Raw genomic sequence first — 57,214 nt, 5'->3', positions numbered from 1 at the left:
GAGTACGCCCGGGCCCTGGACGCCGCCGGATCGCGGCTGGTGCTGGTGGGCCGCCCGCCGCTGCCGACGGACCTCCCGGTCACCGTCGTGGACTACGACAACCGGGGCGGCGCCTTCCAGGCCGCCGACCATCTCTTCTCGCAGGGCCACCGGCGCATCCTCTTCCTCGGCGGCGATCCCGGGCTCAGCACCGGGATCCAACGGCGGGAGGGCCATCTGCACGCCCTGCGCGCGCACGGGGTGCCGTACGCGGAGGAACTGGACGTCCCCGGTCTGTACACCCGCGTCTCCGGCTACCGGCGCACCCGGGACGCGCTCAAGGCGGGGGTGGAGTTCACCGGGGTCGTCGCGGGCACCGACATGGTCGCGCTCGGCGCGCTCGCCGCGCTCCGGGACGCCGGTCTGGACGTCCCCGGCGACGTCTCGGTGGTCGGCTTCGACGACGTGCCCTTCGCCGCGGACCTCATCCCGTCGCTCACCTCGGTCCGGGTGCCGTACGAGGAACTGGGCCGTACGGCGGTGCGGCTGGCGCTGGAGCGGACCGAGCGCATGACCGGCGACGACCACGTCATCCTCAGCACCCAGCTGGTGATCCGCCAGTCCGTGCGCCCACCGGGGAAAACCTGACGGAACATGACAGGTATGGCCTGAAGGATGGACTCGTCAGGACGACTTTCCCCGGCTTGAGGAGTCCCCGTGAACAGCCACCAGACCGTCATTCCCCTCGAGAGCGAGGAAGCCGCCCGGAGGGAGACCGTCGCGCCCGAGCGGGCCTGGCTCGGAGTGGTGTCGGCCGAGCACGCCCGCCATGCGAGCCGGCACGGCTGGATCCAGCTCAACCACGGCGCCCGGCACAACGTCGCCCGGCTGCGCCGGGGTGACGGATTCGTCTTCTACTCGCCCACCGAGTGCAGGGGCGAGCGGACGAGGCTGCGCGCCTTCACGGCGCTCGGGACCGTCGTGGACGACGAACCCCATCTCGCCGACGAGGTCGTGGACATGGGCGCCAGAGGGACCCTGCGGCCCTGGCGCCGGACCGTCGACTTCGCGGCGGTGCACGCCGTCGCCCTGCACACCGTCACCCATGAGCTGGCCCTGACCCGGGAGCGGAACTGGGGCTACGGACTGCGCTTCGGGTTCCTGCCGCTGACCGTGGCGGACTTCGAGGTGCTGCGCGGCGCCATGCGGCGATGAGGCGCGTCCACGGCCCCGCTGAGGTACGACTGCCGGCAGGCGTTGTCAGTGGTCCGCAGGAAGATACGGATCATGACGTCGATTCTGACCTCGCCGCTGACCCTGCCCGCCGCGCTGATGGACGCCCGTCGGGTCGATCCCGCCGCCGAAGGGTGGGGGTTCGTCAATCACCATGCCGTGGCCACGCCGACGGGTGACACCTACGTGGTGTCCGGGGCGCAACGCTACCGATGGGAGGCCGAGGGGGCGACGGATCCCGGCGAACAGAACTTCGGCTGTCAGCTGATCACCCGGTACGGCACCGACGGAAGGCCCGTCGCGGTGGCCCTGTACGGGCAGCCGCGGCCGGACGGCACGCCGTCGGCGGTCGAGGAGGGCACCGAGCCGACGCTGGCGGTGCTCCCGGACGGCACCGTGGCCGTCAGCTCCAAACCGGGCAGCACCCACCTGATCTCCCCGGACCTGAGCCGGGTCCTGGCCTCCTGGCGGATGCCCTGGGGCTGGGCGGAGGAGAAGGAGCGCAACGGCGACCCCTACGCCGCGTCGATATCCGTCACCCCCTCGGGCCGGCTGCTGTGCGTGACGCCCGAGTACGGGCTGAGCAACTTCGCCGGAGCACACCCGAACATCGTCGCCCTCGCCGAGCCCGGCGACCGTCTCGCCCCCGGCTCCAAGGCCACGCTCCGGGCCCTCGCCACCCACGACGCGCGCACCGACCGCCAGACCGACGCGGACCTCTACCCCCACGTCCGCTTCCGGGGCGCGCCGGTGGGCCACGACAACCGCCCCTCGCCCTCGCTGACCGAGATCGTGTCCCGGGGCGGCACCCGCTCCTACGACTACCTCGACTGCACGATGGGACGGCCGGCGGCCCTGGGCGACGACCTGTTCGTCGTCCCCGTCTTCGGACGCCTCGACCGTTCGGGCAACCGGGGCCAGGTCTTCACCTTCGCGCTCCTCGACGACCAGGGGACGGTCCGGGGCCGCCTGGAGGGGCTCCACCGGTACGAGGACAGCCCGTTCACCGGCTTCTGCTTCACCGTGGCGGGCGATCCGTACCGCGCCCGCGCCTTCCACCTCAACCGCTTCGGCCTGTACGCCTGGAGCGCCGACGGCCTGCTGCGCTCCCGGATGTCCACCGAGGACAAGCCGTACAAGGCGCTCACCCACTTCACCCTCCTGGAGGCCACGCCCGCCGGTGAACTCCTCCTCGCCCACCGCAAGCAGCACCTGCTGCTCCGTGTGCCGGTCCCGGAGGACCTCGACGACCTCGCGGCCGCCGTGGAGGCGGCCCTCAAGAGCTACGCCCGCGGGCGTACGGCGTGGAAGAAGGAGTACGACCCGGTGAACTGGCACTGGGTCGACGGCTCCGCCCGGGTCCACCACCTGTGACCCCGGCCGGAGCCGTCCGGAAGGCCCGGCCTCAGGCCGTGGGGGCCGGCAGCCACAGGTCGGGGCCGAAGACCTCGTACCGGATCCGCCGGGCCGGGATCCCGGCGCCCAGCAGCCCGCCCCGCATCTCCCGCATGAACGGCACCGGGCCGCACAGGAACACCGCCGCGTCCGCGGGCAGTTCGATCCCGTCGAGGTCCATCAGACCGGCCCGGGCGGCGGGCTCCTCCGCCCCGGGCCGCTCGTACCAGAACGTGGCACGGGCCCCCGGCAGCCGCTCGACGAGTGCGCGGGTCTCGGCCCGCAGCGCGTGCTCGGTGGGGGAGCGGTCGGCGTGCAGGACCAGCACCGGGCGGGTCGAGCCGAGGCCGGCGAGGTGGGCCAGGATGCCGGTCATGGGGGTGCAGCCGATGCCCGCGGAGACCAGGACGACCGGTCCGTCGGCGTCGGCGGGCTCGTCGAGGAAGACATCGCCGAACGGCGCGGACAGCATCAGCTCGTCCCCCGCCCGGACCTGCTCGTGCAGCAGGGTGGAGACCTCTCCGTCCGGTCCGCCCGCCGTCCCGGCGACCCGCTTCACCGTGATCCGCCGCAACGCGCCGCCCGGGGCGCAGGACAGGCTGTACTGCCGCAGCTGACGCACCCCGTCGGGCATCCGGACCCGCACACTCACGTACTGGCCCGCCCGGGCGTGCGGCGCGGGCGCGCCGTCGGCGGGGCGCAGCAGGAAGGACACCACGTCCGCGGTCTCCTCCCGGCGCTCGACGACGGTCCACGGCCGCCACACCTCGCCGGGCTCGACCCCGGCGTCCCGGTAGAGCCGGGCCTCCCGCCCGATCAGGGCCCCCGCCATCAGCCAGTACACCTCGTCCCAGGCGGCCGCCACCTCGGGGGTGACCGCGTCGCCGAGCACCTCGGCGATCGCGCCGAACAGGTACTTGTGGACGATCGTGTACTGGTCGTCGGTGACCCCGACGGCGGCGTGCTTGTGCGCGATCCGGTCCAGGAGCGTGTCGGGGCGGGTGTCCGGGGCGTCGAGCAGCGCGGTCGCGAACCCGGCGATCGAACCGGCGAGGGCCCGCCGCTGGGCGCCGCTCGCCTGGTTGCCGCGGTTGAACATCCCGTCCAGCAGTTCGGGCCGGTCGCGGAACATCGTGGCGTAGAACCGCGTCGTGATCTCGTCGAGCGCGCCGGCGACCGCGGGCAGGGTGGCACGGACCACGGCGGCGGATTCTGCGGACAGCATGGAGCCTCCCGGGGAGGGCGTAAGGGGTGGGTGAGCGCCGCGTCGGATCGGGGCGGTGCACCTCTGTGTAGCAGGCGAAAGCCCGGATCCCGGGCCCGATCGGCCGTCCGGGGAGAAAGGGGGACCAACGGCCCCGCCGGTTCGGGAGCATCGGCCCGGCGGGCGGTCCGGCCGACGGGACGTACGGCGGGACACGAGCGCCTTTCGGCCCGGGGGACCCGGGTGCGGTAGGGCCGACCGGCCCTGGCCCTCCGGCCCCGGATGGCGCAGGATCTTCATAAGGCCAGGACCGGTCACGCCCTCCTAGGGGCAGGCCGGCCCCGGCGCCGGACGGTACGAACGAGGAGCGATCCGATGGCGGACGGCGAGCGTCCCGGTCCCGGTACCCCGATCCGGGTCTTCCTGCTGGACGACCACGAGGTGGTCCGGCGCGGGGTGCGCGACCTGCTGAACGACGAGCCGGACATCACCGTGGTCGGTGAGGCGGGCACCGTGGAGCAGGCGCTCGTACGGGTGCCCGCGCTGCGCCCGCAGGTGGCCGTGCTCGACGTGCGGCTGCCGGACGGCGACGGGGTGACCGTCTGCCGTGAGCTGCGGTCGGGCATGCCGGAGCTGGCCTGTCTGATGCTGACCTCGTTCGACGACGAGGAGGCGCTGCTCGACTCGATCATGGCCGGCGCCTCGGGCTATGTGCTGAAGCAGATCCAGGGCACGGACCTGGTGTCCGCGGTCCGTACGGTGGCCGCCGGGCAGTCGCTGCTCGACCCCAGCGCCACCACCCGGCTCATGGCCCGGCTGCGCCAGGGCCAGGAGCCGGAGCCCGAGCCGGACGCCCTGCCGGGCCTGACGGACCGGGAACGCGAGATCCTGGCCCTGATCGGCGAGGGGCTGACCAACCGCCAGATCGGACAGCGGCTGTACCTGGCCGAGAAGACGGTCAAGAACCACATCTCCCGGCTGCTCGCCAAGCTCGGTGTGGAACGGCGCATCCAGGCCGCCGTCATCGCCACCCAGGCCCAGGACCGGCTCCGGCAGAAGGGCCACTGAGGCGCCGAGAGGCGCTGAGGGCGGCTGCGGCCCGACGGGCCGGCGCCTCAGGCGGCGCGCCGGGAACCGGCGGCCGGGCGGCCGCGGCTCCCGGCCTTCGGCGCGTGGGCGGGCACGGCCCGCCGCCGGTAGACCAGGTAGGGCCGGACCAGATAGCCGACCGGGGCGCTCCACACGTGCACCAGCCGGGTGAACGGCCAGGCCGCGAAGAGCAGACAGGCGCTCAGGGCGTGCAGCTGGAACAGCAGCGGCGCCCCGGCGATCGCCTCGGGCTGCGGCCGCAGGGCGAACAGCCCCCGGAACCAGACCGAGACGGTGGAGCGGTAGTCGTACCCCGGGCCGAACACGTTGTGGGCGGCGGTGGCGGAGATGCCCAGCAGGACGGTGGCGGACAGCAGCGGGAAGAGCACCTTGTCGCTGCGGTCGGTGCCCAGACGGATCCGCCGGGTCAGCAGCCGGCGGGCGCACAGCATCCCGAGCCCGGTGACCATGGCGAGCCCCGCGACCGAACCCGCCCAGACGGCCGTCGTGTGGTAGGCGTGCTCGCCGATCCCGGCGGACTCGGTCCAGGAGGCCGGTACGGCCAGGCCCGCCACATGGCCCGCGATCACCATGAAGGCCCCCAGGTGGAACAGCGGGCTGCCCCAGCGCAGCCAGCGGTGTTCCAGGAGCTGGCTGGTGTGCGTGGTCCAGCCGAACTGGTCGTGCCGGTACCGCCACACGTGCCCGACCACGAACACGGCGAGACAGATGTAGGGCACGGCGACCCACAGCAGCAGATCGTTCATCGCTGGACTTCCTCAGGGCTGGTCGGAGCGGGAGTCGGCGGTACGAAGGCGTCCGGCGGTGCGAACTCGCCGTTCCCGTAGGCGGGGTACGTGCCGTAGGGGTCCAGGCCGACCTCCTCGTTCGGCGGGCCCTCGGCGACGAGCCGGGCCACCGCCGCCCGGTCCGCCTCGGTCGGCGGCGGCAGCAGGGTGAGCAGCGCGGCCAGGACGTGCCGGTACGGGGAGTCGGCGTCGGTCAGCGCCCGGTGGATCAGTTCCAGCCCGCGCCGGTGCTGGCGCAGCGGCGCCTCGCCGCCGCCCGGGCCGGCCAGGGCCGCGAACTCCAGCACGACCGGGAGGTGGTCGGGCAGCTCCCCGCCGCCGGTGTCCCAGCCGGCCGCGCGGTAGCGCTGGTTGAGGGTGAGCAGGGCCATGCCCCGGCGGCGGGTGTCGCCGTGCAGGTAGTAGGTGAGATACAGGCTGCTCTTGCGGCGCAGGTCGAACATCTCGACGTAGTGGCGCTCCAGCGCCTCGGCCTCCTGGCCGGTGAGCCAGCCGGTGAAGGCGGTCAGCCGCTCGGCGGCGGGCGAGGGCGGCAGTGCCTCGACGGCGGACCTCAACTCGCCGCGGGCCGCGACGAGTTCGGTGTCCGGGTACTGCAACAGCAGTGAGCACAGCCGCAGGAGCAGGCCGCGGGTCTCGGTCTCCTCGGGGGTGAGACGGGACGGGCGGCGCACGGCGGCCCGGACCCGGGTGCGGACCAGGGCGGGGATGGTCGAGGGCAACGGGCTCATCGGTGGCCTCCGGCGGGGGTGTCGCGGCGCAGGGTGGGCATGCCGAGCAGGACCCGCCGGCCGTCGGAGTCGGACGACTCCACCGGGCAGCGGTTCTCCATCGCGCTCAGCGCGGCGGCGTCCTCCTGGTGCGCGGCCGGGACGACGTACCGGTCCGCGTACTTGGCGACGGCGAGCAGCCGGTGCAGATCCTCCGCCTCGCGCGGCGTCAGCCCCACGGCCTTCAGCGTGTCGTCGTCGCCGGCCTCGCCGAGGGTGCGGGCACGCATGTACGAGCGGAGCGCGGTGAGTTTCATCAGCACCCCGCCGACGACGTCCGTGTCCCCGGCGGTGAACAGCTCCGCCAGGTACTCCAGCGGGATGCGCAGCCGGGTCACGGCGGCGAAGACATGGTCGGGATCGTCCTGGTCGCCGCCCGCCGCGTCGACGGCGTCGAGGACGGGGGACAGGGGCGGGACGTACCAGACCATCGGCAGGGTGCGGTACTCCGGGTGCAGCGGCAGCGCCACCTTGTACCGCATGACCAGGTCGTACACGGGGGAGCGGCGGGCCGCGTCCAGCCAGTCCTCGGGGATGCCCGATTCCCGTGCGGCCGCCCGGACCTCGGGGTCGTGCGGGTCGAGGAACACCCCGCGCTGGGCGTCGAGGAGGTCCTGCTCGTCGGGGGTCGCTGCGGCCTCGCCGACCCGGTCGGCGTCGTACAGGAGCAGGCCGAGGTAGCGCAGCCGGCCGACGCAGGTCTCGGAACACACGGTGGGCTGGCCGGCCTCGATGCGCGGGAAGCAGAACGTGCACTTCTCGGCCTTGCCGGTGGCGTGGTTGACGTACACCTTCTTGTACGGGCACGCCGTCACGCACATCCGCCAGCCCCGGCAGCGGTCCTGGTCGACCAGGACGATGCCGTCCTCGACCCGCTTGTACAGCGCGCCGGACGGACACGCCGACACACAGGCCGGGTTGAGGCAGTGCTCGCACAGCCGGGGCAGATGGAAGAGGAAGGTCTGCTCGAACTCGAACCGCACCTTCTCCGCCCACGCCCCGCTGAGGTTGGGGTCGGCGCCGGCGTGCTCGGGTGCCCCGCCGAGGCCGTCCTCCCAGTTGGCGCCCCAGGTGATGGAGGTGGGCCGGCCGGTCAGGACCGAGCGGGGGCGGGCGACCGGGACATCGGTGCCGGCGGGGGCGCCGACGAGGTTGTCGTAGTCGTAGGTGACCGGCTCGTAGTAGTCCTCGATGGACGGCAGGTCGGGGTTGGAGAACAGGGACAGCAGGCGCTTGACCCGGCCGCCCGAGCGCAGCACCAGCCGGCCCCGCCGATCGAGCATCCAGCCGCCCTTCCACTGTTCCTGGTCCTCGTAGCGGCGCGGGTAGCCGACGCCGGGCTTGGTCTCGACGTTGTTGAACCAGGCGTACTCGACGCCGGTGCGGTTGGTCCACGTCTGCTTGCAGGTGACCGAGCAGGTGTGGCAGCCGATGCACTTGTCGAGGTTCATGACCATCGCGATCTGTGCCATCACTCGTCCGGCAGTGACTCCGTCACGGGGCATGTCAGTACTCCACGTCCTGCGAGCGGCGACGGATGACGGTGACCTCGTCGCGCTGGTTTCCGGTCGGGCCGTAGTAGTTGAAGGCGTAGGTGAGCTGGGCGTAGCCGCCGGCCAGGTGCGTCGGCTTGACCAGCAGCCGGGTCAGGGAGTTGTGGATGCCACCGCGCCGGCCGCTGACCTCGGTCTTCGGGACGTTCACCGTCCGGTCCTTGGCGTGGTACATGTACACGGTTCCCTCGGGCATGCGGTGGGTGACCACGGCCCGCGCCGCGACGACGCCGTTGCGGTTGTACGCCTCGATCCACTCGTTGTCCTTGACGCCGATCTTCTCGGCGTCGGCGGTGGACATCCAGATCACCGGACCGCCCCGGGACAGCGCCAGCATGTGGGCGTTGTCCTGGTACTCGGAGTGGATGGACCACTTCGAGTGCGGGGTGAGATAGCGGACGGTGACCTCGGCCCGGCCGCCCTCGTGCAGCTCCTGGTCGCCGTAGTGCCGTCGCGCGTTCAACGGGGGCCGGTAGACGGGGAGTTGCTCGCCCAGTTCGGCGATCCAGTCGTGCTGCACGAAGAAGTGCTGGCGGCCGGTGAGGGTGTGCCAGGGCTTCTTGTGCTCGACGTTGATGACGAACGGCGAGTAGCGGCGGCCGCCTGCCTCGCTGCCCGACCACTCGTACGACGTGATCACCGCGCGCGGCTGGGTGCGGGTGTCGGCGAAGGTGATCCGCTCGGCCTCGCGCTCGGCGGCGAGTTCCACCAGCCCCTCGCTGCCGGTCTGCCGCTCCAGCTCACGGAAACCCTCGGTGGCCAGGCGGCCGTTGGTGGTGCCGGACAGGGCGAGGATCGCCTCGCACATCTCGGAGGCGGTGGCGAGGGAGGGGCGCCCGGCGGCGATCCCGTCCCGGACCGTTCCGCAGCGGCGGCGCAGTTCGTCCAGCTCCCGGTCGGGGTGGACGGTGACGCCCTTCGTCGTGGTGCCCAGCGTGTCCAGCAGCGGGCCGACGGCGCGCATCTTCTGGGCGACGGCCGCGTAGTCCCGCTCGATCGTGACCAGCTTCGGCATGGTCCGCCCCGGTACCGGCGCGCACTCCCCGGTCCTCCAGTCCCGTACCACCCCGCCGGGCTGGGCGAGTTCGTCGGGGGTGTCGTGCAGCAGCGGCACCGCCAGGACGTCCGTGCGGGTGCCCAGGTGCTCGGCGGCCAGCTCGCTGAACCGGTCGGCGATCGTGAGGAACGCGTCGTAGTCGGTGCGGGCCTGCCAGGGCGGGGCGATGGCCGGGGTGAAGGCGTGCACGAAGGGGTGCATGTCCGTGCTGGACAGGTCGTCCTTCTCGTACCAGGTGGCGGCCGGCAGGACGACGTCGGCGAGCAGCCCGGTCGACGTCATCCGGAAGTCCATGGCGACCAGCAGGTCCAGCTTGCCCTCGGGCGCCTCCTCCCGCCACACCACGTCCTTCGGACGCCCTTCCGGCGGGGTCTCCTCGGAGCGGACCGCCGCGTCCGTGCCCAGCAGATGGCGCAGGAAGTACTCGTTGCCCTTGCCGGAGGAGCCGAGCAGGTTCGCCCGCCACACCGTCAGCACCCGCGGGAAGTTGGCCGGGTCGTCGGGGTCCTCGACGGCGAACCTCAGCCGCCCCGCCCGCAGTTCGTCCACGATGTGCTCGGCGACCGGGCGGCCCGCCCGCGCGGCCTCGTCGGTGAGATCGAGCGGATTGCGGTCGAAGCCGGGGTGGCCGGGCGTCCAGCCCAGCCGGACGGCCTGGGCCAGGCAGTCGGCGGTGGCCCGGCCGGTGAACCGGCCCTCGCCCAGCGGGGACGCCAACTCGTCGGGCCCGAAGGCCTCGTAGCGCCACTGGTCGGTGTGGAGATACCAGTACGAGGTGCCCGCCATGTGCCGGGTGGGCCGCTGCCAGTCGAAGGCGAACGCGAGGTGCTGCAGGCCCGTGACGGGGCGGATCTTCTCCTGGCCGACGTAGTGCGCCCAGCCGCCGCCGTTGACGCCCTGGCAGCCGGTCATCGTCACCAGCGCCAGGAAGGCCCGGTAGATGGTGTCGGAGTGGAACCAGTGGTTGGTGCCCGCGCCGAGGGCGATCATCGAACGCCCGTCGGTGCGCTCGGCGTTGCGGGCGAACTCGCGGGCGATCCGGGCCGCCTGCTCGGCCGGCACGGAGGTGATCGTCTCCTGCCAGGCCGGGGTGTACGGCTGCGCGGCGTCCTCGTACGATTCGGGCCAGCTGCCCGGCAGGCCGGGCCGGCGCACCCCGTACTGGGCGAGCATCAGATCGAAGACCGTGGTGACCAGGCGCCCGCCGACCCGGCGCACCGGCACTCCGCGCACCATCACCGAACCGCCCTCGGTGGCGCCCTCGTCGAAGCGCGGCAGGGCGACCTCGGCCGTCTCCTCGGCCCGCTCGATCAGGCTCAGCTCGGGCACGACGTCGCCCAGGTCCAGGTTCCAGCGGCCTCGCCCGGCCTCCCCCCACCGGAAGCCGAGCGAGCCGCCCGGGACCACCGGCTCACCGGTCGCCCCGTCCAGGAGGACCGTCTTGAACTCGGCATGCTCCTCCTCATGGCCGAGATCCGCGGCGGTCAGGAACCCGTCGGGGACGAGTCCGCGGTCGTGCTCGCGCAGCGTCACCAGGAACGGCGCGTCGGTGTACGTCCTCAAGTAGTCGCGGAAGTACGGCACTTCACGGTCGACGAGGAACTCCCGCAGGATCACGTGCCCCATGGCCATCGCCAGCGCCCCGTCCGTGCCGGGGTGCGGGGCGAGCCATTCGTCGGCGTGCTTGACGTTGTCGGCGTAGTCGGGGCTGACGGCGACCACCTTGGTGCCGTTGTAGCGGGTCTCGGTGAGGAAGTGCGCGTCGGGCGTACGGGTCACGGGGATGTTGGAGCCCCACATGATCAGATAGCCCGCGTTCCACCAGTCCGCAGCCTCCGGTACGTCCGTCTGGTCGCCGAAGACCTGCGGCGAGGCGATCGGCAGGTCCGCGTACCAGTCGTAGAAGGACAGCAGCGTGCCGCCGATCAGCGACATGAAACGGGCGCCGGCCGCGAACGAGGCCATCGACATCGCGGGGATCGGGGAGAAGCCGGCGACGCGGTCCGGGCCGTACGCCTTGACGGTGTGCACATGGGCGGCGGCGACCAGCTCGCTCACCTCGTCCCAGTCCGCGCGCACCAGCCCGCCCTTGCCCCGGGCCCGCTTGTAGGCGCGGGCCTTCGCCGGGTCCCCGGTGATCTCGGCCCAGGCCGCCACCGGATCGCCCAGCCGCCGCCGCGCCTCGCGCCACAGCTTCAGCAACGCCCCGCGCACATACGGGTAGCGCACCCGGCTGGGGGAGTACGTGTACCAGGAGAACGAGGCACCGCGCGGGCAGCCCCGCGGCTCGTACTCGGGGCAGTCGGCGCCGATCGACGGATAGTCGGTGGCCTGGTGCTCCCAGGTGATGATGCCGTCCTTGACGTACACCATCCACGAGCAGGATCCGGTGCAGTTCACCCCGTGCGTCGAGCGCACCACCCTGTCATGGGCCCAGCGGTCCCGGTAGAAGCCCTCCCACCGGGTGTCGCCCTCGCCGAACACGGCGCGGCCGTCCGCCGACACCTCACGGCGGGTCAGCAACCGCCGGGCGGCCAGCGGCCATCCCTCACCGGTGCGTGCCGCCCGGCGCCCTGCGCTCTGGTCGTTCTCCATGTCCAGGAACCTAGGCGGCGCGGCCGCGGGGCACCCTGGGCCGGCGGTCCCCGACGGGTACCCCTCCGGCCCCATCCGGCCGGGCGGGAAAGGGACCAACGGCCCTCTTGCCGTACCGCGCTCAGGCGCTGTCCCGGGCCCCGATCACCTCGCGGCCGGTGACCATGCCGGGCTCGATCCGGACGAAGACGCCGTCCCGGATCGGCATCCACGACGTGGGACCGCTCTCGGACAGCCGGTCGTGCTCGGCCGGGTCGGTCACCACGGCCGCCTGCCCCGTGACGACGACGCTCCAGCCCGACTGGGTCGCCGCGTGCCACTCGTCCGCCTCGAAGGCGACCACGACGCCGTCGATCGCGCGGACCAGGTCGGAGGCGGCCGAGGTGCGCAGCACGACGGAGGCGTCCGGGTCGAGGGTGAAGTTCACGGGGAGGACCGCGGGCAGCGCGTGTCGGGTGTACACGACCCGGCCGACCGGCACCTTCGCCAGCAGGCGCAGGCACTCCTGCCGGTCGAGCGCGCGAAAGGCATCGTTCTGAACCATCCGTCCATCGTCGGACGCGCCCGGGGAAGCGGGTAGGGCCGGTCGGCCCGTTCTGGGCACGGAACAGGCCGGCCGGCGGGCGGACCGGGGACCGTCCGCCCGCAGACAGGGACCGATGGCCCCTGCCCCCTGGGCGTGCACATGCGGAGATTGGGTGTCCCCGCACAAGCGTGAACGGGACAGGGAAAGGACGGACACCATGGTCCAGTCGTCGACGACAGAGAGCGCCGCCCCGGCGCGGGGCGCCGCGCCCGTGCCCGCCCGGGCGTGGCTGATGCTGGCCCTGGCCACCGTCGGTTTCGCCGTGAACTTCTGGGCCTGGGCCCTCCTCAGCCCGCTCGGCCCCCGCCTCAAGGACACCCTCCAGCTCAGCTCCTTCCAGCAGTCGCTGCTGGTGGCCGTGCCCGTCGTGGTCGGCTCCCTGGGCCGGATACCGGTCGGCGCGCTGACCGACCGGTTCGGCGGACGCGTGATGTTCCCGGTGGTCTCGGCGGCCACCATCGTTCCGGTGCTCTACCTGGGTCTCGCCGGGCACTCCTCGCTCACCGCCCTGCTGGCCGGAGGCTTCTTCCTCGGCATCGGCGGCACCGCCTTCGCCGTCGGCGTGCCCTTCGTCGGCGCCTGGTTCCCGCCCGAGCGGCGCGGACTCGCCATCGGCGTCTTCGGCATGGGCATGGGCGGCACCGCCGTCAGCGCGCTGACCACCGTGAAGCTGGTCGACGCCCACGGCATGGCCGATCCGTTCCTGATCACCGCGGCGGTGCTGGCCGGCTACGCCGTCCTGGCCGCGCTGCTCCTGCGCGACGCCCCCGGGCGTACGGTCCCGACCGGATCCGCGCTGCGCCGGCTGGCCGACACCCTGCGGCTCGGCGTCACCTGGCAGGCGTCCGCCCTGTACGCGGTGGCCTTCGGCGGCTATGTCGCCTTCTCCGTCTACCTGCCCACCTACCTCAAGACCGGCTACGGCCTCGCCCAGGCCGACGCGGCCGACCGGATGGCCGGCTTCGTCCTCCTCGCCGTGGCGATGCGCCCGGTCGGCGGCTGGCTGTCGGACCGCCTCGGACCGGTCCGGGTCCTCGCGGTGGCCCTCGGCGGGGTCCTCGCCGGAGCGGTCGTGCAGTCGCTGACCCCGTCCCTGGCACCGGTGGGCACGATCGCGTTCCTGACCATGGCGGCGGCGCTCGGCGCGGGCAGCGGCGCGGTGTTCGCCCTCGTGGCGCTGCTGGCCCCGGCCGACAAGGTCGGCTCGGTCACCGGCATCGTGGGCGCCGCCGGAGGCCTCGGCGGCTTCGTACCGCCCCTGGTGATGGGCTCCCTCTACGGCGCCTACGGCTCGTACGCGATCGGACTGATCCTGCTGGGCGTGGTCGCGGCGGCGGCCCTGACCTTCACCGAGACCGGCGTGCGCAACGCGCTCACCCGTCGGCCGGCGGCCGCCCGCCCGCACTGAACCGGGCACACGGAGGGGCCCTGCGACGGAGTGTCGCAGGGCCCCTCGGGGTTCGGGGATCAGACGGCGCTGCCGGCGCCCCACGGGGCGTACAGGTCGAGCAGTCGGGTGCGGGTGGAGCGCAGCCGGTGGGCGAGGACGTCCCCGACCCACTGGCCGACGGCCCGGCCCAGGTCCGGGTCCTCCTCGCACATCATGCGGACGGCCGTGGCGTCGAACTCGTACGCCCGTACCGGCGTCGTCGCCTCCGCGCCCAGATGCCAGACGTGGGGCGTGAACAGCCAGGACCAGCCGACGAGTTCGTTGTGCCGCAGGGACTCGATGACGGCCGCGCGACGGCCGGGCACACGCATGTCGAGCTCGACCGTCCCCGTACGGACGATCCAGAACCGGTCGGCCCGGCCGCCCTCCTCGAACAGACGCGTCCCCTGCGGGAAGGACACCTCGCGGGCGACCCGCAGAAGCCGCTCACGGTGCTCGGCGGGCAGGGCGCGCAGCATGCTGGGCGCAGGAATGTCGATCATGGCGGGCCTCCGGGCTGGTCTGCGGCATCTGCCGTAACCAGCGTGTTCCCGGCACCGGCTCGCGAGCCATGGGCCGTCCGGTACCCCGCCCGGGCCGGTCGGCCCCGGCCCCGGACAGGGCATCCTGACGGCATGCGCACCGTCGGCGTGGACCTCTCCGCGCGCCCCCGTCGTACCGCCGTCTCCGTCATCGACTGGTCGGGGGAGTGGGCCGTCGCGCACGCCCCCGTCCTGCGCTGCACGGACGAACGCCTGCTGGAGCTGCTCACCGCCCTGGGGGAGGCGGACCGGGCCGGAGTGGACTGCCCCTTCGGCTGGCCCGTCGCGTTCGTCGAGGCGATGGCCGCCCACGCCGCACCGCACCCCGACTGGCCGGGCCGCGACGCCGAGGGCGACGACGATCTCCGGGCCCTGCGCTACCGGCGCACCGACCTGCTCGTCGCCCGCCACGCCCCGCGCTTCCCGCTGTCGGTCTCCTTCGACAAGCTCGGCTCCGTCGCCGCCCGCTGGGCCCGCCTCCAGGCCCGGCTGGCCCGGCTCGGCCACCCGGTGGACCGCACGGGAGCCGGCCGGGTGGCCGAGGTGTACCCGGCCGCCGCCCGGCACCAGTGGGGCCTGTCCCTCGGCACGGTGGACGAACTGACCGCCGCCGCGCCCTGGCTGCACCTCTCCGAGGAGGCACGGCGGACGTACGCCGCCGACCGGGACGCCTACGACGCGCTCATCGCCTCGCTGGCCGCCCGGGCCATCGGCGTACGCCGCACCGCGTGGCCCAGCGCCGAGGACGCCGGCCTCGCCCGCACCGAGGGCTGGATCCACATCCCGGAACCGGGCTCCCTCCCCGGCCTCCTGCACGACTGAAACGACTGACAGTCCGTCACCTCCCCTCCCGTGTAGGGCCGTTCGGCCCCCGGCGGGGACCTCGGGTCCCTGCCGTCCCGGGGGCGCCGGACCGGAGACTTGCGGTGCGTCCCCCGAGGAGGTCCGCACATACCGCACGACTGAGACGGGCCACCACCGACGCCGGCGACCGATGCCGCCGGCCCGGCACCGCCACCCGGGCCGGTCGGCCCCCGCCCGGGACCAGCGGCCCCTGCCGCCCGGGCCCCCGAGAAACCACGCTGGAATCGGATCCCTTGCCCCAGGAGGTGGAGATCATGCTCCGCACTGTCACCGCAGGCCTCGACGGCTCGCCCGAGAGCCGGGCCGCCGCGGAGTGGGCGGCCCGCGAGGCGGCCCTGCGCAGCCTGCCGCTGAAGCTCGTCCATGTGTGGGAGCCGGTACCGGAGCCGATGGCACAGGCCCCGTTCCTCGGTCCCGAGACCCAACAGCACTGGACCGAGCGAGTCCCGCGCGAGGCCGCCGAGGGCATCGCGCTGCGCCACCCCGGCGTCGAGGTGATCACCGAGCAGCTCTACGGCCACCCGGGCGACGTCCTCGCCGAGACGGCGAAGAACGCCGAACTGCTCGTCCTCGGCTCGCGCGGGCTCGGCGGGCTCGGCGGGTTCCTGGTCGGCTCGGTCGGCCTGTCGGTCCTCGCGCACACCGAGCGCCCCGTGGTGCTGGTCCGGGTGCTGGAACAGGCCGCCGACGAGCACGAGCCGGACCCGGTGGGCATCCCGTCCGCCGCGACGCCCTTCCGGCCCGTGGTCCTCGGCCTCGACACCGCGCACCCGGACGACACACTGATCGAGTTCGCCTTCGACGCCGCCCTGCGCCGGGCCACCTCGCTGCGGGTGGTCCACGCCTGGAACCCGCCGCCGTACTACGCCTACGGCACCCCCGCCAACCCCGCCCTGCACGAGGCACTGGCCCTGCGCGCCGCCGAGGAGCTCGCCAAGGTGCTCAGCCCCTGGCGGACCAGGTTCCCGGGCGTGGAGACCGTCGAGGTCACCCGGTACGGCAGCCCGGCGGTCCCTCTCGTGGACGCCTCCCACGAGGCCTCCCTGGTGGTCGTCGGCCGACGCACCCGCCGCAACCCGCTCGGCGCCCACATCGGGCACGTCACGCATGCCGTCCTGCACCACGCCACCGTCCCGGTCGCCGTCGTCCCCCACGACTGAACCACCCGCCCCGAGGAGTTGACCCCATGAAGGCAGCGGTCGTCCGAGCGTTCGGCGAGCCCCTGGTCGTCGAGGAGCGGCCCGACCCCGAACCCGGCCCCGGTGAGGTCCGCGTCCGGGTGGAGGCCTGCGGGCTCTGCCACACCGACATCCACGCCGCGCACGGCGACTGGCCCGTGAGGCCGAGCCCGCCGTTCGTGCCGGGCCACGAGGGCGTCGGCCTGGTCGAGGCCCTCGGCGCCGGCGTCACCCACCTCGCCCTCGGTCAGCGGGTCGCCGTGCCCTGGCTCGGCTCGGCGTGCGGACGCTGCGAGCACTGTCTGTCCGGCTGGGAGACCCTGTGCGAGCAGCAGGTCAACACCGGCTACGGCCGCGACGGCGGGTACGCCGAGAAGATGCTCGCCCGGGCCGACTTCGCGCAGCCCGTGCCCGACGGCGTCAGCCCCTTCGACGCCGCCCCGCTCACCTGCGCGGGCGTCACGACGTACAAGGCGCTGAAGGTCGCCGGGGTGCGGCCGGCGCAGCTCGTCGCGATCTCCGGCGTCGGCGGGCTCGGCCATCTCGCCGTGCAGTACGCCAGGATCGCCGGCGCCACGGTCGCCGCGATCGACGTCACCGACGAGAAACTCGACCTGGCCGCGGAGCTCGGCGCCGACATCCTGATCGACGCCCGCAAGGAGGACGTCGGCGAGGTGCTCCAGCGGCACGGCGGCGCGCACGCGGCGATCGCCCTGGCCGTGAACGAGGCCGCCTTCGCCGCCGTCCACTCCGGTCTGCGGCGCGGCGGCAAGCTGGTCATGGTCGCCCTGCCCGCGCACGGCACGGTCCGGGTCCCCGTCTTCGACGCGGTCCTGGGCGGCACCTCCGTCATCGGCTCGATCGTCGGCACCCGCCAGGACCTCGCCGAGGTCTTCCGGCTGCACGCGGCCGGCCGCACCCGGGTGGTCCACGAGACCCGCCCGCTGGCGGCCGTCAACGAGTCCATCGAGGACGTGCTGCGCGGCCGGGTCACGGCCCGGATCGTCTTCGACCTCGGAGCGGGCCGGTGACCACGGACGAACGGCCCGTCGTCGTCGGCGTGGACGGCTCCGAGCACGCTCTGCGCGCCGTCGACCGGGCCGCCGACGAGGCCGCCCTGCGCGGGGTGCCGCTGCGGGTGGTGTACGCCTCCCTCTGGGAGCGCTACGAGGGCACGGCGCTCGCCGGCGAGCACAGGCCCGCCGAGGAGGTCCGCGCCGACGACATCGTGGCGGTGGCCGCCCGGCGGGCCCGCGAGCGGCGGCCGGAGCTGGCGGTCACGGCCGATGTGGTGGCCGAGGAACCCGAGTACGTCCTGGTACGGGAGGGACGCCGGGCCAGTGCGCTGGTGCTCGGCACCCGGGGCCGCGGCAGCCTCGTCGAGCTGCTCCTCGGCTCGGTCGGCCTCACCGTGGCCGCGCACGCGCACTGCCCGGTGATCGTGGTGCGCGGCGACGGCTCCGGCGCGGGGCCGCACGGTCCGGTCGTGGTGGGCGTCGGAGCGCACGGCAAGGACTCGGCGGCGGTGCGCTTCGCCGCCGCGGAGGCGAGGCTGCACGGGGCGCCCCTGGACGCCGTACGGGCCTGGCGCCGCCCGGCGAAGGAGAGCGGGTATTACCCCCTGCTCACCGGTGAACCCGCCCGTCCGTACGAGGAGCGGGCCACCCGGACCCTGGAGGAGGCACTGACGGGCGTCCCGGCGGACGTCGAGCTGCGCCGCCGTACCGTCGAGGGCCCCGCCCGTGACGTCCTCCTGGACGCCTCCCGGGGCGCCGGCCTGCTGGTGGTCGGCGCCCGGCGCACCCACGGGCACCGCGGCCTCCAGCTCGGGCGCATCGCCCACGGGGTCCTGCACCGGGCCGACTGCCCGGTCGCAGTCGTGCCCGAGCCGGAGTGACGGGCGCTCAGAGACCCGCCGCGTGATCGGGGACGTAGGTCCGCAGATCGCGCGGCGGACGCTGGTAGCCGGTCGACGGCGGCCGCACCGGCAGCTCCAGCACGGGCGGCGGCACCTCGCGGTACGGCACCGTCGACAGCAGATGGGCGATCATGTTCAGCCGCGCCGCGCGCTTGTCGTCGCTCTCGACGACGTACCAGGGCGCCTCGGAGATGTCGGTGTGCACCATCATCTCGTCCTTCGCCCGGGAGTACGCCTCCCAGCGGGTGAGTGACTCCAGGTCCATCGGCGACAGCTTCCAGCGCCGCAGCGGGTCCTCCAGCCGGCGCCGGAACCGCTCCTGCTGCTCGGTGTCGCTCACCGAGAACCAGTACTTGCGCAGCAGGATGCCGTCCTCGATCAGCATCCGCTCGAAGATCGGGCACTGGCGCAGGAACAGCTCGTGCTCCTCCTTCGAGCAGAAGCCCATCACCTGCTCGACGCCGGCCCGGTTGTACCAGGACCGGTCGAACAGCACGATCTCCCCGGCGGCCGGCAGATGCTCGACGTACCGCTGGAAGTACCACTGGGTGCGCTCGCGCTCGGTCGGCTTCGGCAGCGCGGCGATCCGGGCCACGCGCGGGTTGAGGTGTTCGGACACCCGTTTGATCGTGCCGCCCTTGCCGGCCGCGTCCCGCCCCTCGAAGACCACCACCAGCCGGACGCCGTTCGCCCGCACCCACTCCTGGAGCCTCACCAACTCCGTCTGCAGACGCAGCAGTTCCTTCTCGTACACCTTGCGCGGCAGCTCCGCCGCCTTCTTGCCGGCCATGGGACGCACCGTACCCGCCCGGGGCGGTGCCGGCGGGACCATCGGCGTGGTGTGGGGCCGACCGGCCCCTGCCGGTGCCCGCGGCGGCGCGCGACGATCGAAGGGTCCGGGGGGTGTCGGAGGCGGGGGCGGGAGAGCACGGAGGAGGCGAACCGTCATGGCCGACAAGGTGCTGGTCACGTACGGGACGACCAACGGCTCGACGGCGGAGATCGCCGAGGCGGTGGCCGCCGTACTGCGCGAGGACGGGCTGTCCGCCGAGGCGCGCCCGGCGCGGGACGTGGCGAGCGTGGCCCCGTACGACGCCGTGGTGGTCGGCGGCGGACTCTACGCCGGACGCTGGCACAAGGACGCCCGCCGGTTCGTCCGGCGCCACCGCCGGACGCTGGCCGCACGGCCCGTGTGGCTGTTCAGCAGCGGTCCGCTGGACCCCTCGGCGTCCGAGCGGGACATCCCGCCGGTACGGGGTGTGCGGCGGGCGATGACGGGGCTGGACGCCCGGGAGCACATCACGTTCGGCGGACGCCTCGAAGAGGGCGCCCGGGGCTGGGTGGCCGGGATGATCCTGCGCTCCGGAAAGGGCGGCGACTTCCGGGACTTCGCCGCGATCGAGACCTGGGCGGCCGGGATCGCCCATGAACTGAACCGCTCGTAGGACACCGGACGCTTCGACCCTGCCACGAGAGGACGTGACGGTCATGGCCGAACAGACACCGACACCGGTGACGGAAGGGCCGCCCGCCGGCGATCTGGGCCGCCGGCTCGCCGCGCGCCGGGCCGAGCTCGGACTGTCGCTGCGGGAGACGGCCGGCCGGGCCGGTATGGCCCCCAGCTATCTGGCGCACCTGGAGCGGCACCCCGGAGCCGCCCCGAACCGGGGTGCGCTGGTCAGCCTGGCGGGCGTGCTGCGGACCACGGTGTCGGCCCTCACCGGAGGCGACGCCGACCGCCCGCCCGGTACCGGACGGGCCGGGCACACGCCCGAGTTCACCGAGCTGACCCGGACCGAGTGCGGCGACCTGCTCGCCACGCACGGCGTCGGGAGGCTGGCGGTGCCCACGGCCCAGGCGCCGGAGGTCGTGCCCGTCAACTACAGCGTCGTCGACGGCGAGATCGTCTTCAATACCGCGCGGGGCGCGACGCCGTCCCTGGCGGCCGGCTGCCCCGTCGCCCTCGAGGTCGACCGCATCGACGACGTGTTCAGCGAGGGCTGGAGCGTGCTGGTGCGCGGTCACGCGCGCATGGTGACCGACCTCGGGGAGGCGCAGCGCCTCGCGCGGCAGGTCCACAGCACCCCGTGGGCCGGCGGCCGGCGTGACATGTGGGTCCGCATCCAGCCGTACGCCGTCACCGGACGCCGGATCGGCCGGCGCGCACAGCCGAACGCGCCCGCCGGATGACACGACGACACGGCGGACACGACGACGGAGCGACACCGCGGGGGATCGGTGCCGCTCCTGTTCCCAGGGTCGTACGGAAAGCTCCCGTTTCCCAGGTGCCGAAGGTCCCGCTCTCGTCGCCGGACGGCCCTGCGGGCCGTTCCGGTTCCACCCCGGTGCGCCGGGCACTACCGTGGCACATGATCGGACCGGTGGTGTCCGCCATGGTCAGGGGACCTGGAGGAGTGCAGGTGGGAAGCCCCGAGGAGGCCCGGGTACGGCTGCCTCAACTGAGGCTCGACGAGCTGCTGGACGAGCTGCAGGCGCGGCTGGACGCCGCCCGGGGCACCCGGGACCGGGTGCACAGCCTGCTGGAGGCGGTGCTCTCGGTCGGCCGGGAGCTGGACCTGGAACAGGCGCTGCGCAGCATCGTGGAGGCGGCGGCCGTGCTGGTGGACGCCGAGTACGCGGCGCTCGGGGTGATCGGCCCCGACGGCAGACGCCTGTCGGCGTTCCACACCGTCGGCGTCACCGAGGAGCAGATCGCCCGCATCGGCCCGTACCCGGAGGGCCACGGCATCCTGGGGGAGCTGATCCGCAACCCCGAGCCGCTGCGGCTGGCGAAGATCTCCGAGCATCCGTCGTCGTACGGTTTCCCGGCCCACCATCCGCCGATGAACACCTTCCTCGGCGTCCCGATCCGGGTCCGGGACCAGGTGTTCGGCAACCTCTACCTGACCGAGAAACGGGGCGGCGGCCAGTTCGACGAGGAGGACGTCTCCGTCACGCTCACGCTGGCCGTGGCCGCCGGTGTGGCCATCGACAACGCCCGGCTGTACGCGGAGTCCCGGCTGCGGGAGCGCTGGCTGGGGGCGAACGCCGAGATCACCCACAGCCTGATGTCGGGGGCCGAGCGGGCCGAGGCGCTCGGTCTGATCGCCGAGCGGGCCCGGGAGATCACCGGGGCGGCGCTGTCCGTGGTCGCCATGCCCATGGAGGAGACGGGCTCCCTCACCGTGGAACTCGCCCTCGGGCAGGAGGCCGAGGCGCTGCGGGGCCTGGTCCTGCCGGTCGGGGGCAACCTCATCGGCGAGGCGTTCTCCACGGTGACCGCCGTGATCAGCGCGGACGTCACCGAGGACGAGCGGATGCCGGCGGGGCCCCTGCGCCTGAAGGGGCTCGGCCCGGCGGTGGCCGTCCCGGTGGGCACGCAGGACAGCGGCGTACGCGGTGTCGTCCTGCTGGTCAGGGCGTCCGGGGACACCCCGTTCGCCGAGAAGGAGACCGCGCCCCTGCAGGTGTTCGCGGGGCAGGCGGCGATCGCGATGGAGCTGGCGGAGCGCCGGCAGGACGCCGAGCGGATCGCCGTCCTCACCGACCGCGACCGCATCGCCCGCGATCTGCACGACCTGGCGATCCAGCGGCTGTTCGCCACCGGGATGACCCTGCAGAGCGCGGGCCGTTTCATCGAGCATCCCGAGGCGTCCGAACGCGTGGCGCGGGCGGTCGACGACCTCGACGAGACCATAAAGATCATCCGGTCGACGATCTTCGGCCTGCGCGCCCGCGACGGAGCCGACGGGACCGGACTGCGGGCCCGCGCGGTCCGGGTGGTCGGCGAGGCGGCCCCCGTCCTGGGCTTCGCCCCCAGCGTGCGGATGGAGGGCCTCCTCGACACCGACGTCCCCAAGGAGGTCGCCGACCATGCCGTGGCCGTCCTGTCCGAGTCCCTGACCAACATCGCCCGCCACGCCCGCGCCGACCGCGCCGAGGTCGCCCTGACGACCGACGGCCGAGAGGTGCGCCTGTCGGTCACGGACAACGGCGTGGGCGTACCGCCAGGCGGCCGGCGCAGCGGGCTCCGCAACATGGCCGAGCGCGCCGAACAACTGGGCGGCACCTTCGACCTGACGGAGCCCGCCGACGGCGGCACGGCACTGATCTGGCGGGCGCCGCTGACCTAGGGCCCTTCTGACGGATCTCCGCGGCGTCGCGACCCCCGGTCCGGTGCTCCTTCTCCCGCGGAGATCCGTCAGAAGGGCCCTGGGGGCGGCGGTCGTCGATCCCAGCTGCTCACCCGCGATGCGCGGTGCGCTCAGGCCAGGTCCACCCACGTCCCCGACTCGGCGGACCGGGTCATCGCCTCCAGCGCGGCGGCACTGCGCACCGCGTCCGTGAGCGTCGTGCCGTACGGCGTGCCCTCGGCGATCGAGCGCAGGAAGCGGTACGCCTCCACGACCTTCAGATCGTCATAGCCCATGCTGTTGGCGGCGCCGGGCTGGAACGCGCCGTACTCGCCCGCGCCCGGGCCGACGTACACCGTGCTCACCGGCTGGTCCTGGTACGTCGTACCGCGGCTGACGCCCAGCTCGTTCATCCGGCGGAAGTCCCAGAACACCGCGCCCTTGGTGCCGTGCACCTCGAAGCCGTAGTTGTTCTGCTCGCCGACCGAGACCCGGCACGCCTCCAGGACGCCCCGGGCACCGGAGGCGAAGCGCAGCAGACAGTTGACGTAGTCCTCGTTCTCCACCGGGCCCAGCTCGCCGCCGGCGGCGCGGCTGTGGCCGGCCGTCGCCACCGTCGGGCGGGCCCGCTCGGGGACGAAGACCGCGGTGTCGGCGGTGAGCGAGACGATCTCGCCGAGGAGGAAGCGGGCCAGGTCGACACCGTGCGAGGCCAGGTCGCCCAGCACCCCGCTGCCGCCGCGCGCCCGCTCGTAGCGCCAGGTCAGGGCGCCCTCGGGATGCGCCGCGTAGTCGCTGAACAGCCGGACGCGGACATGGGTGACCGTCCCGATCTCCCCGGAGGCGATCAGCTCACGGGCGGCCTCCACCGCGGGCGCGTTGCGGTAGTTGAAACCGACCGTGCCCTGCACACCCGCCTTCGCGACGGCGTCGGCCACCGCCCCGGCGTCCTCGGCGGTCAGCCCCACCGGCTTCTCGATCCAGATGTGCTTGCCGGCCCGAGCCATCGCGACGCCGATCTCCCGGTGCAGGAAGTTCGGCGCGGTGATGCTGACCGCCCGCACCCGCGGGTCGGCCGCCACCTCGCGCCAGTCCCGGGTGGTCGACGCGAAGCCGAACTGCGCCGCGGCCTCCTCCGCCCGGCCCGGCACCTCCTCCGCGACGCGGATCAGCTCCGGGCGCAGGCCCAGTCGCGGATAGTGGTGCGCGATCCGGGCGTACGCCTGGGTGTGCACCCGTCCCATCCAGCCGAACCCCACGACGGCGACACCGAGCGTGCTTGCCATGACACCCCTCTTTGGACCGTTCCATAAGCTCTGTGCCTCACCCTGGGCTTCGAACCCACAGGTGTCAACCCTGAAGCCGTCCTTTGACAAGCCGTCCGGCCTGTGGAACGGTCCACGCCATGAGACCTCCGACGATCCGCGACGTGGCCGAACGCGCCGGTGTGTCGAAATCCCTGGTCTCCCTCGTCCTGCGCGGCTCCGAGCAGGTGCGCCCCGAGAAGCGGCGGGCCGTGCTGGCCGCCGTCGAGGACCTCGGCTACCGGCCCAACGCCGCAGCGCGCAGCCTGAGCGAGCGCCGCACCCGCTCGGTCGGCGTGCTCCTGAACGACATGCGCAACCCCTGGTTCGTGGAACTGCTCGACGGTCTGAACTCCCGGCTCCACGACAACGGGCTGCGTATGCTGCTCGCCGACGGCCGTCTCAGCCGCCGCCTCGGCGAGGACCTCACCCGCACCTTCACGGAACTGCGGGTCGACGGACTCGTCGCCGTCGGTACCCTGCCCCCCTCGGAGGCGCTGCGCGACGCCGCCACCCGCATCCCCACCGTGGTGGCGGGCGCCCGCGAGCCGGATCTGCCCCGCGTCGACGTCGTCGCGGGCGACGACGAGCACGGTGCGCGGCTGGCCACCGAGCACCTCATCGCCCTCGGCCACCGCCGGGTCGCCCACATCGCGGGACAGGGCGTCGTCGGCGCGCTGCGCCGGCGCAGCTTCGAGACGGTCATGGGCGAGCACGGGCTCGCGGCGGACGCGAGAGTGGAACATGGCGATCTGACGGAGGAGGGCGGCTACCGGGCCATGGTCCGGCTGCTCAGCGCCCCCGAGCGGCCGACCGCCGTCTTCGCGTTCAACGACATCGCCTGCGTGGGCGCGTTGTCCGCGGCCGAGGAATCGGGCCTCCAGGTGCCCCGGGACCTCTCCCTCGTCGGCTACGACAACACCTATCTCTCCCGGCTGCGGCACCTGTGGCTCACCACGGTGGACAACGCCAGTCACGACGTCGGGCGCGGCGCCGCCCAGCACCTCCTCGACCGTATCGAGGACCCGGCCCGCCCGAAGCGGACCGTCCTGTCGCCGCCGACCCTCGAGGTGCGCGGGACGACCGCACCCCCGGCGCGCTGAGCCGCCGCTCTCAGCTGCTCCCGACTTCCCGTCCACACAGGGAAATCGCTGCGAAGTGGCCGGGAACTCGGGGCCGTCCGCGACCGACTACTGGTTCGTGACACCAGAGACAGAGACCGCCTTCGCGGCGATCCGCGCCGAGTTCGGCGCCGCATCGCTCGCCCGGGTCGAACGGATGCTGGAGCCGGGCGCCGGGAAGGAACGGCATCCGCTGCAGAGAGCGGCCAAGTGGATCCTGCCGGGACTCTCGCCCACGCCCTGGCACGACCCGTACGCCCACGCCGAACTCGCACCCGTCGTACGGGCGTTGGAGGCGAACCAGCTGGCGATCAAGCAGGAGCTGGACGCCGCCTGGGCCGGGCGCCGCGAGGTGTTCGCGGACTACGAGCACTATCTGAACCGGCAGCAGGACTGGCAGGCCCTCCACCTCTTCCGCGACGGCGCGCTCGTCGAGGAGTCGGCGTTGCTCGCTCCCACCGCCCATCGGGTGGTACGGGAGACCGCCGTGGAGACGGAGAAGATCTGTCCGCTCCTCGAATGCCACTTCTCCACCCTGCTGCCGGGCGCGGTGATCGCCCCGCACTGCGACCTGTGGAACTTCAGCATCAACCTGCATCTCGCCGTGGACATCCCCGACGGATGCCGCATCACGGTCGCGGGGGAGACCCGGTCCTGGGCGGAGGGGAAGTGCCTGCTCTTCGACTACTCCTTCGAGCACGAGGCGCGCAACGAGGGCACCCGCCCGAGAACCTGCCTGCTCATCGACCTCTGGCACCCGGAGACGACACCCCCGGAACGGCGCGCGCTGACCGCGCTGTTCACGGAGATCCGCCGCCTCCTGGGGGAGAGCTGACGGCGGGGGGCGACGGATCATGGCCCTTCTCGTGCTGGCGCTGGCCCAGCTCGTCATCTCGCTCGACTACAGCATCGTGTACGTGGCCCTGCCCGACATCGGCGCCGGCCTGGGCTTCGACGACCACGACCTGCAGTGGGTGGTCAGCGCGTACGTCGTGGCCGGCGGCGGGTTCCTGCTGCTGGGCGGGCGGGCCGCCGACCTGCTGGGCCGCCGCCGGATGTTCGTCCTCGCGGCCCTGCTCTACGCGGGATCGTCCCTGGTCGGCGGTCTGGCGCAGAACCCCGGCGCGCTGGTCGCCGTGCGGGCGGTCCAGGGCGTCGGCGGATCGCTGCTGTTCCCGGCGACGCTGTCCCTGATCAACACCCTGTACGCGGAGGGGCCGGTACGCAACCGGGCCCTCGCGGTGTGGGGCGCGGCCGGGGCCGGCGGCCTGTGCCTCGGGTCCCTGCTGGGCGGGGTGCTGGTGGAGGCCTTCGGCTGGCCGTCCGTGTTCTTCGTCAACGTGCCCGTGGCGGGCGCCCTCGCCGTGGCCGGCCGGTGCCTCTTCCCCGCGGACGCGCCCCGCGACCGCGCACGCCGCTTCGACGTCGTGGGCGCGCTGACCGCGACGGGCGGGGTCACTCTCCTGGTGTTCCTGCTGGTGCGGGCCCCGGCGGAGGGCTGGGACACCCCCGCCGCCCTCACGAGCGCCGCTCTCTCCGCCGGTCTGCTGACCCTCTTCGTCGCCGTGGAGCGGCGGTCCCGCGACCCGCTCGTACCGGGGCGGCTGTTCGCCCGGCGCGGCCTGCCGACGGCGATGGCGGTGACGGCCCTGTTCAACGCGACGTTCAGCTCGGTGCCGTACTTCCTCACGCTGTACTTCCGGACCGTCCACGGATACAGCGCGGTCGCCACCGGCCTCGCGTTCCTCGTGCCGGCCGTGGTGGTCGCCGTCGGCACCCGGGCCGGTGAACGGGCCGTGGCCGTTGTGGGAGTGCGCCGCATGCTGGTGGGCGGCCTGGTGCTGGGCGCCGCCGGCGCGGCGGCCCTGGCACAGGCGCTCACCTCCGACGGCTCGTACGCCGGACTCCTGCCGGGGATCGTGCTGCTGAGCCTCGGTCAGGGCGCCGCGTGGACGGGGATGTGGATCACCGCGTCCACCGGAGTGGCCCCCGGGGACCAGGGGATCGCCTCCGGCCTGGCCTCGACCACCCTCCAGGTGGGCGGCGCCGTCGGCCTCGCCGTCCTGGTCGCCCTGGCCGGGGGCGTCGGGCAGAGCGCCTCCGGTCCCGGACTGCTCGACGGCATCCGTACGGCCGTGTTCGCGACGGCGGCCGGCATCGGCTGCGGCGCGCTGGCGCTCCTCGTCCCCCGCCGCACCCCGAGTCCGTAGCACCGCCTTCCCCCCTCCCCGGTGTCCGGCCGCGCCCGGTCGTCCTCCGTCATGCCCTGGAGACCCCATGTTCCCCACCCCCGCCGGTCCTTCCGTACCGTCGTCCGCCGTGCTGTGCGGGCTCGGCGGACGGCTGCCCTCCCGCGCGGTGACCAACGCGCACCTCGCGCGGCGGCTCGACACCGACGACACCTGGATCCGCACCCGGACCGGGATCCGCCGCCGGTACGTCGTCGACCCCGGGCAGGCGACCTCCGACCTGGCCGTCGAGGCCGGCCGCCGGGCCCTGGCCTCGGCGGGCGTGGACCGGGTCGACGCCGTGGTCGTGGCCACGACGACCCCGGACCGCCCCTGCCCGGCCACCGCACCCGCGGTCGCCGCCCGGCTCGGCCAGCCGGGAGCGGCCGCCTACGACGTGGGCGCCGTGTGCACCGGCTTCGTCTACGGGCTCGCCTCTTCCGCCGGACTGATCGCGGCCGGGGTGGCCGAACGGGTCCTGCTCATCGGCGCGGACACCTACTCCACGATCGTGGACCCGCTGGACCGGGCCAACGCGATCATCTTCGGCGACGGCGCCGGAGCCGTCGTCCTGCGGGCGGGACGGCCCGACGAGCCCGGTGCGGTCGGCCACTTCGACCTCGGCAGCGACGGCGCCCACGAGGACCTGATCACGGTCGCCGCCGGCGGCTCCCGACAGCGCTCCCGGCCCGGCGAACCCGGCCGCGAGGAACGGCACTTCGCGATGCGGGGCCGGGAGGTCTACCGGCACGCGGTGACCCGTATGGCCGCGTCGGCACGGGCCACGCTGTCCGGGGCCGGCTGGACGACCGACGACGTCGACCACTTCGTACCGCACCAGGCCAATCTGCGGATCCTGCACTCGGTGGCGGACGCGCTCGCCCTGCCCCGCGAGCGGTGCGTCACGCACGTCGAGTCCGTCGGCAACACGGGTGCCGCGTCCATCCCGCTGGCCCTCGCCGACGCGGCCCGCGCCGGCACGCTCCGGCCCGGCCACCGTCTTCTGCTCACCGCCTTCGGAGGCGGCCTCACCTGGGGCTCCTGCCTCCTGACCTGGCCCGAACTCCCCCGACCGGAACGGATCACACCATGACCGACACCTATGAACGACTCGTCGCCGTCCTCACCGGGCTGCACGACGTCCCGCCCGCCCTCATCCGCCCCGAGGCGACCCTCGGCGAACTTGACGTCGACTCGCTGACCACGGTCGAGATCGGCATCCGCGTCGAACGCGACCTCGGCGTGGACGTCGGCGACGACGAACTCCAGCCGGACCTGACCCTCGGCGGGCTCGCCGCACTCGTCGACTCCCGCCGCGCCACCACCGTCTGACCCCACGGAAGGAAGCACCCCCATGCAGATCAAGGACCAGCCCCGCGACGCGATCGGCGCCATCGTCGAGGACTTCGACCACCGCACCGCCTCGGACGCCGACCTCGCCGCCCTGAAGAACACGGTCTACACGAAGAAGATCGCGGTCCTGAGGAACCAGGCCCTCTCCCCCCGGGAATTCCTCGACCTCGGCCGGCGGCTGGGCCGCCCGGAGACGTACTACGAGCCGATGTACCGGCACCCGGACGTCCCCGAGATATTCGTCTCCTCCAACGTCCCCGAGAACGGACGGCAGATCGGAGTGCCGAAGACCGGGAAATTCTGGCACGCCGACTACCAGTTCATGCCGGACCCCTTCGGTATCACCCTCATCCACCCCCAGGTCGTACCGACGGTAAATCGCGGCACGTATTTCATCGACATGGGAAAGGCCTACGAGGAACTGCCCGACGACCTGAAGAAGGAGATCGCCGGAACGCGGTGCCGGCACTCCGTGCGCAAATACTTCAAGATCCGGCCGCACGACGTCTACCGGCCCCTCTCCGAGATCATCGACGAGGTCGAGCACAAGACGCCGGCCGTGGTCCAGCCGACCGCCTTCACCCACCCCATGACCGGGGAGACGGTCCTCTACGTCAGCGAGGGCTTCACCGTCGGCATCGAGGACCGGGACGGCCGGCCGCTCGACGAGGAGCTGCTGAAGCGGCTGTTCGAGGCCACCGGCCAGCTCGACGAGACCTTCGAGCACCCCGCCATCCACCTGCAGAGCTTCGCACAGGGAGACCTGCTGGTCTGGGACAACCGCAGTCTCGTCCACCGCGCCCGGCACACCACCACCCCCGAGCCGACCGTCTCCTACCGCGTCACCGTGCACGACGAGCGCCCGCTGCACGACGGGATCTGGGCGGCATGACCGACGAGCCCCTGCTGGACCGGGTCCTTCGGCCCTACAAGGCCCACTGCCGCTATCTGCGGTCCGCGGACGTGACCGTGCGGGACGACGGACCGGCCGCCGTCCAGGGCGCGTTCGCGATCCCCGAGTCCTGCTACATCGACGACACCGGGCATCTCAATTCCGTCGAGGTGAACATCTGCTACAACCAGATGATGTATTACCTCGTCGCCAAGTCCGTGCAGGACGGACTGGGTCCGGGGTTCGCCGACTGGACGCTGGACGACTTCTTCGAGCACCAGCTGCCGGACATTCTCATCGCGCGTTTCACGTCGGCCTTCCGACGGCCCGTCGATCCGCGGTCCTTCTCCGGCGAGATGGCGTTCCGCTCCGTCACCCGGCGCAGCCCCGGCGGCGGCCCGCCCTTCCTGCACGCCGAGACCGCGTTCCGCTACTGGGACGCCGGTACGGGCCGCTGCGACGGCGAGGCGACCCTCGCCTTCGTCAACCTCCTCTGACCGGCGAAGGGATCACCATGCAGACGCTCGCCCGGACCACCGGCTTCCACGCCCGGCACCGGCCCACCACCCCCGCCATCCTCTGCGAGGGCCGCACCCTGACCTACGGAGCGCTGCACGAGGAGAGCAACCGCGTCGCCCACGCGATCCGGGCCGCCGGACTCGTCCCCGGCGACCGGGTGGCGTACCTCGGCAAGGAGTCCGAGCACTACTACGAGATCCTCTTCGGCTGCGCCAAGAGCGGCACGGTCCTCGTCCCGGTCAACTGGCGGCTCACCGCACCCGAGGTGAGCCACATCCTCCAGGACTCCGGCACCCGGCTGCTGTTCCTGGAGGAGGAGTTCGGAGCCGCCGTGGAGACGGCACCCGAAACGGTCGTACACCTCGATGAGTTCGAGCGGTGGTGTGGGCGACACCCCGCCGAGGAGCCGGAGTACGAGGCCACCCCGGACACCCCCGTCGCCCAGCTCTACACCAGCGGCACCACCGGACTGCCCAAGGGCGTGGTCCTCGCCCACCGCAGCTTCTTCGCGATCCGTGACGCCCTGGCGCGCGAGGGGCTGGACTGGATCGACTGGCGGGCCGGCGACCTCGCGCTGATCGGCATCCCGGGCTTCCACATCGGCGGCCTGTGGTGGGCCACGCAGAACCTCGACGCCGGGACGACGGTCGTCGCGATGCGCGCCTTCGACGCCCGCCGGGCCGTGGACCTCATCCGCGACCTCGGCGTCACCACCGCCTGCGTGGTCCCGGCCATGCTCCGCATGATGCTCACCGAACCCGGCGTGAGCGCTCGGGACTTCACCACCCTGCGCAAGACGGTCTACGGCGGCTCCCCGATCTCCGAGGCCCTGCTGGAGGAGAGCCTCGCCGTCCTGGACTGCGAGTTCGCCCAGATCTACGGCCTCACCGAGACCGGCAACACCGCCGTCTGCCTGCCCCCGGCCGCGCACGTCCCCGGCGGACCGCTGATGCAGGCGGCGGGACGGCCGTATCCCGGTGTACGCGTCAAGGTGATCGACGGCGACGGCCGTGAACTCCCGCCGGGCGCGGTGGGGGAGGTCTGTCTGCACACGCCGGCCAGGATGGTCGAGTACTGGGGGCTGCCGGACCGGACCGTGGAGACCCTCGTCGACGGCTGGATCCACACCGGTGACGCCGGCCACCTCGACGAGGACGGCCATGTCTTCATCCGCGACCGGATCAAGGACGCCGTCCTCGTCGCCGGCGAGAACGTCTACCCGGCCGAGATCGAGAACGCGCTGGAGGGCCACCCCGGCGTCGCCGAGGCCGTCGTCGTCGGCGCCCCCGACGAGCGCTGGGGCGAATACGTGCACGCCTTCGTCGTACCCGACCCCGAACGGCCGCCCACGCCGAGGGAGTTGCACACCTTCCTGGTCCCGAGGCTGGCGAGCTTCAAGCTGCCCGCCCGTTACGAGTTCCTCGACAGCGTGCCCCGCAACCCCAGCGGCAAGATCCTGCGCCGCGCCCTGCGCGACCGCTTCTGGGGCGACTCCGCCCGCAAGGTCAACTGAGAGAGAACGACATGCCTGCTCCCCTCACCCCGGACGGCTTCCGCGCCGACCTCGCGGAGTACCTGTACCAGCGACCCGACGAGGTCGACCTCGACCAGAACCCCCTCGACGCCGGACTGGACTCCCTGCGCATCACCACCCTCATGGAGCAGTGGCGCGCGACCGGCGTGGAGATCACCTTCGTCGAGCTCGCCGAGCGCACCTCCTTCGCCCAGTGGTGGCAACTGCTCGCGGCACGGCAGGGGGACACCCCATGACCGCGCGCCGACCGCTGCCGGCCGCCCAGGAAGGCGTCTGGACCGGCCAGCGGCTCGACCCCGACAGCCCCGCCTACAACACGGCCGAGTACGTGCACATCCACGGCCCGGTGGACACCGCCGCCTTCGACGCGGCCCTGCGCCACGTCGTCGCCGAGACCGAGGCCCTGAACGTCGTCTACGTCGTCGACGCACAGGGCCACCCCTGGGAGACCCCCGCCCCGGCCGACGGCTGGCGGCTCCACACGGCCGACCTCACCACCGCACCCCACCCCCACACGGCGGCCCTGGCCTGGATGCACCGGGACCTGGCCCGCCCCGTCGACCTCGCCCACGGCCCGCTGTTCGGCCACGCGCTGCTGCGGATCGCGAGCGAGCAGTACCTCTGGTACCACCGCGTCCACCACATCGCCCTCGACGGCTTCGGCCTGTCGCTGGTCGCCCGCCGCGTCGCCGAGGTCTACACGGCCCTGACGACCGGCGCACCGGTGGGGGACAGCGGCTTCGGCACCCTGGCCTCGGTCCGGGAGGAGGAACACGCCTACCGGGAGTCGGCGGCCTTCGCCCGCGACCGTGCCTACTGGACCCACCGGTTCGCCGACCGGCCGCCCGTCGCGACCCCGGCCGGTCGTACGGCCCTCCCGGCGCACACCTTCCACCGGCGCACCGCCGACCTGGGCGCGGAGCGGACCGAGGCCCTCCGGGCGGTCGCCCGGGAGCTGAGGGTCAGCTGGTCCGAGGTGCTGCTCGCGGTGACCGCCGCCCGGCTGCACCGGACGACCGGCGCACCGGAGATCGTCCTCGGCCTCCCGGCGATGGGCCGCCTCGGCTCCGTCTCCCTGCGCGTGCCCTGCATGGTCCGCAACATCCTGCCCCTGCGCGTCCCCGTCACCGACCGGGACAGCACGCGCGACCTCGCCACCCGGATCTCCGGCGAACTGCGCGCCGCCCTGCCGCACCAGCGCTACCGCTACGAACGGCTCCGGCGCGACCTCCGGCTCGTCGGAGGAGAGCGCCGGCTGTCCGGCCCCGGCGTCAACATCATGCCGTTCGCCTACGACCTGCGCTTCGCCGGACACCGCAGCACCGTGCACAACGTCTCCGCCGGGCCCGTGGACGACCTCTCCGTCAACGTCTACGACCGGTCCGAGGGCGCGGGCCTGCGCATCGCCGTGGACGCCCATCCCGGCCTCTACGACGAGACCGACGTCACCGCGTTCCGCGACGGGCTGCTCGGCCTGCTGGACCGGGCCGTCGCCGATCCCGGCCGGCCCCTCGCCGGCCCACCCGTCCACGGTGCCGTCGCCGCGCCGGCGCCCGTCCTGGACGGCGGTCCGCTGCCCGGCCCCGCGCGCCCGGTCCTCGACCTGATCGCCGAGCAGGCCGGGCGCGGGGGCACGGCGGTCGCCGTCGAGCACGAGGGCCGCGGGGTGACGTACGCGGAACTCCTCGGCTCGGCACGCGACATGGCGCGCCGGCTCACCGCTCGGGGGGTCGGCGCCGGGGACCTGGTGGCCGTGGTCCTGCCGCGGGGCATCGAGGCGATCACCGCGATCCTCGGCGTCCTGCTCTCCGGGGCCGCCTACTGCCCCCTCGACCCGACGGCACCCGCTTCCCGCCGGGCGGAACTCCTGGCGGAGGCCCGGCCCCGGCTCGTCCTGACCGACACGTCCCTCTCCCCACCGGAGCCCGGGACCGCCCCACCCCCCGTGGCCGACCTCGCCTACGTCCTGCACACCTCCGGCTCCACCGGCCGCCCCAAGGGCGTGCAGACCGGTCACCGCGCCCTCGCCCGCTTCGTCGCCGGAGCGACACCCCGCTACGGCCTCCGGCGCACCGACCGCGTCCTGCAGTTCGCCCCCCTGCACTTCGACACCAGCGTCGAGGAGATCTTCCTCACCCTGTGCGCGGGAGCCACCCTGGTCGTCCGCCCCGACGACATGACCGACTCGGTCCCCGGCTTCCTGGCGGCCTGCGCCCGCCTGCGGATCAGCTTCCTCGACCTGCCCACGGCCTACTGGCACGAACTGGCGTACGCCGTCTCGACCGGCACGGCCGCGCTCCCCACCGGGGTGCACACCGTCGTCATCGGCGGGGAGCCCGCGCTGCCCGAGCGGGTCGACCGCTGGCGCGGGACGGTCGGCCCGTCGGTGAGGCTGCTGAACACCTACGGCCCGACCGAGGCCACCGTGGTCGCCACGGTCGCCGACCTCCACGACCCCGCCCTCGCCCCGGGAGACGTCCCGATCGGGCTGCCCCTGCCCGGCACCCGCGCGGCGGTGATCGACGGCGAACTCCATCTCCTCGGCGACAACCTGGCCCTCGGCTACCGCGGGGACCACCCCGACACCTCCCGCTTCGCGCCGCTCCCCGCGCTCCCGGAAGCGCCCCGCGCCTACCGCACCGGCGATCTGGCCCGCGTCGGCGACGACGGACAACTGCGCCATCTGGGCCGCTCGGACACCGAGTTCAAGATCAGCGGACATCGGGTGCACCCGGCCGAGGTCGAGAGCGTCCTCCTCGCCCTCCCGGGCATCCGGGACGCCGCCGTCGTGGGACAGGTGCTGCCGGACGGGGTGCGGCGGCTGGCCGCCTACCTGGTCGCGGACGGGCCCGCCCCGGCCCCCGCGCTGCTCAGGGAACGCCTCCGGGCGGCACTGCCGACGGCGCTGGTCCCCTCGGCGATCGAGTTCCTGGACGCCCTGCCCAGGACCGGCACGGGCAAGACCGACCGCGGGGCACTGTCCGCCGCACCGGTGGGCACGGCGCCCGCCGGGCCGTCCGGCACACTGGCCGAGGTCGTCGCCGGAGTCTGGCGGCAGGTGCTCGGCGTGGCCGCCGTCGCCGCCTCGGACGACGTGTTCGACCTGGGCGCCCACTCGCTCCAGGCCATCCAGGTCGCCGGCCGGCTCGGCGCCGCCCTGGGCCGGGACGTGAAGGTCGCCTGGCTGTTCCAGCACCCCACCCCGGCGGCACTCGCGGCCCGGCTGGAGCGGCAGTCACCGCCGTCCGTGCCCGGCGGCCTCCCGGCGTCCCTGCTCACCGACACCGTCCTCGACCCGGACATCCGCCCCGGCGCCGGACCCCGGGCGGGCGGCGCCCCCGACCGGATCCTGCTCACCGGCGCGACCGGATTCGTCGGCGTCCACCTGCTGGCCGAACTCCTGACGAGCACCGGCGCCGAGATCGTCTGCCCGGTCCGCGCGCCGAGCCCCGCCGAAGCCACCGCCCGCCTCCGGCAGGCCCTCGCCACCCACCGGATCCACCTCCCCGGGCAGGCCCGGCTCACGGCCCTCCCCGCCGACCTCGGCCACCCCCGGCTCGGCCTCGGGCAAGGGCTGTTCGACGAACTCGCCGCCACCTGCGGAGCGGTCTTCCACTGTGCGGCGACGGTCAGCGTCCTGCGCGACTACGCCACCCTGCGCGCCGCCAACACCGAGTCGACCCGGGAACTGCTGCGGCTGGCGGCCCGCCGCTCGATCCCCCTGCACTTCGTGTCGACGCTCTCCGTCGCGCCCCCGCTCGGCCTCGCGCCCGAGGTGCCGGAGGCGTTCCTCGCGCCCCACGCCGGACTGCGCCACGGCTACCAGCAGTCGAAGTGGGCGGCGGAGCGGCTCCTGGAACAGGCGGCCGAGCGGGGGCTGCCGGTCACCGTGCACCGGCTCGGCCGGGTCGTCGGGCCGCGCACCACCGGATACGTCGACGAGCGCGACTTCCTGTGGAGCGTGCTGCGTGCCGGGATCCCCGCCGGGGTCGTCCCCGACCTCTTCGAGGAGGAGACCTGGACCCCGGTCGACCAGGTCGCCCGGGCCCTCGTTCACCTCGCCCTGCGGCACCGGGGAGCACCGGCCGTCTTCCACCACGCCGCGTCCGCCCCGGTACGGCTGCACGACGTCCACGACTGGCTGGGGGAGTACGGCTACCCCGTGCGGCGGGTGTCCCTCGCCGAGTGGCGCTCCCGGCTCTCGCCCGCCTCCGGCGTCGCGGCGACCACGCTCGCCTTCTTCGACTCCCTGGACGCCTCCGGCGGCGGCACCGATCTCCGCCTCGGGCGGATCCGCTGCGACCACGTCGTGACCGGACTGCGCGACAGCGGCCTCGCGTTCCCGCCCGTCGACCGCGACCTCGTCTTCCGTTACCTGGACCATCTCGTGACGGCCGGACTGCTCCCCGCACCGGCCGGAAAACATGGCCAACTCCGCATCTCCACAAGGTAGTTGAGAATCCCCGGGAACTCACCGGCACCGCCCCGCGACTACTGGGGCAGAACCCCCGCACCCCGAACCAAGGAGCATCCGCATGTCCAAGAAACGGCCGGCCGCCGTCGCCCTGGCCGGCGCCCTCTGTCTGGTCACCACGGCCTGCGCCGGCTCCTCGACCGGCAGCGGCGGCGCCTCCGGTGACGAGGCGTCCGCCGTCGCCGCGAAGTCCGGCTACCCGGTGACCCTGAAGAACTGCGGGGTCTCGGAGAAGTTCACACAGGCGCCCGGCCGGGTCGTCGTCATGAACGGCGCCTCGGTCGCCGAGGTCTCCACCCTGCTCGCCCTCGGCCTCGGGGACCGGGTCGTCGCCAACCAGCAGAGCTACGGCATGTCCGAGGTGGCCGGCCGCGCCGCCGCGATCAAGGCCCTGCCCACCGGTGACGTGACACTGAACGACGCCTACGACATCCCCCGCGAGGCGATGATCGGGCTGCGCCCCGACCTGGTGCTGTCCACGACGTCGTACGGCTTCGACGAGAAGAACGGGTTCGCGACCCGCGAGCAGCTCCAGCAGGTCGGCGCCCACTCCTACGTCTCGCCGCAGGGCTGCGACCAGGACACCTCGAAGATGACCATCGCCGACAGCTACCGGCTGCTGCGCGACATGGGCAAGATCTTCAACGTAGGCGAGAAGGCCGAACAGCTCGTCGCCGCCTCGGAGAAGAACATCGCGGCCGTCTCGGCCGAGGTCGAGGGCGAGAAGAAGCCCAAGGTCATGGTGCTGTTCTCCAACATGACCATGGGCGGCAACGACTTCAGCTCGGTCGTCGCCAAGGGCATCTACAACGACATCCTCGCCAAGGCCGGCGGCAGCAACGTCTTCGAGTCGGCCTCCGAGACGTCCTTCGCCGACCTGAGCCAGGAGAAGGTGGCCGCCACGGACGTCGACGCGCTCGTCGTCATCGGCTACAACGACCCCGACCCGGCGGCCTACGCCGAGAAACTGCTGAAGGAGTTCCCCCAGTGGCCGGCCGCGAAGAACAAGACGTACGTGGCGCTGTCGGACTCGATGTACCTCGGCCCGAGCAACGACCTGGCCGTGGAGAAGATCGCCGAGACGCTGCACCCGGACCGGTTCTGAGCCGGCTGCGGCTGCCCGTCGCGGTGACCGGGCTGCTCGTGCTGCTGGTCGTCGTCATGGTGGTGGCGGTGAGCATCGGCGCGGTCACCGTCCCGGTGGCCGACGTGTGGCGGATCCTCCTGCACCACGTCACCGGGCGGGGAACCACCGGCGATCCGGCCCTGGACCAGATCGTCTGGGCCTTCCGCGCCCCCCGGGTCGCCCTGGCCGCGCTCGTCGGCGCGGGACTCGCGGTCACCGGGGCCGTCCTGCAGACCCTCGTCGCCAACCCGCTCGCCGACCCGGTCGTGCTCGGCTTCTCCTACGGCGCCTCGTTCGGCGCCGTGCTGGTCATCACCCTCGGCGGGGCCGCCCTCGGCGGACTCGGCGTCTCGGGCGCGGCGTTCGTCGGCGCCCTCGCGGCCGGGGCGCTGGTCTTCGTCCTGGGACAGCGACAGGGCCGCCTGGCCCCGACCAGGCTCGTGCTGGCCGGGGTCGCCGTCGGCTATGTCCTGCTGTCCGTCACCAGCTTCGTCCAACTCCTCGCGACACCCACGGAGTTGCGGACGGTGATGTTCTGGATGCTGGGCAGTGTCGCGGGCGCCCGGTGGAGCCAACTGCCCACCGTCACGGTGGTCGTCCTGACGAGCACCGTCCTGCTGACCCTGTTCGGGCGACGGCTCAACGCCCTGCTCGCCGGCGACGAGTCCGCCACCGCGCTCGGCGTGGACGTGAACCGGCTGCGCGCCGCCCTGCTGGTGATCAGCGCGCTGCTCACCGGGACCGTCATCGCCGTCGCGGGCGGCATCGGGTTCGTCGGCCTGATGATCCCCCACCTCGTCCGCCTCACGACCGGCGCCGACCACCGCCGACTCCTGCCGCTCACCGCACTCCTCGGCGCGGTCTACCTGGTGGTCGTGGACCTGCTCTCCCGTACCGTCAACCGCCCCAACGAACTGCCGCTGGGCATCCTCACCGCCCTGCTCGGCGCCCCCTTCTTCCTGTGGCTGCTGCGCCGCGACAAAGGCATGGACTCCGCATGAGACTGACGGTCGATCAACTCCACGTCACCCTGGACGGCAAGCCGATCCTGCGCGAGGTCACCCTCGCGGCCGGGAAGGGCGACGTCGTGGGCCTCGTCGGGCCCAACGGCAGCGGCAAGTCCACCCTGCTGCGCACGGTCTACCGCTCGCTGCGCCCCGCGGGCGGGGTGGTCCGGGTGGGCGGCGACGACGTGTGGGAGCTGCCCGCACGCACCGCCGCCCGCCGCACCGCGGCCGTCCTGCAGGACGCCGGGACCACCACGGGGCTCAGCGTCACCGAGATCGTCGCCCTCGGCCGCACCCCCCACCACGGGCTGCTGGGCCGCGAGGGGGCGGAGGACCGCGAGGCCGTCGCCGACGCGGTCGCCCGCTGCGGGGTCACCCCCTTCGCGCACCGCGACCACGCCACCCTCTCCGGCGGCGAACGCCAGCGCGTCCTGCTCGCCCGCGCCCTCGCCCAGCGCCCCCGGCTCCTCGTCCTGGACGAACTCACCAACCACCTCGACATCCGGGCCCGCTTCGAACTGCTGGACCTCATCCGCAGCACCGGCATCACCACCCTCGCCGTCCTGCACGACCTCGACCTGGCCGCCCGTCTCTGCGACGGTCTCGTGGTGCTGCACCGGGGCGAGGTGGTGGCGGCGGGCCCCGTCCTGGAGGTGCTCACCCCGGACGTCCTCCGCGAGGTCTTCGGCGTCCGCGCCACCGCCGAACGGCACGCCGACGGCGTCATCCGCATCACCTACGACGCCCGGCCGCTCGTCGGCACCGCACCGACGGGATGACCGGGAACGGGCCGCTCCGTCGCCGACGACTCACCTTCCCGTGCCTCGAGACGGCAAGGACCCGAGCCCCGTCCATCGCCCTCCTTCACCCCTGGCGCCGGGACCTACGCGGGTTGAATCATTCAGCGAGGTGTTGACTTTCGGCTTGGTGAGCCATGAGGATTCCGGGGGTGACGGAATTCGCCTCCCGGGCCGACGGCCCGGTACTCCCCGCCGATCTCGACGAGGCGGCTCATCGCTGCCTCGTGGCGGGATTCGACGGAAAGACCAGCGTTCCCGACACCCTGAAGCGCCTGATCGACCGCGGGCTGGGGGGAGTCATCCTCTTCACCCGGAACGTCCGGGACGCCGAGCAGGTGCGGCACCTCACCGACACCCTGCGGGCGCTGCGCCCGGATCTGATGGTCGCCATCGACAACGAGGGCGGCGGGATCGGTCACCTGGTGGCCGCCGGAGCGCCCGAGGTGCCCGGCTCGTGGGCGCTCGGTGTCGTCGATGATCCCCGGCTGACCGCCGCGTGCGCCGACGCGCTCGCCGGGCACCTGCTCTCCCTCGGCATCACCGCCTCCTACGCCCCCGTCGCCGACGTCCAGAGCCGCTCCGAGAACCCGATCGTGCGCACCCGCGCCTTCGGCGACGACCCGGACCTGGTCTCCCGGCATCTGCGGGCCTGGATCGCGGCCACCGAGGCGCGCGGTGTGGCCTCCTGCGCCAAACACTTCCCAGGCCACGGCGGAACCGTCACCGACAGCCACCACGACCTCGCGGTCGACCCGAGGCCGTACGACCGTCTGGACCTCGCTCCCTTCCGGGCCGCCGTCGACGCGGGCGTGCCCCTGCTGATGAGCGCCCATGTGGTCTTCCCCGCCCTCGACCCCGAGCGCCCCGCCACCCTCAGCCCGCGCATCCTCTCCGAACTGCTGCGCGGCGAACTCGGCTTCGAGGGCGTCCTGGTGAGCGACGCGCTGGAGATGAAGGCCATCGCCGACCGGTACGGCGAGGCGGCCGGCGCGCGTCTCGCGCTGGCCGCCGGAGCCGACCAGGTCGTCGTCGCCGTACCCGATCCGGAGGTCGTCCTCGCCTGCCGGGACGCCGTGCTGGCCGCCCTCGGCTCGGGTGAACTGGCCGAGGAACGGGTCACCGAGGCCGCGGAACGGGTACGGCGGCTCGCGCTGCGGTACGCCCGGCCCCGTCGGTCACGAGCGGTGGCCGCGTGGGACGGCGGGGCCGGGCTCACGGCGGCGCGGCGGGCCGTGCGGAGCGGGGCGCCGCTGCCGGAGGCCGTGCCGGGTGCGTATGTCGTCGACCTCTTTCCGGCGCCGCACCCCGCCCTCAACTGGGGCGGCGAGGACCTCCTGACCGAGGTGCGCGCCTTCGACCCGACGGCCACGGGGACGGCCGTCACCGGGGAGCCGGAGGACGGCGAGGGCGTCAGGAGCGTCGAGGCCGTCGTGGGGGCCGTGCTGCGCGGTGCGGCAGGGCGGCCCCTGGTCGTCGCCACCTGTGACGCCGGGCTCCACCCCTGGCAGGGCCGGGTGCGGGACGCCCTGCTGGCCGCACGGCCCGACGCGCTGCCCGTCTCCACCGGGTTGCCGGAGCCGGGCGGCGCGGTGTGCGCGTACGGCAGGGGGCGGGTCAACCTGCGCGCGGTCGCGGAGGTGCTGACGGGGCAGGCGGTCTGACCCACCCGCCTCCGGTACGGCCGTGGTCCGGGGCCGGAGTCCCGGCCGGCCCCGGACCACGGCCGTACCCGCTCACTTCGCGTCGATCAGCTCCGTGATCCCCCTCGCCGCCAAGTACGCCTCGTCCTTCGCGTGTTCCGCCAGGACCACCGCCGGGCGGACGCCCTCCTCGCGCAGACGCATCCAGGCGTCGAAGAAGGCCCCGCCCGGGCCGGAGACCGAACGGGTGGACGGCGTGCAGTCCAGCACCAGCGCCTCGGTGCGCGGCGGGGGCGGCGCCTGGACCGTGCGCAGTTCGGCCACCGTCGCGGCCAGGGCCTCCGCGATCGGCTTCGGACGGCCCGTGGAGTCGAACAGGCCCAGGGTGTACTCCAGTTCGGGGAAGTCGGCCAGGGCGCGGTCCACATCGTGCGAGCACCACCAGGTGACCCCCCACAGCCGTGCGCAGCCGGCCGCGTTGCGCAGGGTCGCGCGGGCGAAGTCCGGGGCGTCCGCCGCCGGGATGTGGGGCTCGGGGGCGCCCGTCTCCTGGACCCACACCGGGCGGACCGGGTCGGTGGCGTAGGCCGCCGCGAGTTCCGTGCCGTACTCGGCGAGACGTTGCACCTGCGGCGAGCGCGGGCCGTGGCGGCGGGCGCAGTCGGCGGAGAACACCCAGGGATGCACAGTGGTCAGATCGCCCTTGCGGGCCGAGGCCTGCGGGGTGAAGGGATGGTCGTCGCCGTACCAGGCGGCGTCGTACGCCGAGTGCGTGACCAGCCCCCCGCCCGCGCCCAGCCCGTCCCGCGCGGCGGCCAGCAGGGTGTCGAGGTAGTGGTCCACCTCGGCCGGGGTCACCGGGTTGTGCTCGACGAGGTTGTTGAGCTCGTTGCCGAGCTGGAGCCCGATCAGGCGCGGATGGCCGGACAGGGCGCGGCCCAGCGTGCGCAGCAGCAGCGCCTGGGCCTCGACGGCCTGCGGGTCGGTGAACACATTGCGGTGGTGCCAGCTGCGCGTCCACTCCGGATAGAAGTCGAAGCTCGACAGATGGCCCTGGACGCCGTCCACGAGGACGTCCAGCCCGCACTCGCCCGCCAGGTCCACCAGCCGCACGAGCTGGTCCACGGCCGAGGCGCGGACCAGGGTGCGGTTCGGCTGGAGCAGGGGCCACAGATGGAAGACCCGGACGTGGTCCAGGCCCAGCCCGGCGATCTGCTCCAGGTCCTCGCGGGCGAGCCCCGGATCGAAGTCGTGCCAGGCGTGGAACCAGCCCCGGCGCGGGGTGTAGTTGACCCCGAAGCGGAGCGTGGGCGGGCGCGTGTCGATGGTGTCCTCCTCGCGAGACGGACCGTGACGGACCGCGAACGGACCTTGTCTGCGGTGAATGTATCAACCACCATGGGGAGCGATGAATAGCGATTTGAACCAAACCTGTGCCGCCGGGAACCGTGGGCGGGAACCCGACCTCGTGGTCGGCCTCGACGCCGGCGGCACCCGGACCCGCGCCGTCCTCGCCGACCTGCGGGACGGCAGGCCGCGCGGCGAGGGAACGTCCGGGCCCGGCAACGCGCTGACCGTGCCCGGCCCGGACCTCGCCGACCACCTCACCGAGACGCTCGCCGCAGCCGTCCCCGAACCCCTGCGCGGCCGGGTGGCGGCGGTGGCGGGCGGCTTCGCCGGGGCCGGCCACCGGGGCCAGGGCGCCGACGAGCCCGGCCGGGTGCGCGCCCGCACGGCCCTGTCCACCGCGCTCGCCCGACTGGGCATCACCGCCGCCCATACCGGCGTCCACAGCGACATCGAGACCGCCTTCGCCGCCGCCCCCGGCCACCCGGCCGACGGCCTGGTCCTCGTCGCCGGCACCGGCGCCGTCGCCGCCCGAGTCGCCGCCCGGGTGCCGGCCGCGACCTCCGGCGGCGACGGCTGGCTCCTCGGCGACGACGGCAGCGGCTTCTGGATCGGCCGGGCCGCCGTCCGGGCCGCCCTGCGCGCGGCCGACGGCCGGGGTGGACCCACCGCCCTCGTGCGCGCGGTCGGCCTCGCACTCGGACTGCCGCCGGAGCTGCTGCCCCCGGAGGAGTACGGCGGCCCGGACACCGTCCACTGGAGCGCCACCCGGCGCACCGCCTACCGCGCCCGTCTCCTGCCCGCCGTGATGGACCGGCCGCCGGTCCGGCTGGCCGACCACGCCCCCCTCGTCGTCGACGCGGCGGAGGAGAAGGACACCGTCGCCGCGGAGATCCTCCGGGAGGCCGCGCGACGGCTGGCCGGGACCGTGTCGGCGCTGGCGCCGCGCCCGGGCGAACCCCTGGTGGTCACCGGCGGCCTGCTCGCCCCGCACGGCCCCCTGCTCGCCTCCCTCACCGAGGGGCTGGCCCCCCTCGAACTCACGGTCGTCCCCGTGTCGGACGGTTCCCCGGGCGCCGTGGCCCTCGCCCGGCTCGCGGCCCTCGCCCACGGCCCCAGACCCTGACGCACACCGACAAGGACGTCCCCATGCCGCTTCAGCACCCCCCGGCCGCCCGTGATCAGCACCCGTACCTCGACCCGGCCGCCCCCCTCGGCACCCGGGTGGCCGACCTCCTCTCCCGGATGACGCTCCGGGAGAAGACCGGCCAGCTCAACCAGCGGATGTACGGCTGGCACGCCTACCGGCGCACCCCGGACGGGGACTTCCGGATCACCGAGGCGCTGCGCGCCGAGACCGAGCGCTGCGCCGGGCTCGGCGCCCTGTACGGGCTGATGCGCGCCGACGCCTGGTCCGGCGTCGGCCACGGGGACGGGCCCGGCGCCGAGGACGGCGCCGACCTCGCCGACCTGGTCCAGCGCCATGTGCTCGAGCACAGCCGACTGCGTATCCCCGCCCTGTTCGTCGAGGAGGTGCCGCACGGTCACATGGCCCTCGACGGCACGGTCCTGCCCGTGAACCTGGCCGTCGGCGCCACCTGGAACCCCGCCCTGTACGAGCGGGCCGCCGCCCACGCCGCCGCCGAACTGCGCGCCCGGGGCGGCCATCTCGCGCTAGTCTCCGCGCTGGACATCGCCCGGGACCCGCGCTGGGGACGCACCGAGGAGTGCTTCGGCGAGGACCCCTATCTCGCGGCCCGGCTGACGGAGGCACTCGTCCGCGGCATGCAGGGCACCGGGGAGTACTTCGCCGCCGACAAGGCGCCCGTCGTCCTCAAGCACTTCGCCGGTCAGGGCGCCACGGTCGGCGGCCGCAACTCCGCCGAGTCCGAACTCGGCCCGCGCGAACTGCACGAGATCCACCTCCCGGCCGCCCGGGCCGGCGTCCGCGCCGGGGCCGCCGCCGTCATGGCCGCCTACAACGAGGTCGACGGGCTGCCCTGTTCCGGCAACCGCGCCCTGCTCACGGGGCTCCTGCGGGACCGCTGGGGGTTCGAGGGCCTGGTCATGGCGGACGGCCTGGCCGTGGACCGGCTCGCCCGCATCACCGGCGACACGGTCTCCGCGGGCGCGCTCGCCCTGGACGCCGGGGTCGACCTCAGCCTCTGGGACGAGGGCTTCACCCGTCTGGAGGAGGCCGTCGAGCGGGGGCTGGTGACCGAGGCCGCCGTGGACACCGCCGTCGCCCGCGTCCTGCGCCTGAAGTTCCGCCTCGGCCTGTTCGAGCAGCCGTACGCCCGGCGCACACCGATGCCCGACGGCGGACGCGAGCTGAGCACCGCGCTCGCCCGCGCCTGTGTCACCCTCCTGCACAACACCGACGCGGTGCTTCCGGCCGGCCCCTCCGTACGCCGGATCGCGGTCCTCGGCCCGCACGCCGCCACGACCGACCATCAACTCGGCGACTACAGCGCCCCGCAGCGCCCCGGCACCGGGGTGAGCGTCCTCGACGCGCTCCGCCGCCTCGCCCCGCCCGGCACCGAGGTCCGCCACGCCCGGGGCGCCGCCCTCACCGGCGACGACGGCACCGGCATCCCCGAGGCCGTCGCCACGGCCACCGCCTCGGACCTGGCCGTGCTGGTGCTCGGCGGGAGCAGCGCCCGTACCTCCGGAACCGCGTTCGACGCCAACGGGGCCGCGCGGACCGTCGTGTCCGAGATGACCTGCGGCGAGGGCGTCGACCTCGCCGGACTGCGGCTCGGGGCGGCCCAGCACGCACTCCTGGACGTCGTCACCGCCACCGGCACCCCCACCGCGGTCGTCCTCGTCCAGGGCCGCCCGCACGCCGTCCCGGAGGCGGCGGACCGGGCAGGCGCACTGCTCACCGCCTGGTATCCCGGCCCCTGGGGCGGGCAGGCGATCGCCGAGGTCCTCCTCGGGCTCACCGAACCCGCCGGCCGCCTCCCCGTCTCCGTACCGCGCTCGGCCGACCGGCTCCCCGTCCACTACAACCACAAGGACACCGAGTACGGCAGCTACGCCGACGGCGACGCCGGCCCCCTCCACTCCTTCGGGCACGGGCTGTCGTACACGACCTTCCACCACGGCCCGCCCCGGCTCGGCGGGCACACCGTCGAGGTCGACGTCACCAACACGGGCACCCGGCCCGGCCGCAGCGTCGTCCAGCTCTACGTCCGCCGCCTGCGCACCCCCGTCTGGCCGCGCTCCCTCGAACTGCGGGCGTTCGAGAGCGTCGAGCTCGCGCCGGGCGAGTGCCGCACGGTCGCGATCCGCCTCGGCGCCGGCCAACTGGAGCTGGTCGGCGCCGACCTGCGGACGGTCGTACCGGAACAGCCGGTGGAGATCCGGGTCGCCACCTCCGCGCGCGAGGCGCTCACCGTCGTACCGCTCGTGTACGGGGGAAGCGGTCAGAGCTTGACGGCCCCGGACGAGACACCCTTGTAGAACCACCGCTGAGTGATCACGAACAGCACCAGCACCGGGACCACGGAGATCACCGAACCGGCCATCACCACCCGCTGGTCGTAGCCGAACGACGAGCTCTGCAGCCGGGACAGACCCAGCGTCAGCGTCATGTGGTCCTCGGAGCGCAGCACGATCAGCGGCCACAGGAAGTCGTCCCAGGCGCTGATGAAGGTGTTGATGACGACCACCAGGATCGCGCCCCACGCGGACGGCAGATACAGATGCCTGAAGCGCTGCCACTCGTTCGCGCCGTCGAGCATGCCCGAGTCCTCGATCTCGCGCGGTACGGCGAGGAACGCGCCGCGCATCAACAGGACGTTGATGGCGGCGACGAACCCGGGCAGCCACACGCCCGCCAGGCTGTCGACCAGGCCCAGGTCGCGGATGCTGAGGAACAGCGACACCATGATCGACTCGAAGGGGAACATCATCGAGGCGGCGAGGACGATCCAGACCGCCCTGCGGCCCTTCCAGCCGGGCTTGGAGAGCATGTAGCCGGCCGTGGTGGAGAACAGCAGCTGGCTGGTGACCGACAGGATCACCACGATCAGGCTGTTCCTGATGTACGTGGCGACCGGCACCTGGCTGAAGACCTCGCGGTAGGCACGCAGGGTCGGGTGGTGCGGCAGCAGCGTGGCGTCCGCGCCGAAGACGTCCTCGCCCGTGCTCTTCAGCGACGCCAGGAACTGCCACACCAGCGGGCCGACGGTGAGACCGAGCACCAGGAACAGCAGCAGATAGCGGACGACCAGCTCGCGCGGACGGCCGTAGTCCCGCCAGCGGGGCAGCGCGCGGCGGGGCCTGTCGACGGCGGTCGTCATGACTCGTCCTCCTTGGTCAGCCGCTGCGCCAGCAGGGTCAGCCCCAGCGTCAGCGCGAACAGCGCCACACTGACCGCCGAGCCGTACCCGGCGTTGCCGGTGATCGGATCGAGGCCGACGTCCTTGATGTAGAACGGCAGGGTGCGGTCGGCGCCGCCGGGTCCGCCCGTGGAGCTGCCGAGCATGTAGATCTCCGTGAACACCCGTAGCGAGCCGATGCCGGTGAGCGTGCCGACCAGCATCATGGCCTGCCGCACGCCCGGCACGGTGATGTGCCAGAAGCGGCGCGCGGCGCCCGCGCCGTCCATCGCGGCGGCCTCGTGCAGCTCCTTGGGCACGTTCCCGAGCGCGGCCAGATAGAACACCATGTACCAGCCGAGGCCCTTCCACAGCGTCAGACCCATCGCGGACAGCAGGATCAGCCACGAGTCGGACAGGAACGGAATGGCGCTCCTGATCAGATGGGCCTTCTCCAGCCAGGTGTTGACCAGACCGTCGTCGGCCAGCAGCCACTGCCAGCTCAGCCCCACGACCACACTGGAGGCGAGCACCGGTGTGTAGAACGCCGAGCGGAAGAAGCCGATGCCGGGCAGGTTCTTCTCCACCAGCACGGCCAGCAGCAGCGGCAGCAGCACCATCAGCGGGACGACGATCAGCGCGTACAGGACGCTGTTGCGGGTCGCCAGCCAGAAGTCCGGGTCGTCCAGCATCCGGGTGTAGTTGGCCAGTCCGACGAAGCCCGCCGCGCCGCCGAGCGGCTTGGCGTCGGTGAACGACAGCAGGACGGTGTTGAGGAACGGGAACACCCCGAACACCGCCGCGCAGCCGATCGCGGGCGCGGTCCACAGCCAGGGCAGCCACCAACGGCGGTACAGCGCCGCCCCGTTGGCGCCGGGGGCGGGGCCGGGCAACAGGGCGCGGGCGAGCCGCCGGAGGCGGGACGGGGCCGGGCCCGGCACGGAGGCGGTGCGCTCCGCACCGGGCACGGACACCGGCTTCACGGTCTGGGTCGCCACGCTCAACCCGCCTGCTTCAGCAGCTCGTTCGCCTTCGTCTGGGCGTCCTTCACGGCCTGCGCCGGGCTCTTCTTGCCCTGCATGGCCAGCTGCACCTGGGCCACGATCGCGTTCTGCACCGCCGGCGAGAGGTTCGTCTGGTCGGCCGTGGCCGTCTTCAGCTGCTCGGCGACCAGCTTGCGCGCCTCGGAGAACGGGTCGTCACCGGACACCTTCTGGAAGAACGGGTCGTCCAGCGAGGCCGTGGTCGTCGGGAAGATCACCACGTTGGGGTCCTTGCACCAGGCCGTCTGGTTCTCGGCGTCGGTCAGGAACTCGGCGAACGCGAGCGCCGCCGGCGCGTGCTTGCTGGTCGCCGCGACCCCTATGTACTGCGGGGCGCCGGTGGTGTGGCCGAGCGCGTCGAACGGCTGCTGCCCGACACCGGTCTTCGTGTACACCGAGGGGCTGTTCTGCTTCACGAAGCGGACGAAACTCGGGTTCGTCGAGCCGTAGGCCACCTTGCCCTGGCTGTACAGCGTGGAGGGGTCGTTGCTGGAGGACAGCGAGTCCTTCGGCATCGCGCCCTCCTTGTACAGCTTCGCCATCCACTCGACCCACTGGGTGGTCCTCGGGTCGTCGCCGAACACGGCGGTCTTCCCGTCGTCGGACAGCACCTTGATGTTCATCTGGTCGAAGTCGGCCGGGATCCGCCACACCGGGTTGGCCATCGTCGCGTAGAACTTGCCGTCGGCTGCCTCGGCGATCTTCTCGTAGTCGGCGAACAGCCCGAAGATGCTCGTCGGCGGCTTGGCCGGGTCGATTCCGGCCTTCTCCAGGAGGTCGGTGTTGTACGTCAGCACGATGCCGCCGGTGTACCAGGGCAGCACGGTGTGCGCCGGCATGCCCGAGGAGTCCTTCATCGTGCTGGAGTTCCAGAACGCCGGGACGAACGGCTTCTCGGCGGCGGGGTCCTTGACGCCGATGTTCAGCAGATAGCCCGCCTTCGTGAGCGCGGTCGCCGTCTCCGAGTTGAGGTTGATGACGTCGGGCAACGTACAGGCCTGGGCGTCGGCGACATTGCGCTGGGTGAAGGTGTTGTCGCCCGGGTCGTCGATCCACTTCACCGAGGTGCCGGGGTGGGCCTTCTCGAAGGCCTTGATCACTCCGTTGAAGAAGTCCCCGAAGTCCTTCTTCAGGTTCGTCGTCTGGAAGGTGATCTTCCCCTCGGCCTTGCCGGTGAGCTTCCCGGAGCCGACGTTGCCCTGGTCGACCTTGCAGCCGCCGGCCGTCGCGTCCCCGTCGTCGGAGCCCCCCGACAGACCGCACCCGGCGGCGGTCAGGGCCAGGGCGATGACGCCCGCCACGGTTCCGGTCAGTCTTCGCGCACGCATGTCGCCTCCTGGTCGTTGGTTCAAATCACCAACTTCGACTCCGATTGATGAAAAGGTGGACCAGAATTCATCGGAGGTCAATGGCTTGCCGTGTTGCTTTTCGGTTCCGTACGGCCACCGGGGTGCTCAGTGCCGGTGCTCGTGGTCGGGGTGGCCCGGATCGCCCGGGTGCTCATGGCCGGGCGCGTACTCCACACAGGACCGGGCACGGTCGAGCCAGTCGAAGAAGGCCTGCCGGGCCAACGCCCTGCGCAGCTCCCGCACCACCCCCTCGCGGACCTCGTCGTAGGGCAGGACATCGGAGGGCTGCAGGACGTAGTAGGGATCGACACCGCGCCGTAGCGCGTCCGGAGTGAGGAACCGGTCCCGGTTGCGGGCGTAGTAGTCCCGGACCGCCCGCTCCGGGACCGTCCGCTCCGCCTCCAGCGCCGACAGCAGGGCGCGCGCGGCGGGGGAGTGGGCGAGCGCCACGGCGACGATGCTGCCGAGGTCGGCCACATCGGTCCCGGACACCCCGAGGACCCGTGCCGGCGACACCTGGGGCGGCGGCGCGAGACCGCGCTCGGCGCAGGCCCGGCGGGCGAGTTCGTCGACGACCACGACCTGCGTGGCCCACCGTCTGCGCCGGCGCTCCGCCCGCGCCAGGGCCTCCGGCCGGGTCTCCCGGTCCCGGGCCGGCACGGCGGCCAGTAACGCGTCCACCCGGCCCACGGGGACCTCGTCCCCGCCCACGACCGCGGCGTGCCCGCTCCGTCCGTTCCGTCCGTTCCCTCTGTTCGCTCCGCTCACTCCGTCACCTCCAGCACGACCGCCTCCGTGTAGGCCGCACAGCCGTGCCAGCCGGCCTTCGCCATCAGCCAGTACGACCCCGGCGGCACCGCCGAGCCGTCCACCTCCACCTCGCACACCGCGCCCTCCCCGCCCGGCAGGGCGAACCCCTGGCAGCCCGGCGCCACCCCGGCCCAGGTGCCCCAGGACGACACCGCCCACAGCGTCCCGTGCACCGGCCCCCGGGTCGTGTTGCGCACGCGGACCGGCACCCGCACCCGTTCGCCCCGGCGCACCTCGACCCGGTCGACGCCGAGTTCCAGCACCAGGCCCGGCCCGGTCCGCCCGTCCGGCTCGCCCGCCGCAGGTTCGCCCGGCACGTCCAGGGCGACCACGTCCTCGTACGCCTGCCCGCCGTGGGCCAGTCGGGCGGCGAGCCGGTACCGGCCGGGCACGGGGTCCGGCGGCGGCGAGACGGTGATCTCGGTGAGGGTGAAGCCGCCCGGGCCGAGCGCGTACGGCAGTTCGGCGGGCTCGGTGGTCCACCCGTACGGCACCTCGAAGACCACCGTGCCCGAGGCGGGCGCGTCGGTCAGCTCGGAGGAGACCCGGACCGTCACCGTGACCGGACCGTCGACCGTGAGCGCGGTGGGGGAGAGGTAGACGGCCACGGGCAGGTTGCCGCGGGGCGCCGGGCCGGAGTTGTGCAGCCAGTAGCGGGTGTGCACCGGCTGCGCGGGCTCGTGCGCGGCGACACCGGGGCCCGCGGGCCCGGCGGCCCGCGGTCCTCCGGTGGCCGGCCGCATCGGAGGCGAGGCCAGCACGGTGGCCACCTCGAAGCCCGTCAGCTCCAGCTCCAGCGCGCCGTCCGGGCCGGGGACCACCGGCTCGCCCGGCCGCTCCAGCACATCCGCCCGCACGGCCCCGGTCCACTCGAAGGGGCCCGCCAGCCGCGCCCGCACCGGCCGTCCGTCCACCTCGTGCGCCCGTACGACCACCCCGCGCGCGGGGTCCACCGGTTCGCCGCCGCCCCGGGCGAGCGGGGAGCCGGCCGGCTTCAGCGCGTCCAGCAGCACCCGGCCCTCCGGCTGGAGCGTCAGCAGGGCCGCCGTCCTCGGCAGGTCGCCCGGCGTGTCACAGGGCTCGCGCAGCCGCGCGGTGAGCGGATGGTTGAACGCATGCCCGGCGCGCGGCCAGCCCAGGTCGCGCCAGTCGCCCTCGCCCGCGACGACCGCGTAGTCGAACGTGTGCGACCAGCGCTGCAACTGGAACGCGGAGCCGTCCGGGGCGGTGCGCCGGGGCGGGTCGACCCAGATGCCGGAGGGCCAGCCGGTGCACGAGCGCATCAGGGACATGAACAGGTCGCCGGAGGAGGTGACCACACAGCCGGGGGTGCCCCGGTTGAGGATCGCCAGACCCCGGCCGTCCCAGGCGTCGCCCGGCGGCAGCGCCTCGCCGCCGCCCGCCGCGGTGGCCCGCACCGTCGCGTCGTCCAGGTCGGCGACCAGCGCGTCCACGGCCTTCGCGTCGTCCTCGGCGCCCGCCACCACGAGCAGCGGCAGCCGCTCCAGATCGCGCAGATCGGCGCCCGGCACCCACTCCTCGCGCAGCGACGCCCGGGGCGCCACCCACACGGCGGCCAGACCGTCCGCGTCCAGTCGGCGGCGCAGCTCCCGGGCCGCCGCCGGATCCCAGCCGAGCGCCTCGGCGACCACCGGATTGCGCTCGGGCCCGCCGACCGCGATCCGTACGTCGGGCAGGTTGGAGTCGACCTCCAGGTCCCCGTAGCGGGGGCCGCCCGCGATCGTCGAGGTGGCCGTGACCCCCGCCCGCACCAGGGCGGCGGCCAGCGGGGTGCCCAGCTCACCGGCCGTGGACCAGTCGGCGAACACCAGCTCGGCCACCCCGATCGACCGGTGCCCGAGCAGCGCCCCGGAACCGTCGTGCATGGCGATCCGGGCCGTGGAGCCCAGCCCGAACCAGGTGTGGGCGGGGTTGTCCAGCGTCCACGGGAACCGCTCGCTGTCCACGTCCACGAAGCCGAAGCCCCGTCCGATCACCGCGTCCGCGACCTCGTGCACCGGCAGCCCGCCGCGCACGTCGGAGGGCCAGCGCACCCGGATCAGCCGGTCGGCGCCGTCGTAGCCGTCGACGGTCGTCGTCACGTCCAGTCGGTCGACGCCCGTCCACAGGGTGAGCCGCTGGGTGTACCGGAACAGGCCCAGGTCGCCGCGGACGGTGATGCGGGAGCCCGCCGGGGAGTGCTCGACATCGATGTCAGCCGTGACGTCCCGGCTCCTCGCGGCCGTGGTCCCGGTCGGCGTGAGATGCCAGGGACCCTCGCCGAAGCGCGGGTGCCTCGGATACTCCTCCTGCACGACCAGCTCGTTGCCGACGTCCCCGGGGCGCAGCAGCTCCCGGCCGCCCTCGGCGAGCGCGCGCAGGCCGCTGACACCGCCGCCGCGCGCTGGGTCGACCGTCACCTCGTAGAACGCGTTGCGGATGGTCGTCCCCTCGCCCGCCGTCCAGCCGGGCACCCGGCCGTCGGCGAGGGAGAGCGCCTTGAGGCCCAGGCCGGGCACCTCCGGTACGACGACCCGCAGTTCGCCCTCCTCGCGCACCGCGGGCAGCGGCAGCCCGGTGACGTCCAGCGGGACGAGGCCCGGGTCCGGCACGGTCAGCACGTCCCGCCGCTGCCAGGTCGCGGAGTTGAAGACGACCAGGTCGGGCGCGCCGCCGGGCAGCGGGACCACCCGGCGGGCCAGCGCCTCGGTGGCGTCGGCGTGCACGGTCCGCGCCAGGTCGTGCAGTTCGCGCCAGCCGGTCAGCAGGTCGATGTACACCTGGTCCGACTCGGAGCCGGTGATCGCGTCGTGGTGGGCGCCGTACACGAGCTGCCGCCAGGCCTTGTCGAGGGCGGCGTCCGGGTAGGGCTGCCCGGCGACGAGGGAGGCGAGGGTCGCCCAGGCCTCGGCGTCGGCGAGCAGGGTCTCGCCGTACCGCTGGGCCTGTTTGGTGTCGATGTAGGAGACGTCCTTGCCGGTGTACACGGGGTTCATGTCCCGGGTCTGCGGGGACGCCGTGCGGCCCTCGCGCTCCAGCTCGGCGCGTACGGCGGCGAAGAAGTCGCGCGGGATGCCGCTGATGAACCGGGGCCAGACGTACCGGGCGTTCCAGTCGCGGTGGATGCCCATGACCCAGCGGCACGGTGGCGCGTAGTCGCCGCCGACGGGCAGCAGGACGTTGCGGGTGAGGGCGACCTTCTTCAGCCCCTGGAAGAGCTTCAGCGCGGCGGCCTCCGCCTCGGGGAGCGTGGGCGCGTTGTCGATGGCCCAGCCGGCCCCGTAGTGGTTGACCATGTACGCGGTGAGCAGCCCGCGTCCGGAGGGGGCGATCCAGCTGAACTCGGCCGGGAACTGCATCCGCCTCGGGTCGCGCGGCTCCTCCCCGAACACGGACAGGGTCGGCCCCCACTGGTGGAAGGGCCCGCGCGCCCAGGAACTGGAGGTGACCCCCGCGTCCGCCATCAGCCCGGGGAACTGCGGATCGTGCCCGAACGCGTCCAGCTGCCAGGCCGTCTCCGGCGATGCCCCGATGATCCCGCGCTGGAATCCGTCGCCGTACAGCGCGTTGCGTACGGTGGCCTCGGCGCCGGTGAGATTGGTGTTGGGCTCGTTGTAGGTGCCGCCCATGATCTCGACCCGGCCGGTGCGGATCAGCTGGCGCAGGAAGGCCCGCTCCTCGGGGAAGGCGTCCCAGTAGGGCTTGAGGTAGTCCACCTCGGCGAGCACGAAGGTGTACGCCGGGTCGCGCCGGGCCAGCTCGCAGTGGGCCCGCACCAGGCTCATCCCGGACTGGCCGCGCGAGTCGAAGGTGCGGGCGGGCAGTCCGGTGAGGGCCGGGTCGTCGGCGACGTCCCAGGTCTCGGTGTAGGCGGCCTGGGTGTTCCACCAGACGGGGTCGTAGTGGAAGTGGCTGACCATGAACATGGTCCAGCCGGGCTCGGCGACCGTGAACTCGCCCGTGCCGTGGGCGCGTTCGTCCCCGTCCTCGGCGGTGACGGCGATCTCCCGGCGCTCCCCGGGCGCGAGGCCCTCGACGGCCACGGGTATCTCGGCCCGCACGGTGCCGTCCTCGCCGACGAGGACGACGGTCTCCCCGACGCCGCGCACGTCCGGGCCCGTCACGCTCAGCCGGAGCGGCCGACCCGGTCGGTGCTCCGCCGCCACGGCGACCACCTGGTGCGGCCGGTCCTCGGTGCCGGTGAAGAGCTCGGTCGACGCGACGGAGATGACACGCATGGGGCTCCTAGGAGTGCGCGGGGGAGCCCCATCCTGGCATCGAGGGGTGGTTCAATCAACCATCTGGCGTTGTCTTGGTTGGTTCATCCATTCATTCCCGGTCGGCTCAGCGAGCCCGCCGGGACTTCACCGCGTGCGCCCCGGCGATGTGGTCGGTCAGCGCCAGGGACGCGCTCGCCCGCTGGTAGGAGAGCTGGCCGACCCGGACGTAGAGGCAGTCGATGAGCATCAGCACCGAGTGGCGGGCGCCGATGCTGCCGGTGCGGAAACTGGTCTCCGAGGACGACGAGATCAGCCGTACGTCGGCGGCGCGGGCCAGCGGCGACCGCGGGTCGGCGGTCAGCGCGACGGTGGTGGCGCCGCGCTCCTTGGCCAGTTCGAACGGCTCGATCGTCTCCCGGGTGGCGCCGGAGTGGGAGATGCCGATCGCCACGTCCGCCGGGGTGAGCAGCGCGGCCGAGGTGGTGGCCGCGTGCACCTCGGTCCAGCCGCGCACCGCGCAGCCGATGCGGAACAGCCGGGTCTCGGTCTCCTGGGCGACCGCGCCGCTGCCGCCGACGCCGTACACGTCGATCCGCCGGGCGCGCGCCACGGCCTGGGCGGCCCGCTCGATCGCGTCCAGGTCGATCCGGTCGATCGTCTGCTGGATGGCCCGCAGATCGGCGGTCCCGACGACCTGCACCACCCGCTCCAGGCTGTCGTCGGGGGAGATGTCCGGGCCGATCTCGGCGCTGCCCCAGTCCGAGGACTCGCCCCGGCCGCGCTCCTGGGCGAGTTCGATCAGCAGATGCTGGTAGGAGTCCAGGCCGATGGCACGGCAGAACCGGGTGACGGTGGCCTGCGAGGTCCCCGTGCGGCGGCCCAGTTCCGCGGCCGAGCAGTGGGTGACGGCGGCCGGATCCTCCAGGATCAGCTCGCCGACCTTCCGCAGGGAGCCGGCCAGCCGGGGCAGTTCGGTGCGGATCAGGGTGGTGACATCGGTCGAGGGCATGCTCAGAAGGTATCAGCCACCCATTCGGGCAGCCCTTGAATACCAGGACCGGCCGACTCGCGGCCGACCGGCCCCGTTGCCCGTGGCGAGGCCTCTGTGATTTATTGATTCACCGATAGCTGTGTATACGGTGGTTCAATCCATCAGTGATGTCGTCCATCGGCGATGTCGTCGATCAGTGGGGAGTGTGACGTGACCGTCGAGTCCGTGAGCGCCGAGACCTTCGCGCGCGAGAGCCTCGCCGTCCTGCACGGCCTCGCCGCGTCCTCGCGCGCCGACGTGGCCGCCGCCGCCGCGCTGATCGCCGACTGCGTCCGCGCGGACGGGGTCGTGCACGCCTTCGGCACCGGCCACTCCCAGGCCCTCGTCCTCGAACTCGCCGGCCGCGCGGGCGGCCTCGTGCCCACCAACCGGCTCAGCATGGCCGACCTCGTCCTCTACGGCGGAGAGGACCCCGGAGTCCTGGACGACCCCCTGCTGGAACGCGAGCCCGGCATCGCCGCCCGTCTCTACGCCCTCGCCGCACCCCGCCCCGAGGACCTCTTCGTCGTCGTCTCCAACTCGGGCGTCAACAACGTCGTCGTGGAGATGGCCCTGCACGCCAAGGAACAGGGCCACCGACTGCTGGCCGTCACCTCCCTCACCCACACCCGGTCCGTGCCGGCCGCCCACCCGAGCGGCCGCAAGCTCGCCGACCTCGCCGACGTCGTCCTCGACAACGCGGCCCCGCGTGGGGACGCCCTCCTCGAACTCCCCGGCGGCGGCGCGGTCTGCGCGCTGTCCACGCTGACCGGCGTACTCCTCGTACAGATGACGGTCGCCGAGACGGCGGCCCGCCTCCTCGCCTCCGGGGACCGTCCCCCGGTCTACGTCTCCGCCAACGTGCCCGGCGGCTTCGAGGGCAACCTGGAACTGGAGAAGCGCTACGCGGGCCGGATCCGGCGCCCGGCGAGCTAGGGCCTGTCCGGCGGATCAAGTCGCAGAAAAGCGGCGGCGCCTTGTAAGCGCACGTGAGCGGGGCCTGGTGCGTCCAGCTGCAAGGCGGAGGAGGGCGTCGACGCGGAGCGTCGGCAACCGACGACAACGCCGCAGATGGGCGTGCCAGGCCCCGCGTCTGCGGCATGATCCGCCGGACAGGCCCTAAGAGCCGTACGACATGTTTCCCGCTGTCAGGCTCGGCGGGCGTAGGACGTGAGGCGATCGGCGTGCGCGATGACGAGGTCGCGCAGTTCAGCGGGGCGCTCGATGACGAACGGCCGGTCGAGTGCGGCGAGTGTCCGAGGCAACCAGTCGAGCCGCTGCGCCCGCAGCTCGACGCGCAGCCAGCGCTCGGCCGCCGGGTCCTGGCCGGCCGCGGGTTCGTCCTCCTCCAGGCGCGCGACGCCGGCGGGGAGGTGCGCGCGGATCTGCTCGACCGTCCCCTGGATCCGCAAGATCACCTCGTGCCGGTACTCGGCCGTGGCGAATCCCGACAACACGCGCTCTGCCGGACCGGGACCCACGGGCGCTTCGAACGAGCCGGGCAGGGTCCTCGCGTCCGCGATGCGATCGAGCCGGAAGGTTCGGTCCTCGCCGATCCGGGCGTCCTTGCCCGTGACGTACCACCGGCCCGCGTGGGCGACGATCCCGTACGCGTGCAGTGTGCGTTCGCTCGGCCGTCCCTCGCGGTCGGTGTAGCGGATCGAGACCGGCCGGTGGTGGCGCACCGCATCGGCGAGGGTGAGCAGGAGTCCGGCGTCCGGGTGGTCCGACTCGCCGGGCCGATCCGTGAAGGCGAGAGCCTCCAGGAGGGTGTCGAGCCGGCGGGCGATGTGCTTGGGCAGCACCCGCCGGATCTTCGCCGACGCCGTCTCGTTCGCCGTGCGCTGCGTCGTCGTCAGCCCTGCCCGGCGGCCGGCGACCAGGCCGAGCAGCACGGCCAGCGCCTCGTCGTCGCTGAGCATGAGCGGAGGCAGGCGGTACCCGGGAGCCAGCCGGTACCCGCCGTAGCGGCCGCGCACCGACTCCACGGGCACGTCCAGGTCGATCAGCTGGTCCACATACCGCCGCACGGTGCGCCCTTCGACGCCGAGACGGTCGGCGAGCTCGGCCACGGACCGGATGCCGCCCGACTGCAGCAGCTCCAGGAGTGTCAGCACGCGGCCGGTGGGTCGTGGCATGGTCGCAGCCTACCGCGGATACAGGACCGATTCTGTCCCCTATTCCTCCTAGCCTGCGACGTGCACGCCTCCCGCACAGCCAAGGAGATTCCCATGGACTTCGTCTCGATCCGCATCATCACCGGCGACGTCGCACGCCTCGTCGAGTTCTACGAGCGAGCCACAGGGGTGCAGGCGATACGGGCCACCGAGGACTTCGCCGAACTCAGGACCGCGGGCGCAACCCTCGCGATCGCCGGCACCCGCACCGTCCCGCTGTTCGCCCCGGACTCCGCCCGCCCGGCGGACAACCACAGCGTGATCACCGAGTTCCTCGTCGACGACGTGGACCGCGTCCACCGGAACCTGACCGGCTTCGTCACCGACTTCGTCAACGAGCCCACCACGATGCCCTGGGGCAACCGGTCGCTGCTGTTCCGCGACCCCGACGGCAACCTCGTCAACTTCTTCACCCCCGTCACCCCGGAGGCCATCGCAAAGTTCGCACGCTGACGCCACGCACAGCCGCTCACCTAGGGCCTGTCGTTTGGATCAGGTCGCAGGACATCGACGGGTCTGTTCGGTGCCGGTGAGCGGGGGCGCTCGTCCTGGGCGTCTCACGCACCACCCTGGCGATGGCC

At 73.3% G+C, this 57,214-nt stretch carries 47 protein-coding genes (1 of these 47 cut by a window edge); 30 read left to right on the top strand and 17 right to left on the bottom strand.

What is annotated here, in order from left to right; all coding sequences use genetic code 11:
- The 3 genes from ABZ464_RS09220 to ABZ464_RS09210 form a co-directional block, all read left to right on the top strand.
- A protein-coding gene (locus ABZ464_RS09220) for a LacI family DNA-binding transcriptional regulator (protein ID WP_359273655.1) crosses the window boundary here: on the top strand, nucleotides 1–627 show its 3' portion. Its footprint begins 426 nt before the window's first position; the window shows 627 of its 1,053 coding nt (coding positions 427–1,053); its start codon lies beyond the left edge, outside the window; the stop codon is at nucleotides 625–627.
- A gap of 69 nt (nucleotides 628–696) precedes the next feature.
- Nucleotides 697–1,194 (top strand): EVE domain-containing protein, encoded by a 498-nt coding sequence (locus tag ABZ464_RS09215; protein ID WP_359273168.1) that lies wholly within the window; start codon nucleotides 697–699, stop codon nucleotides 1,192–1,194.
- 72 nt (nucleotides 1,195–1,266) lie between these two features.
- Nucleotides 1,267–2,586 carry a hypothetical protein gene (locus tag ABZ464_RS09210; RefSeq protein WP_359273165.1) on the top strand — a complete coding sequence of 440 codons (1,320 nt, stop codon included), beginning with the start codon at nucleotides 1,267–1,269 and terminating at the stop codon, nucleotides 2,584–2,586.
- 31 nt (nucleotides 2,587–2,617) lie between these two features.
- On the opposite strand, the gene ABZ464_RS09205 is transcribed toward ABZ464_RS09210, so the two are convergent.
- Nucleotides 2,618–3,832 carry a globin domain-containing protein gene (locus ABZ464_RS09205; RefSeq protein WP_359273162.1) on the bottom strand — a complete coding sequence of 405 codons (1,215 nt, stop codon included), beginning with the start codon at nucleotides 3,830–3,832 and terminating at the stop codon, nucleotides 2,618–2,620.
- Between the two features lie 354 nt (nucleotides 3,833–4,186).
- Between ABZ464_RS09205 and ABZ464_RS09200 the strand changes: the two genes are divergently transcribed.
- Nucleotides 4,187–4,879, top strand: coding sequence for a response regulator transcription factor (locus ABZ464_RS09200; protein WP_359273159.1), 693 nt, complete (start codon nucleotides 4,187–4,189; stop codon nucleotides 4,877–4,879).
- Nucleotides 4,880–4,926: 47 nt separating this feature from the next.
- Here the strand turns inward: ABZ464_RS09200 and narI are convergent, their stop codons facing one another.
- The 5 genes from narI to ABZ464_RS09175 form a co-directional block, all read right to left on the bottom strand.
- Nucleotides 4,927–5,667, bottom strand: a complete 741-nt coding sequence (gene narI / locus ABZ464_RS09195) for a respiratory nitrate reductase subunit gamma (RefSeq protein ID WP_359273156.1) — start codon at nucleotides 5,665–5,667, stop codon at nucleotides 4,927–4,929.
- Nucleotides 5,664–6,440, bottom strand: a complete 777-nt coding sequence (gene narJ, locus ABZ464_RS09190; protein ID WP_359273153.1) for a nitrate reductase molybdenum cofactor assembly chaperone — start codon at nucleotides 6,438–6,440, stop codon at nucleotides 5,664–5,666. Before narJ ends, narI begins: the two co-directional genes overlap by 4 nt.
- A complete protein-coding gene (narH, locus tag ABZ464_RS09185) occupies nucleotides 6,437–7,984 on the bottom strand; it encodes a nitrate reductase subunit beta (RefSeq protein WP_359273151.1) in 1,548 nt (515 codons plus the stop codon). Before narH ends, narJ begins: the two co-directional genes overlap by 4 nt.
- 1 nt (nucleotide 7,985) lies before the next feature.
- Nucleotides 7,986–11,684, bottom strand: a complete 3,699-nt coding sequence (locus ABZ464_RS09180; RefSeq protein WP_359273148.1) for a nitrate reductase subunit alpha — start codon at nucleotides 11,682–11,684, stop codon at nucleotides 7,986–7,988.
- 121 nt (nucleotides 11,685–11,805) lie between these two features.
- Entirely contained in the window at nucleotides 11,806–12,228 is a 423-nt protein-coding gene (locus tag ABZ464_RS09175) for a pyridoxamine 5'-phosphate oxidase family protein (RefSeq protein ID WP_359273145.1), read from the bottom strand.
- 199 nt (nucleotides 12,229–12,427) lie between these two features.
- Here ABZ464_RS09175 and ABZ464_RS09170 point away from each other — a divergent pair, with 199 nt between their 5' ends.
- A complete protein-coding gene (locus tag ABZ464_RS09170) occupies nucleotides 12,428–13,678 on the top strand; it encodes a NarK/NasA family nitrate transporter (RefSeq protein WP_359273142.1) in 1,251 nt (416 codons plus the stop codon).
- Between the two features lie 59 nt (nucleotides 13,679–13,737).
- Here the strand turns inward: ABZ464_RS09170 and ABZ464_RS09165 are convergent, their stop codons facing one another.
- A complete protein-coding gene (locus ABZ464_RS09165; RefSeq protein ID WP_359273139.1) occupies nucleotides 13,738–14,202 on the bottom strand; it encodes a cyclic nucleotide-binding domain-containing protein in 465 nt (154 codons plus the stop codon).
- Between the two features lie 132 nt (nucleotides 14,203–14,334).
- Between ABZ464_RS09165 and ABZ464_RS09160 the strand changes: the two genes are divergently transcribed.
- The 4 genes from ABZ464_RS09160 (at nucleotide 14,335) to ABZ464_RS09145 (ending at nucleotide 18,180) form a co-directional block, all read left to right on the top strand.
- Nucleotides 14,335–15,063 carry a DUF429 domain-containing protein gene (locus tag ABZ464_RS09160; RefSeq protein WP_359273137.1) on the top strand — a complete coding sequence of 243 codons (729 nt, stop codon included), beginning with the start codon at nucleotides 14,335–14,337 and terminating at the stop codon, nucleotides 15,061–15,063.
- 296 nt (nucleotides 15,064–15,359) lie between these two features.
- Nucleotides 15,360–16,265, top strand: coding sequence for a universal stress protein (locus tag ABZ464_RS09155; protein WP_359273134.1), 906 nt, complete (start codon nucleotides 15,360–15,362; stop codon nucleotides 16,263–16,265).
- A 26-nt stretch (nucleotides 16,266–16,291) separates the two neighbouring features.
- A complete protein-coding gene (locus tag ABZ464_RS09150; RefSeq protein WP_359273131.1) occupies nucleotides 16,292–17,314 on the top strand; it encodes a zinc-dependent alcohol dehydrogenase in 1,023 nt (340 codons plus the stop codon).
- A complete protein-coding gene (locus ABZ464_RS09145) occupies nucleotides 17,311–18,180 on the top strand; it encodes a universal stress protein (RefSeq protein ID WP_359273128.1) in 870 nt (289 codons plus the stop codon). Before ABZ464_RS09150 ends, ABZ464_RS09145 begins: the two co-directional genes overlap by 4 nt.
- 7 nt (nucleotides 18,181–18,187) lie before the next feature.
- Here ABZ464_RS09145 and ppk2 read toward each other — a convergent pair whose 3' ends face one another.
- A complete protein-coding gene (ppk2, locus tag ABZ464_RS09140) occupies nucleotides 18,188–18,991 on the bottom strand; it encodes a polyphosphate kinase 2 (RefSeq protein ID WP_359273125.1) in 804 nt (267 codons plus the stop codon).
- Nucleotides 18,992–19,148: 157 nt separating this feature from the next.
- Here ppk2 and ABZ464_RS09135 point away from each other — a divergent pair, with 157 nt between their 5' ends.
- The 3 genes from ABZ464_RS09135 (at nucleotide 19,149) to ABZ464_RS09125 (ending at nucleotide 22,334) form a co-directional block, all read left to right on the top strand.
- A complete protein-coding gene (locus tag ABZ464_RS09135) occupies nucleotides 19,149–19,646 on the top strand; it encodes a flavodoxin domain-containing protein (RefSeq protein WP_359273122.1) in 498 nt (165 codons plus the stop codon).
- A gap of 43 nt (nucleotides 19,647–19,689) precedes the next feature.
- A complete protein-coding gene (locus tag ABZ464_RS09130) occupies nucleotides 19,690–20,391 on the top strand; it encodes a pyridoxamine 5'-phosphate oxidase family protein (RefSeq protein ID WP_359273119.1) in 702 nt (233 codons plus the stop codon).
- Between the two features lie 230 nt (nucleotides 20,392–20,621).
- Nucleotides 20,622–22,334 (top strand): GAF domain-containing sensor histidine kinase, encoded by a 1,713-nt coding sequence (locus tag ABZ464_RS09125; protein WP_359273115.1) that lies wholly within the window; start codon nucleotides 20,622–20,624, stop codon nucleotides 22,332–22,334.
- A 131-nt stretch (nucleotides 22,335–22,465) separates the two neighbouring features.
- On the opposite strand, the gene ABZ464_RS09120 is transcribed toward ABZ464_RS09125, so the two are convergent.
- Entirely contained in the window at nucleotides 22,466–23,620 is a 1,155-nt protein-coding gene (locus ABZ464_RS09120) for a Gfo/Idh/MocA family oxidoreductase (RefSeq protein ID WP_359273112.1), read from the bottom strand.
- 119 nt (nucleotides 23,621–23,739) lie between these two features.
- Between ABZ464_RS09120 and ABZ464_RS09115 the strand changes: the two genes are divergently transcribed.
- From ABZ464_RS09115 to ABZ464_RS09050, 14 genes are all read left to right on the top strand, one after another.
- Complete coding sequence (locus ABZ464_RS09115; RefSeq protein ID WP_359273109.1) at nucleotides 23,740–24,741, top strand: LacI family DNA-binding transcriptional regulator; 1,002 nt, start codon at nucleotides 23,740–23,742, stop codon at nucleotides 24,739–24,741.
- Between the two features lie 97 nt (nucleotides 24,742–24,838).
- A complete protein-coding gene (locus ABZ464_RS09110) occupies nucleotides 24,839–25,594 on the top strand; it encodes an aspartyl/asparaginyl beta-hydroxylase domain-containing protein (RefSeq protein WP_359273106.1) in 756 nt (251 codons plus the stop codon).
- Between the two features lie 19 nt (nucleotides 25,595–25,613).
- Nucleotides 25,614–26,969: an MFS transporter gene (locus tag ABZ464_RS09105; RefSeq protein ID WP_359273102.1), complete on the top strand. Its 1,356-nt coding sequence runs from the start codon at nucleotides 25,614–25,616 to the stop codon at nucleotides 26,967–26,969.
- Nucleotides 26,970–27,036: 67 nt separating this feature from the next.
- A complete protein-coding gene (locus ABZ464_RS09100) occupies nucleotides 27,037–28,080 on the top strand; it encodes a beta-ketoacyl-ACP synthase III (RefSeq protein ID WP_359273099.1) in 1,044 nt (347 codons plus the stop codon).
- Complete coding sequence (locus tag ABZ464_RS09095; protein WP_359273095.1) at nucleotides 28,077–28,319, top strand: acyl carrier protein; 243 nt, start codon at nucleotides 28,077–28,079, stop codon at nucleotides 28,317–28,319. The genes ABZ464_RS09100 and ABZ464_RS09095 overlap by 4 nt, the downstream gene beginning before the upstream one ends.
- A 22-nt stretch (nucleotides 28,320–28,341) precedes the next feature.
- Complete coding sequence (locus ABZ464_RS09090) at nucleotides 28,342–29,232, top strand: TauD/TfdA family dioxygenase (protein ID WP_359273092.1); 891 nt, start codon at nucleotides 28,342–28,344, stop codon at nucleotides 29,230–29,232.
- Nucleotides 29,229–29,729, top strand: coding sequence for an FcoT family thioesterase (locus ABZ464_RS09085; protein ID WP_359273088.1), 501 nt, complete (start codon nucleotides 29,229–29,231; stop codon nucleotides 29,727–29,729). The genes ABZ464_RS09090 and ABZ464_RS09085 overlap by 4 nt, the downstream gene beginning before the upstream one ends.
- A 17-nt stretch (nucleotides 29,730–29,746) precedes the next feature.
- Complete coding sequence (locus tag ABZ464_RS09080) at nucleotides 29,747–31,264, top strand: long-chain-fatty-acid--CoA ligase (protein ID WP_359273085.1); 1,518 nt, start codon at nucleotides 29,747–29,749, stop codon at nucleotides 31,262–31,264.
- An 11-nt stretch (nucleotides 31,265–31,275) separates the two neighbouring features.
- Complete coding sequence (locus ABZ464_RS09075; protein ID WP_359273082.1) at nucleotides 31,276–31,521, top strand: phosphopantetheine-binding protein; 246 nt, start codon at nucleotides 31,276–31,278, stop codon at nucleotides 31,519–31,521.
- Nucleotides 31,518–35,738: an amino acid adenylation domain-containing protein gene (locus ABZ464_RS09070; protein ID WP_359273079.1), complete on the top strand. Its 4,221-nt coding sequence runs from the start codon at nucleotides 31,518–31,520 to the stop codon at nucleotides 35,736–35,738. Before ABZ464_RS09075 ends, ABZ464_RS09070 begins: the two co-directional genes overlap by 4 nt.
- A gap of 82 nt (nucleotides 35,739–35,820) precedes the next feature.
- Nucleotides 35,821–36,864 (top strand): ABC transporter substrate-binding protein, encoded by a 1,044-nt coding sequence (locus ABZ464_RS09065; protein ID WP_359273076.1) that lies wholly within the window; start codon nucleotides 35,821–35,823, stop codon nucleotides 36,862–36,864.
- 56 nt (nucleotides 36,865–36,920) lie between these two features.
- The gene (locus ABZ464_RS09060) at nucleotides 36,921–37,886 is read left to right on the top strand and encodes an iron ABC transporter permease (protein WP_359273653.1); all 966 of its coding nucleotides are present in this window, start codon (nucleotides 36,921–36,923) and stop codon (nucleotides 37,884–37,886) included.
- A complete protein-coding gene (locus tag ABZ464_RS09055) occupies nucleotides 37,883–38,671 on the top strand; it encodes an ABC transporter ATP-binding protein (protein ID WP_359273073.1) in 789 nt (262 codons plus the stop codon). Before ABZ464_RS09060 ends, ABZ464_RS09055 begins: the two co-directional genes overlap by 4 nt.
- A 170-nt stretch (nucleotides 38,672–38,841) precedes the next feature.
- Entirely contained in the window at nucleotides 38,842–40,353 is a 1,512-nt protein-coding gene (locus ABZ464_RS09050; protein WP_359273069.1) for a glycoside hydrolase family 3 N-terminal domain-containing protein, read from the top strand.
- A gap of 72 nt (nucleotides 40,354–40,425) precedes the next feature.
- Here the strand turns inward: ABZ464_RS09050 and ABZ464_RS09045 are convergent, their stop codons facing one another.
- The gene (locus ABZ464_RS09045) at nucleotides 40,426–41,658 is read right to left on the bottom strand and encodes a glycosyl hydrolase (RefSeq protein WP_359273650.1); all 1,233 of its coding nucleotides are present in this window, start codon (nucleotides 41,656–41,658) and stop codon (nucleotides 40,426–40,428) included.
- Nucleotides 41,659–41,752: 94 nt separating this feature from the next.
- Between ABZ464_RS09045 and ABZ464_RS09040 the strand changes: the two genes are divergently transcribed.
- Both ABZ464_RS09040 and ABZ464_RS09035 read left to right on the top strand, forming a co-directional pair.
- Complete coding sequence (locus ABZ464_RS09040; RefSeq protein ID WP_359273066.1) at nucleotides 41,753–42,805, top strand: BadF/BadG/BcrA/BcrD ATPase family protein; 1,053 nt, start codon at nucleotides 41,753–41,755, stop codon at nucleotides 42,803–42,805.
- Nucleotides 42,806–42,828: 23 nt separating this feature from the next.
- The gene (locus ABZ464_RS09035) at nucleotides 42,829–45,144 is read left to right on the top strand and encodes a glycoside hydrolase family 3 N-terminal domain-containing protein (RefSeq protein ID WP_359273063.1); all 2,316 of its coding nucleotides are present in this window, start codon (nucleotides 42,829–42,831) and stop codon (nucleotides 45,142–45,144) included.
- Here the strand turns inward: ABZ464_RS09035 and ABZ464_RS09030 are convergent.
- From ABZ464_RS09030 to ABZ464_RS09005, 6 genes are all read right to left on the bottom strand, one after another.
- Nucleotides 45,108–45,986 carry a carbohydrate ABC transporter permease gene (locus tag ABZ464_RS09030; protein ID WP_359273060.1) on the bottom strand — a complete coding sequence of 293 codons (879 nt, stop codon included), beginning with the start codon at nucleotides 45,984–45,986 and terminating at the stop codon, nucleotides 45,108–45,110. The genes ABZ464_RS09035 and ABZ464_RS09030 overlap by 37 nt on opposite strands.
- The gene (locus ABZ464_RS09025; RefSeq protein ID WP_359273647.1) at nucleotides 45,983–46,978 is read right to left on the bottom strand and encodes a sugar ABC transporter permease; all 996 of its coding nucleotides are present in this window, start codon (nucleotides 46,976–46,978) and stop codon (nucleotides 45,983–45,985) included. The genes ABZ464_RS09030 and ABZ464_RS09025 overlap by 4 nt, the downstream gene beginning before the upstream one ends.
- A 26-nt stretch (nucleotides 46,979–47,004) precedes the next feature.
- Nucleotides 47,005–48,375, bottom strand: a complete 1,371-nt coding sequence (locus ABZ464_RS09020) for an extracellular solute-binding protein (RefSeq protein WP_359273057.1) — start codon at nucleotides 48,373–48,375, stop codon at nucleotides 47,005–47,007.
- Between the two features lie 126 nt (nucleotides 48,376–48,501).
- A complete protein-coding gene (locus ABZ464_RS09015; protein ID WP_359273054.1) occupies nucleotides 48,502–49,164 on the bottom strand; it encodes a peptidyl-prolyl cis-trans isomerase in 663 nt (220 codons plus the stop codon).
- A complete protein-coding gene (locus ABZ464_RS09010; RefSeq protein WP_359273051.1) occupies nucleotides 49,161–53,444 on the bottom strand; it encodes an NEW3 domain-containing protein in 4,284 nt (1,427 codons plus the stop codon). The genes ABZ464_RS09015 and ABZ464_RS09010 overlap by 4 nt, the downstream gene beginning before the upstream one ends.
- A 106-nt stretch (nucleotides 53,445–53,550) precedes the next feature.
- Complete coding sequence (locus ABZ464_RS09005; RefSeq protein ID WP_359273048.1) at nucleotides 53,551–54,435, bottom strand: MurR/RpiR family transcriptional regulator; 885 nt, start codon at nucleotides 54,433–54,435, stop codon at nucleotides 53,551–53,553.
- A gap of 192 nt (nucleotides 54,436–54,627) precedes the next feature.
- Between ABZ464_RS09005 and ABZ464_RS09000 the strand changes: the two genes are divergently transcribed.
- Nucleotides 54,628–55,392 (top strand): SIS domain-containing protein, encoded by a 765-nt coding sequence (locus tag ABZ464_RS09000; protein ID WP_359273045.1) that lies wholly within the window; start codon nucleotides 54,628–54,630, stop codon nucleotides 55,390–55,392.
- Between the two features lie 212 nt (nucleotides 55,393–55,604).
- Here the strand turns inward: ABZ464_RS09000 and ABZ464_RS08995 are convergent, their stop codons facing one another.
- Nucleotides 55,605–56,594, bottom strand: a complete 990-nt coding sequence (locus tag ABZ464_RS08995; RefSeq protein WP_359273043.1) for a YafY family protein — start codon at nucleotides 56,592–56,594, stop codon at nucleotides 55,605–55,607.
- A gap of 93 nt (nucleotides 56,595–56,687) precedes the next feature.
- On the opposite strand from ABZ464_RS08995, the gene ABZ464_RS08990 reads away from it, so the two are divergent.
- On the top strand, nucleotides 56,688–57,086 hold the full coding sequence (locus ABZ464_RS08990) for a VOC family protein (protein WP_359273040.1): 399 nt from the start codon (nucleotides 56,688–56,690) through the stop codon (nucleotides 57,084–57,086).
- Nucleotides 57,087–57,214: the final 128 nt, after the last annotated feature.

It is taken from the genome of Streptomyces sp. NPDC005820 (assembly GCF_040630255.1).
Taxonomy (GTDB): domain Bacteria; phylum Actinomycetota; class Actinomycetes; order Streptomycetales; family Streptomycetaceae; genus Streptomyces.
This window is presented reverse-complemented; position numbering and strand designations above follow the sequence as displayed.

What these genes read in the sequence shown, in the direction of transcription:
- ABZ464_RS09210 (WP_359273165.1), top strand. Translation starts at nt 1,267, where the DNA reads ATGACGTCGATTCTGACCTCGCCGCTGACCCTGCCCGCCGCGCTGATG.
- ABZ464_RS09205 (WP_359273162.1), bottom strand. Translation starts at nt 3,832, where the DNA reads ATGCTGTCCGCAGAATCCGCCGCCGTGGTCCGTGCCACCCTGCCCGCG.
- ABZ464_RS09200 (WP_359273159.1), top strand. Translation starts at nt 4,187, where the DNA reads ATGGCGGACGGCGAGCGTCCCGGTCCCGGTACCCCGATCCGGGTCTTC.
- narI (WP_359273156.1), bottom strand. Translation starts at nt 5,667, where the DNA reads ATGAACGATCTGCTGCTGTGGGTCGCCGTGCCCTACATCTGTCTCGCC.
- narJ (WP_359273153.1), bottom strand. Translation starts at nt 6,440, where the DNA reads ATGAGCCCGTTGCCCTCGACCATCCCCGCCCTGGTCCGCACCCGGGTC.
- narH (WP_359273151.1), bottom strand. Translation starts at nt 7,984, where the DNA reads ATGCCCCGTGACGGAGTCACTGCCGGACGAGTGATGGCACAGATCGCG.
- ABZ464_RS09180 (WP_359273148.1), bottom strand. Translation starts at nt 11,684, where the DNA reads ATGGAGAACGACCAGAGCGCAGGGCGCCGGGCGGCACGCACCGGTGAG.
- ABZ464_RS09175 (WP_359273145.1), bottom strand. Translation starts at nt 12,228, where the DNA reads ATGGTTCAGAACGATGCCTTTCGCGCGCTCGACCGGCAGGAGTGCCTG.
- ABZ464_RS09170 (WP_359273142.1), top strand. Translation starts at nt 12,428, where the DNA reads ATGGTCCAGTCGTCGACGACAGAGAGCGCCGCCCCGGCGCGGGGCGCC.
- ABZ464_RS09165 (WP_359273139.1), bottom strand. Translation starts at nt 14,202, where the DNA reads ATGATCGACATTCCTGCGCCCAGCATGCTGCGCGCCCTGCCCGCCGAG.
- ABZ464_RS09160 (WP_359273137.1), top strand. Translation starts at nt 14,335, where the DNA reads ATGCGCACCGTCGGCGTGGACCTCTCCGCGCGCCCCCGTCGTACCGCC.
- ABZ464_RS09155 (WP_359273134.1), top strand. Translation starts at nt 15,360, where the DNA reads ATGCTCCGCACTGTCACCGCAGGCCTCGACGGCTCGCCCGAGAGCCGG.
- ABZ464_RS09150 (WP_359273131.1), top strand. Translation starts at nt 16,292, where the DNA reads ATGAAGGCAGCGGTCGTCCGAGCGTTCGGCGAGCCCCTGGTCGTCGAG.
- ppk2 (WP_359273125.1), bottom strand. Translation starts at nt 18,991, where the DNA reads ATGGCCGGCAAGAAGGCGGCGGAGCTGCCGCGCAAGGTGTACGAGAAG.
- ABZ464_RS09135 (WP_359273122.1), top strand. Translation starts at nt 19,149, where the DNA reads ATGGCCGACAAGGTGCTGGTCACGTACGGGACGACCAACGGCTCGACG.
- ABZ464_RS09130 (WP_359273119.1), top strand. Translation starts at nt 19,690, where the DNA reads ATGGCCGAACAGACACCGACACCGGTGACGGAAGGGCCGCCCGCCGGC.
- ABZ464_RS09120 (WP_359273112.1), bottom strand. Translation starts at nt 23,620, where the DNA reads ATGGCAAGCACGCTCGGTGTCGCCGTCGTGGGGTTCGGCTGGATGGGA.
- ABZ464_RS09115 (WP_359273109.1), top strand. Translation starts at nt 23,740, where the DNA reads ATGAGACCTCCGACGATCCGCGACGTGGCCGAACGCGCCGGTGTGTCG.
- ABZ464_RS09105 (WP_359273102.1), top strand. Translation starts at nt 25,614, where the DNA reads ATGGCCCTTCTCGTGCTGGCGCTGGCCCAGCTCGTCATCTCGCTCGAC.
- ABZ464_RS09100 (WP_359273099.1), top strand. Translation starts at nt 27,037, where the DNA reads ATGTTCCCCACCCCCGCCGGTCCTTCCGTACCGTCGTCCGCCGTGCTG.
- ABZ464_RS09095 (WP_359273095.1), top strand. Translation starts at nt 28,077, where the DNA reads ATGACCGACACCTATGAACGACTCGTCGCCGTCCTCACCGGGCTGCAC.
- ABZ464_RS09090 (WP_359273092.1), top strand. Translation starts at nt 28,342, where the DNA reads ATGCAGATCAAGGACCAGCCCCGCGACGCGATCGGCGCCATCGTCGAG.
- ABZ464_RS09085 (WP_359273088.1), top strand. Translation starts at nt 29,229, where the DNA reads ATGACCGACGAGCCCCTGCTGGACCGGGTCCTTCGGCCCTACAAGGCC.
- ABZ464_RS09080 (WP_359273085.1), top strand. Translation starts at nt 29,747, where the DNA reads ATGCAGACGCTCGCCCGGACCACCGGCTTCCACGCCCGGCACCGGCCC.
- ABZ464_RS09075 (WP_359273082.1), top strand. Translation starts at nt 31,276, where the DNA reads ATGCCTGCTCCCCTCACCCCGGACGGCTTCCGCGCCGACCTCGCGGAG.
- ABZ464_RS09070 (WP_359273079.1), top strand. Translation starts at nt 31,518, where the DNA reads ATGACCGCGCGCCGACCGCTGCCGGCCGCCCAGGAAGGCGTCTGGACC.
- ABZ464_RS09065 (WP_359273076.1), top strand. Translation starts at nt 35,821, where the DNA reads ATGTCCAAGAAACGGCCGGCCGCCGTCGCCCTGGCCGGCGCCCTCTGT.
- ABZ464_RS09060 (WP_359273653.1), top strand. Translation starts at nt 36,921, where the DNA reads ATGGTGGTGGCGGTGAGCATCGGCGCGGTCACCGTCCCGGTGGCCGAC.
- ABZ464_RS09055 (WP_359273073.1), top strand. Translation starts at nt 37,883, where the DNA reads ATGAGACTGACGGTCGATCAACTCCACGTCACCCTGGACGGCAAGCCG.
- ABZ464_RS09035 (WP_359273063.1), top strand. Translation starts at nt 42,829, where the DNA reads ATGCCGCTTCAGCACCCCCCGGCCGCCCGTGATCAGCACCCGTACCTC.
- ABZ464_RS09030 (WP_359273060.1), bottom strand. Translation starts at nt 45,986, where the DNA reads ATGACGACCGCCGTCGACAGGCCCCGCCGCGCGCTGCCCCGCTGGCGG.
- ABZ464_RS09020 (WP_359273057.1), bottom strand. Translation starts at nt 48,375, where the DNA reads ATGCGTGCGCGAAGACTGACCGGAACCGTGGCGGGCGTCATCGCCCTG.
- ABZ464_RS09010 (WP_359273051.1), bottom strand. Translation starts at nt 53,444, where the DNA reads ATGCGTGTCATCTCCGTCGCGTCGACCGAGCTCTTCACCGGCACCGAG.
- ABZ464_RS09005 (WP_359273048.1), bottom strand. Translation starts at nt 54,435, where the DNA reads ATGCCCTCGACCGATGTCACCACCCTGATCCGCACCGAACTGCCCCGG.
- ABZ464_RS08995 (WP_359273043.1), bottom strand. Translation starts at nt 56,594, where the DNA reads ATGCCACGACCCACCGGCCGCGTGCTGACACTCCTGGAGCTGCTGCAG.
- ABZ464_RS08990 (WP_359273040.1), top strand. Translation starts at nt 56,688, where the DNA reads ATGGACTTCGTCTCGATCCGCATCATCACCGGCGACGTCGCACGCCTC.